Origin of the sequence: Nitrospirillum amazonense (assembly GCF_007828035.1) — a bacterium.
In the GTDB taxonomy this organism is placed as follows: domain Bacteria; phylum Pseudomonadota; class Alphaproteobacteria; order Azospirillales; family Azospirillaceae; genus Nitrospirillum; species Nitrospirillum amazonense.
Window position 1 is genome coordinate 169,465 of the sequence record NZ_VITV01000005.1, and the last position, 57,671, is coordinate 227,135.

A 57,671-nucleotide genomic window follows, 5' to 3' on the forward strand; every position below is an offset into this window, starting at 1 on the left:
GCGCGGGGCATCATCACCGCCGTCCTGCTGCTGCTGCTGGCCGCCACCGGCCAGTCGGGCACCTGGGCCCGCGTGCCCTGGGGCGACCGGCCCTTCGGCGCCAAGGTGTCCGAGGTGCAGGCACCCGTCCTTCCCCGGCCGGACCACACCGTCATCCTGATGACCGGCTACGCCCCCACCAGCTTCCTCATCCCCGGTTTCCCGCCGCAGATCCCCTTCCTGCGGGTGCAGAGCTATTTCATTCATCCGGACCAGGGCGACATCCTGCTGAACCGCCAGATGCGCCGGCGCATCGACCAGGGCATCGCCAACGGCGATGACTTCTACCTGCTGCTGGCGCATTGGGAGACCTGGACGATGGACCAGATTTTGCCACGCTATGGCCTCAAGGGTGCCGGGGAGCCCTGCCAGCCTGTCACCTCGACGCTGGACGAGCCCATGATGTTGTGCCGCATCATCCCGCTGCAACCTGCGGCGGACCGTGATATGAACCCCGTGAACTAACGCCTATTTCAAGGACTACATGCGATGGTCGACACCACCGCCCTCCAGCCCGGCAAGCCCACCGTGGCCGTGCTGGTGCCCTGCTATAACGAGGAAGCCGCCATCGCCAAGGTGGTCGCCGACTTCAAGGCGGCCCTGCCCGATGCCGTCGTCTATGTCTACGACAACAATTCCAAGGATCGCACCGTGGAGGTGGCGCGCGCCGCCGGTGCCGTCGTCCGGACCGAGCCGCTGCAGGGCAAGGGCAACGTGGTGCGCCGCATGTTCGCCGACATCGAGGCGGATGTGTACGTCATGGTCGATGGCGACGATACCTACCACGCCGCCAGCGCCCCGGCCCTGATCGACCGGCTGGTGACCGAGCAGCTGGACATGGTGAACGGCGCTCGCGTAACGGAGATCGAGGCTGCCTACCGCCCCGGCCACCGCTTCGGCAACATGCTGCTGACTGGCCTGGTGACCTTCATTTTCGGCAAGCGCACCAACGACATGCTGTCGGGCTACCGCGTCTTCTCCCGCCGTTTCGTGAAGTCATTCCCGGCGCTGGCCGGTGGCTTCGAGACGGAGACGGAGCTGACGGTGCACGCGCTGGAACTGCGCATGCCGATCGCGGAGGTGGAGACCCCCTACAAGGACCGTCCCCCCGGGTCGGTCAGCAAGCTGTCCACCTACAAGGATGGCATGCGCATCCTGTGGATGATCACCAAGCTGGTGAAGGAAGAGCGGCCCATGCTGTTCTTCGGTGTCGCCGCCATCCTGCTGGCGCTGCTGTCGATCATCCTGGGCATTCCCATCTTCATCACCTTCGTGGAGACGGGCCTGGTCCCGCGCCTGCCCACGGCGGTGCTGGCCACCGGCCTCATGACCCTGGCCTTCCTGTCGCTGACCTGCGGCCTGATCCTGGACACGGTCACCCGCGGGCGTCGCGAGATGAAGCGCCTGCGCTATTTGGAAATCCCGGCGCCGGATTTCGCCCCGCTGGGCCGGGGCTGAGGGCGTGGCTGATCTGCCAAAGGGCGATCTGCCGGATGGCAAGCCGAAACACGTGAAGGCGGAGGTCATGTCCTTCGCCCTCATCGGCGTGGCCGGCCTGTTCGTGGACATGGGGGCGCTGTGGGTGGCCCTGAACCCCTTAGGTTTGGACAAGCACAGCGCCGGCTTCTTCTCCTACTTCGTGGCCGCCACCTTCACCTGGTGGATGAACCGGCAGTTCACCTTCACCGGCGCCAGCCGGCGGGGCGCGATCCGCCAGTGGGCCAAGTTCCTGGCGGCCAACGCCGTGGGCGGCGTCGTCAACCTGGCGACATACAACCTCATCGTCTGGCTGGACGCGCCTGCCTTCGCCGTCGCCGTCTTGCCCTGGCTGCCCACCTTGTGGCCCTACGGCGCCAAGGGTGCAGGCTCCCTGGCCGGCATGGGCTTCAACTTCGTCCTGTCCAAGATGCTGGTGTTCGGCCGGAAATAGTCTTTCCCCAACCTGCGGTGGGGGCGGGGCGGCATTGCCGGGCACGCCCATGGACAGGGGGCGGATCGTCGCCATATAACCGGGCATCATGGCGCGCCGGTTTCTCAAGATGCACGGGCTTGGCAACGACTTCGTCGTTCTGGACGCCCGCCACACCCCCCTGTCCTTGACGGGCGCGCAGGCGCGCGTCCTGGCCGACCGCCGCTTCGGCGTCGGCTGCGACCAGATCATCATCCTGGAACCGCCGCAGTCGGCTGGCGCCGATGTCTTCATGCGCATCCTGAACCCGGATGGCAGCGAGTCCGGCGCCTGCGGCAACGCCACGCGCTGCGTCGCCTCGCTGGTGGCGGCCGAGGGGGCTGGGCGGGACAGCCTGACGGTGGAAACCATCAGCGGCCTGTTGCCCGCCACCCACCATGCCGATGGCACGGTGACGGTCGACATGGGCCCCGCTCGCCTGGACTGGCGGCAGATCCCGCTGGCTGAACCGGCCGACACCCTGTCGCTGGAGGTGGCCGCCGGACCGCTGTCGGCCCCTTGCGCCGTCAACATGGGCAACCCCCACGCCGTGTTCTTCGTGGACGATGCGGAGGCTGTGGACCTGGCGCAGTGGGGTCCCCAGCTGGAACACCATACCGCCTTCCCCGAGCGCGCCAATATCGAGGTGGCGACCGTGGTGACACCCGGCCAGGTGCGCATGCGGGTGTGGGAACGCGGCGCCGGCATCACCCTGGCCTGCGGCTCCGGCGCTTGCGCCACCCTGGTGGCGGCCGCCCGCCGCGGCCTGACGGGCCGCAAGGCCGAGATCGTGATGGATGGCGGCGCGCTGACCATCGAGTGGCGCGAGGACGGGCACGTGCTGATGACCGGGCCGGTGGCCACGGCCTTCAGCGGGACGCTTGATGACAGTCTGCTGGCGGGCGCCGCGCGATGAGTGCCGAGCACGCTGACACTGATCATGGGCACGAGCACCGCCAGGAAGGCTCCGGTCCGGAGATCTCCGGCGAGGCCGGCGGGCCGCAGGTCGTCACCTTCGGCTGCCGCCTGAACGCCTATGAATCCGAGGTGATGCGCGACCACGCGCGCGCCGCCGGCCTGGGCCCCGTGCTGATCTTCAACACCTGCGCCGTGACGTCGGAAGCCGAGCGGCAGGCCCGCCAGGCCATCCGCAAGGCCCGGCGGGAGAACCCGGGTACCCGCATCGTCGTCACCGGCTGCGCCGCCCAGGTGAACCCCGGCACCTTCGCCGCCATGCCCGAGGTCGACCAGGTTCTGGGCAACGATTTGAAGCTGAAGGCCGACAGCTGGACCAGCTTCGGCACCGGCCAGGCGGAGCGGGTGATCGTCAACGACATCATGTCGGTGCGCGAGACCGCCAGCCACCTGATCCAGGGCATGGAAGGCCGCGCCCGCGCCTTCATCCAGGTGCAGAATGGCTGCGACCACCGCTGCACCTTCTGCATCATCCCCTATGGCCGGGGCAATTCCCGCTCCGTCCCCATGGGCGAGATCGTGACCCAGGTGCGCACCCTGGTGGACCAGGGCTACCGTGAGGTGGTGCTGACCGGCGTGGACGTCACCAGCTACGGCCCCGACCTGCCGGGCGCCCCGACCCTGGGGCAGATGATCCGCCGCCTGCTGGCCCTGGTGCCGGAGTTGCCGCGCCTGCGCCTGTCCTCGCTGGACCCGGTGGAAATCGATGACGACCTCTGGCGCCTGATCGCCGAGGAGCCACGCCTGATGCCCCACCTGCACGTCAGCCTGCAGGCCGGCGACGACATGGTGCTGAAGCGCATGAAGCGCCGGCACAGCCGCGCCGATGCCGTCGCCTTCTGCCAGCGCGCGCGCGACCTGCGGCCCGACATGGTGTTCGGCGCCGACCTTATCGCCGGCTTCCCCACGGAAACCGATGAGATGTTCCGGAACACCCTGGACGCCGTGGCCGATTGCGGCCTGACTTGGCTGCACGTCTTCCCCTACAGCCCGCGCCCCGGTACGCCGGCGGCCCGCATGCCCCAAGTGGACAAGGCGGTGCGCAAGGAACGGGCGGCCCAGCTGCGTGCGGCGGGCGAGGCGGCGGTGCGCCGGCACCTGGCCAGCCAGCAGGGGCGCACCGTCACGGTGCTGGTGGAAAAGGGCCGTATCGGCCGTACGGAACAATTCGCCGAGGTGCGGCTGGATCGCGATTTCGCGCCGGGCACGCTCGTGGACGCCCGGATTTCCGGGCTGGATGGCGACATGCTGATGGGTTGCTGCTGATGTTCGATTGGATCAAGCGTAAGAAGCCCGCCGCCGAAGCCCCGGCCGTCGTTCCCCCCACGCCTGAAATTCCAGTCGCCGTCGAGCCTGTTTCGCCACCGGAACAATCGCCGACGCCGCCTGAGATGGCTGAGGAGCCGGTGGTGGCGCCCATTGCGGCCCCCAAATCGGCCCTGGTCTTGGACGCCGCCCCGGCGGCGCCGGTGGAGGAAGCCCCGCAGGGCAGCTGGCTGTCGCGCCTGCGGCGCGGCCTTTCCAAATCCACCAGCCGGCTGACCGACGGCATCGGCGGCATCTTCACCAAGCGCAAGCTGGATGATGAGACGCTGGAGGAACTGGAGGAGCTGCTGATCCAGGCGGACTTGGGGCCCGCCATGGCCGCGCGCGTCACCGGCGACCTGGCCAAGAGCCGCTTCGGCAAGGAGGTCTCGCCCGATGAGGTGAAGCGCTTCCTGGCGGATGAGATCGGCAAGGTGCTGGCCCCCGTGGCCCGGCCCCTGGTGCTGGACGGCAACCACAAGCCCCACGTGGTGCTGGTGGTGGGCGTGAACGGCACGGGCAAGACCACCACCATCGGCAAGTACGCGCGGGAACTGCGCGCCGCTGGCAAGACCGTGTGGCTGGCCGCCGGCGACACCTTCCGTGCCGCCGCCGTCAGCCAGCTGCAGATTTGGGGCGAGCGCACCGGCGCCCCGGTGGTGGCCAAGGAGACGGGGGCCGACGCCGCCGGCCTGGCCTATGAGGCGCTGGAGAAGGCGCGGGCCGCCGGCGCCGACGTGCTGCTGATCGACACCGCCGGCCGCCTGCAGAACAAGCAGGGCCTGATGGATGAGCTGCGCAAGATCGTGCGCGTCATCAAGAAGGTGGATCCCACCGCCCCCCACACCACCCTGCTGACCCTGGACGCGACCACCGGCCAGAACGCCCATTCGCAGGTGGAGGTGTTCAAGGAGATGGTGTCGGTCAACGGCTTGATCCTGACCAAGCTGGACGGCTCCGCCCGCGGCGGTGTGCTGGTTTCGCTGGCGCAGAAGTTCGGCCTGCCGGTCCACGCCATCGGCGTGGGCGAGGGCATCGACGACCTACGCCCCTTCGACGCCCAGTCCTTCGCCGCCTCGCTGGTGGGGTTGGAAGACGGCCGGTGAGGTGAGCGTCTGAACGGCCGCAACGATGGCATGGGGGAGGGGGGTAAGGATGCGGCGTTTGACGCGATGCGCGGCGCTGGCTGGCCTGATGGCCGCCATCTCTTCCCTGGCCATGGCCCAGCCCGTCGATCCCAAGGCGACCTTGGATGCTTTGGACCAGGCCTTCGGTGGCCATCAGCCAGGTGCCCGCGCCGTGCACGCCAAGGGCCTGGTGGTGGAGGGGACCTTCGTCCCGTCCCCGGCCGCCGCCGGCGTCAGCCGGGCGCCGCACTTCCAGGCGGGCCCGACGCCCGTCACCATCCGTTTCTCCAACTTCGCCGGCATCCCCACCCAGGCGGATGGCGACGCCATGGCCAGCCCTCGTGGAATGGCGCTGAAGTTCCATCTGGCCGACGGCACCGACACCGACATCGTCGCCCATTCCGTGAACGGATTCCCGGTAGCGACGGCGGCTGATTTCCTGGCCATGGTCCAGGCGGCGGCCGCGCACGACCTTCCGACCTTCCTGGCGTCCCACCCGGGGGCCCGTGCCTTCGAGGCGTTGCCCAAGCCCATCCCCGCCAGCTACGCCACCCTGGGCTATTTCGCCGTCAACGCCTTCCGCTTCACCAACGCCCAGGGCCGGGCCACCCTCGGCCGCTACCGCCTGGTGCCGGAGGTGGGGCAGACGCTGCTAACTCCCGCCGAGGCGGCGGGCCGGCCGGCCGATTATCTGACGGCGGAGATGGCGCGGCGCCTGGCCCAGGGCCCGGCGCGCTTCCGCCTGATGCTGCAGGTGGCGGAGACCGGCGACAGGGTCGATGACGCCACTGTCGCCTGGCCGGAGACGCGGCGGCAGGTCGATCTGGGCACGCTGACCCTGACTGGCGTCGCGTCCGACCAGGACTTCCAGCAGCGCACCCTGTTGTTCCTGCCCGGCCGCCTGCCCGCCGGCATCGAGCCCGCCGACCCCATGGTCGATGCCCGCACCCCCATCTACGGCGCCTCTTTCCGCCGGCGCATGGGGGAGACTGGCTGAGTGTTCCGCCGCACAACGGTCATCAGGGTGCGCTTGACAGGGGCCTGGGTCTTGACCAACTATGAAGGATGAAGCCGCACACGGGAAAAGCCCGGTGCGGCTTTTCTATTTTTAAAAGACTTTGCTGACGAAGGGGTCCGCCGACGGCAATCCGGCCGCAGGCGGGAAGGACCCCAGAATAAAAGAGGAGTTTTCCGATTGAACGCACCGGTTTCCCTGCAGGCTGACAAGGTCGTCACCTTCACCGACGCGGATGCTGCCTTCACCCATGTGCTGGCGCTGTACAATGATGCGGTCGGGCATTTGCGGGCCCGCTTCCAGGATTATGCCAGGGGCGAGAGTTTCACCGGCCGGGTGCGCCGCTTCTATCCGTTCGTGCAGGTGACGGTGGACCATGAGCCCCGGGTGGACAGCCGCCTGGCCTATGGCTTCGTTTCCGGTCCCGGCACCTACCGCACCACGCTGACGCGGCCCGACCTTTACGCCCACTACTACCGCCACCAGTTCCAGCAGCTGCTGCGCAACCACACCACCAGCATCGAGGTGGGGGTGAGCGACATGCCCATCCCCATCCAGTTCGCCTTCCCGGAAGGCATGCATGTGGAAGGCGACCTGCCGCCGGAACATTTGCGCAAGCTGCGCGAGGTCTTCGACCTGCCCGACTTGGCGGTCATGGATGACAGCATCGTCAACGGCACCTATGAATGCCCGCCGGGCTCGCCTGAGCCGCTGGCCCTGTTCACCGGGCCGCGCGTGGACTACAGCCTGCACCGGCTGAAGCACTATTCCGCCACGGCGCCGGACCACTTCCAGAACTACGTGCTGTTCACCAACTACCAGTTCTACATCGACGAGTTCGTGCGCCGGGGGCTGGAGACCATGCAGCCGTCGGACGATCCGGAGGTGCAGGCCTACCGCTCGCAATACGTGGCCTTCGTCGAGCCCGGCGACCACGTGACTTTTAATCAGGCCGTGGAACCCGGCCGCGCCACTGAGGGGGAGCGGGTCAAGCGCCTGCCCCAGATGCCCGCCTATCACCTGAAGCGGGCGGACGGGAACGGCATCACCATCGTCAACATCGGTGTCGGCCCCAGCAACGCCAAGACGATCACCGACCATATCGCCGTGCTGCGGCCCCACGTCTGGCTGATGCTGGGCCACTGCGCCGGCCTGCGTGAGACGCAGCGCCTGGGCGACTACGTCCTGGCCCACGGCTACGTGCGCGAGGACAAGGTGCTGGACGCCGACCTGCCCACCTGGATCCCCGTGCCGCCCCTGGCCGAGGTGCAGGTGGCCCTGGAAAAGGCGGTGGGCCACGTCACCGGGCTGGAGGGCTGGGAGCTGAAGAGCCTCATGCGCACCGGCACAGTGGCCACCATCGACAACCGCAACTGGGAACTTCGTGACTACCGCGAGCCGGTGCAGCGCTTCAGCCAGAGCCGCGCCATCGCGCTGGATATGGAATCGGCCACCATCGCCGCCAACGGCTTCCGCTTCCGCGTGCCCTATGGCACCCTGCTGTGCGTGTCGGACAAGCCGCTGCATGGCGAGCTGAAGCTGCCCGGCATGGCCAACCACTTCTACCGCGCCCGGGTGGACCAGCACCTGGCCATCGGCATGCTCGCCATGGAGCTGATGCGGGAGAACGGCCTGGAACGCCTGCACAGCCGCAAGCTGCGCAGCTTCGTCGAGGCGGCGTTCCAGTAATGTCCCAGCTGATCCGTCTGCTTCTGGAATGGGGCCCGTTGGTCGTCTTCTTCGTGGCCAACGCCAAGGGTGGGATCATGGTCGCCACCGCCGCCTTCATGGTGGCGGCGGTGGTGGCCCTGCCCATTTATCGCAAGCTGGACGGCAAGTGGCCGCTGATGCCGCTGGTCACCTGCGGCTTTGTGCTGGTGTTTGGCGGCCTGACCCTGTGGCTGAACGATGAGACCTTCATCAAGGTGAAGGCCACCATCATCTACCTGCTGTTCGCCCTGGCCCTGGCCGTGGGCGTGGCCCTGCGCCGCAACCTTCTGGCCCAGGTGCTGGTGGGCGTGGAGCTGGATCCCGCCGGCTGGCGCCGCCTGACCGTGCGCTGGATGGCCTTTTTCCTGGTGCTGGCCGGCGCCAACGAGGTGGCGTGGCGTTTTCTGACCACCGACCAGTGGGTGGCCTATAAGTCCTTCGTCGTCATTCCGCTGTTCGTGCTGTTCAGCATGGCTCAGGTGCCCCTGATCCTGAAGCATCAGGTGCCGGAAGCCGGGGGCGGTGCGGACGGCCAGGGCGGCGGAGCGTAAGGATGCGCAAGCGGCGCAGCGGACTTGCGGTGGCGCTGATGCTGGGCCTGGCGGCTTGCGCCAGCAACAACGCCCAGGAACATGGCACCGCCCTGCATCATCTGGGCGGCCCCGCCGATGGGGTGGTGCTGCCGCCGGTGGAGGGCCCCCGCCAGCCCGGCGCCGACGGGGCCGATCCCCAAGTCGCGCCGGACGTGGCGCCGGTCCCTGGCGCGCCATCCGCCGCGACGACGGGCAAGCGGCCGGCCGCCGCCCTGTCACGATCCGCCCAACCTGCGCCGGCCACGGCCGCCGGGCCGTTCGCGCCGCCCCCGGACACCGGCATCCAGGAGGTGGTGGTGACGCCCTTGGACGTCAGCGGCTATTGGAAGATCACCGCCCGCTCCACCTTCGGCCTGGGCGATTCGGCTTTCTACAAGCGCTATGAGAACGACACCCACATCTGCCGGTTCGAGCAGACGCGTGGCCGCCTGCGGGCCTATTGCCCCCTGCTGGACTCGGTGGGGGAGGGGGAGCTGGAGGAGCGCCACCTCAGCCTGTCATGGAGCCTGGCGGGTGGCATCGCCTTCCATGTCGATGCCGAGGTCGAGGGAACGGCGGGCCAGCAATTATCCTTCACCGGCCAGGCCAACGGCCGGCTGGTGGGTTTCCTGCCGGTGACGGCGCAGGTGCCGGCGCGTGGCGTGCATTTCGAACCACCGGCGGACGCGGCCCCGCCCAGCCTGGCGGCCCTGCGCCAGGCCCTGGCCGACTGGGATGGCGGCCAGCTGACGCCTGGCCTCTACACCCCCAACCTGCTGCCCCGCCTGAGCAAGCTGCTGGCCCGCCCGAACCGCGCCGCGGGGCGGGGCGCCTTGCAGGGCCTGCGCTATATCGGCAGCATCGAGCGCGCGCTGAACAAGAAGGACGCGCCCGACGCCCGCGTCAGCCACGACGTCTATGAGGCGCGGTATGCCAGCGGTACCTGGCTGTGCGTGGTCCACCTGGACGCCGATGGCAAGATCAGCGATTTCGCCTGCTAGCTGCCGGCGCGGGACGCTTTTTCCCGCCCCCTCCATGTCCGCCATCCCAGGGCCGTCAGCAACAAGCCGGCGGCGAAGGCCGCGTACCCCAGGGGCATGAAGGGCGGGCGGAAGTGGAACTCCACCACCGACCGGCCCGCAGGCAGGGCGACCCGCTGGAACAGTTCCCCCTGCCGCAGGACGGGGCTGTCCTGGCCGTTGACGGTGGCTGTCCATCCAGGCAGGTAGAGTTCCCGCCGTGTCAGCGTTGCCGGCGCGGGACAATCCACGGCCGCCTGCACGCGCACGGTGGCGTCGATCGCGCACCCGTCAGCCTGGAAATAGGGTGCCGGGGGCTGGCGCATCTCATAAATGTCCATGACGGCATCGGAATAGATGGGCGCATCCACGAAGGCCGGAACGGGTGAGCCCAGGCCGATGACGGCTTCCCATCCCGGCTTGGGTACGCCGTCCAGGGCCAGGGCGCGGGGCCGGCCGGCATGGCCTTGAATGGCCCAGATGACCACCGGCACCGCGCCGCCGGACTTGCGCCATTCCAGGGTGACCGGCGCGCTGCCGGGCAGCAGGGGATGGTCCAGGGAGATGCGGGCATAGCGGCCGTCACGGGCGGTGGCCAGGTCGGTTCGCCCGGTGGCGCAGACGTCGCCCCGGCACGCCGTCACCAGCAAAGCCCCGTCGCTCTTGTCGCCGTAGGTTCCCAGCATGACGCTGACGTCATGCACCTCATTCCCCGCCGGATAATCCGGCACCTCCAGCGTCACCCGCGTGCCGTCGTCCAGGCGCAGGGGCTGGTGGCCAGGGTCGTTCGGGTCCTGGCCGGCATCCCATCCGAAGGGCGAAATGCCCGGCGGGGCGACCACGTATTTGACACCCACCTCGCGGAAGGCGTCCAGGTTGCGCATCAGGTTTTGCGCCTGGCTGCCCCGGCTGGGATCCAGGTGTCCATAGGGGCCGAAGGTCACACCGGTGGTGTTGTCGTCCAGATGGTCGTGAACGTAGCGCGTCCAGGCGGCGGGCAGGGGCAGGTCATCGTGGTTCAGGCTGGCGACGCCGTAAAAGGACCCATAGTTGGGCTGTATGGGTCCCAGGGTGTAAAAGCGCTGCAATCCCAAATTCTGCCGCAGGAAGTGGATGCCCCCCAGCTGCAGCGTGCCGGCCCTGACCGTCCACACCGCCGGCACCAGGAACAGGGCGATGGCCTCCACGACGGTGAAGGCCGCCAGGCCCAGGGCCTGGCGCCGGCCATCCAGACGCGGGAATGCCAGGATGCAGACACCCAGCGCCAAGGCCGCGGCGCAGCCCATCGATAGCCGGTACCATGTCAGGACGGCGGCGTCGTTGAAGCGGCCCCACGACAGGACGGCGGCGGCCAACACCAGCAGCGCCAGGGCGGCGGCCCCGTTCCGAAAAAGCGGGCGGGCCCACAATCGCCGCATATCGCCGGCCTGGGCCAAGTCGTGGGAGGCCAAGTCGTGGCAGGCCAAGCCGGCCAGGACAGCCAGGGCGAATTCGAAAGAGGGCGGCAGGTAGCGCGTGAAGATGCTGTTGGTGACCATGGGCACGGCGGTGACCAGATGGGTCAGGCCAGGCACGCCGTAGAGGGTGGCGATGGTGAAGAGCGACCATGCGCCCAAGGTCAGGCGCAGGCCGCGCCACCGCCGCGCCCACAGGCCCATCACTGCCATGGCCGGCATCATCATGCCGATATAGCCCCCGGCCCGCCCCCAGAAGACGCCGGCGTCCGCGGTGGTAGCGTCCGTCAGCCGCCCATGGAGGTAGGGCATCAGCAAGGTGATGAGGCGTTCCTGACCCAGTCGGACATAACGATAGCCTTCGCCGCCATGGGCGCCCACGAAAGCGTGCGGCAGATATCCCAGGAAGGCGATCAGGATGGGGGCGGCCAGCAGGACGCCGGCCCCGACGCCCAGCGCCAGGCGCGCCAGGTACATCGCGGCTTGGCGGCGTTCCAGGCCGGGCAGGCGGGCCATGGTCCAGGCGGCGGCCAGCAGCCCGTCCAGGTAGGCCATTTCCGGAAAGCCGGCGTACAGGGATAGCGCGACCCCCAGCCCGATCCAGCCCCATCCCCCCCGGCGCGTCCCCTCGCGGCCGGCGATCACAGTCAGACGGACATCCTCCACTCCCAGCAGGATCATGGGCAGGAAGCAGATGGGGTTGATGACGGCGTTGGCCAGCCAGGCGTACGTGCCGTTGAATTCGAACAGCAGGGCGGCGGTGCCGGCGGCCAGGGCGTCCGTGCCCAAGCGGCGCATCAGCAGCACGGTGAAGATGCCGGCGATGATCTGCATCGCGATGTGCATGTAAAGCTGGCCGTCCGGCAGGGCCAGCAGCGGCGTCAGGGGGAACAGCGCCGCCGACTGCATCTCTCCGGCCAGCGGCATGCCCACGCCTTCATACGGGTTCCACCAGGGCAGGTGGCCTGACAGCAGGTCCAGGGCCGCGCGATGCCCCAGCGTCTGGCTGGTGAAGCCGACGTTGGGGTCCAGCGACGACACCCCGTCGGCGTTCAGCCCGGTGACCAGGTCGCTGTTCATCAGGGCCGGGTTGGCCAGGCGCAGATGCAGGATTTGGTGCAGCTTGGCCAGCACAGGCATCAGCACCGCCAGGATGAACGCCGTGCGAAAGCCGTTGCGGCTGTTCCGGTCCGGCGGTGCGCCTGCGGCTGCGGGCATCTGGGGCATTGGCGGTCCTGCGGCTGGAGATGTTGGGACTGGATCCCTCAATGGTCCGTGGATTTCAAGTCCCGCAAGGCTCTACCGCCCTGGATTGAATCCCTCCCGTTTGAATCTCTTGCGTTACGGTGGGGCGGCCCCGCGTTACCGCCCGGTAAATTCGGGTAACCTCCTGGTTTCGCCGCCTTGTCCTTCCCCACCGTCCTTGTAGAGAGGGCGGGCGCGCCCTCGCGCGCCATCGCCATATAAGGGGAGAATAGGGCCATGCGTAACCGGATGATCTTGGGCGCCGCCATCGGCTGCCTATCCTTGAGCGGCTGCGTCATCAACGCCGACGACAGCGGCCACCACTACGACATGCCGCGCACGGCCACCACCGTCTGCCGGCGTGAGGTCGACCATGTGTACGACGACTATTACAAGATCGCCTTCGACCTGCCCATGTTGGCCACCGATGCCGATGGCCGCCAGACGGTGGTCCAGCCCTTCACCCTGATGCCCCGCCGCGACATCACCGCCGCCGCCGGCCGCCATGTCATGCGCTGCGTCGTCAAGGACACGGCCCTGATCTCGGTCAGCGAGGATCGCTGAGGTTTCGCCGCCGGCCTTGGCCCATGCCAAGCACGGTCAAGGCCAAGCCGGCGGCGAAGGCGCCGTAGCCCCACCCGATGTGCGGCGGAGTGTAGCGAAAAACGACATCCGACCGGCCGGCGGGCAGATTGACCTTCTGGAACAGCGGGCCGTCGGCCGCCATGGTCTGTTCCTGGCCGTTCACGGTGGCCCTCCAGCCCGGCATGAACAGCTCCAGCCGGGTCAGTGTGGCCGGGGCGGCGCAATCGGCCGCCAGCCGTTCCCGGCTGACCGGCGCCAAGTGGCAGCCGTCGGCACCGAAGTACGGCCGGGGGGCGGGCAGCGCGTCGATCTGCATCACGTCGTCGCGGAAGACGGGGCCGCCGCCTTCATCGGCAGGCTCGGCATCGGCTGGCTCGGCCGCGACCAGGGCGAAGGCGACATGGGGTTCCACGCCCGTGATCGGTCCGCCGTTCAGGGTAAGGGTTCGCCCCGTATCCGTCCCCGCCGTCCACATGGCCAGGCCGAAACGCTTGCGTCCGCCCACCCGGCTGATCGCCAGCGTCAGGGGCGCGTCACTCGCCAGCGGAACGGTTCCAGACAGCGGAACCAGAATGTAGCTGCCACCAACGACATCCGATAATGCGTACCCGCCGTCGGCGCATGTCGTACCCGCACAGAGGCGCAGTGTCAGGCGGCCGTCGGCGGCGCCGTTCTTCAGGGAACTGACATGCAGGCCCACGGCGGATACATGGCCGCGCCTGGCATCGAAGGGCACCCGGCTGGCGCCCGCCGGCAGGGTCAGGATCGCCGTATCCCCGTCGGCCAGGGCGAGCGGACGTTGGCTCAGGTCGACCATCCCGGGAGGAGCCCAGTCGAAGGGGCCTTTGCCTGGTATGGAAACGACGTAGCGGACGCCCATGTCGCGATAGGCGTCGGGGTTGCGCCGCAGATTTTCCACTGCGGTGGGCCCTGTGGTGGCGCGGCGATCCCGGCCGTCGAAGGCGATCGGATAGGTGTTGTCGTCCAGTCGTTGAACGACATGATCCACCCAGGCGGCGGGCAGGGGCAGGTTGTTGTGGTTGATGCCGGCAATGCCGTAATAGGCGCTGTAGTTGGGCTGGATGGGACCCAAGGTGTAGAAGCGCTGCAGGCCCAGGTGGCTTCGCAGGAAAGCGATGCCGCCTTCCCGGAGGTCGCCGGCACTCGGATAGAACATGGTGGGTATCAGCAGCAGCAGCACCGCCTCGGCCACCGCCAGCCCCCCCAGCCAGCCGGCGCGGCGACGGCTGCCCAAGGTGGGGTGGCGCAGAACAGCCGCCATGCCCCCCAGGACCATCGCGGCCACCGCCAGCGAGCCCCAAAGCCAGGGCGAGCGGTAGGGCTTCAGCGCCAGCAGGGGGGTGGCGAGGCCCACGGCCAGCGCGATGAACGCCAGTGCCGTCAGGAAACCCAGCCTTTGCCGGCGCGTTGGCTTTGCCGCTTCCGTCAGATCCTGGCAGGCCAGTCCCGCCAGGACGGCCAGGGCGAAGGCCACCGAGGGGGCGAAATAGCGGAAGAACATGGCCCAGCCGACGCCGGGGATGGCGGTCACCAGGGTGTTGGCCACCGGCAGGCCGTACATGGCGCCGGTGACGATGGCGACCCACCCTGCCAAGGCCAGGCGCAGGGGACGCAGGTGGGTGCCAACCGCGCCGATCATGCCCAGGGCCAGCAGGCCCACACCGGCGTAGCCGCCCACTCCCCCCCAGAAGCCGAAGCTTTCGGCCGTGCCGGGGTCGCTCAGCCGGCCCAGGGCATAAGGCAGGACCAGGGTGATCAGGCGGGCGGCGGACAGGTGCACGTGGCGGAAGCCGCCGTTACTGTGATCGCCCAGGTTGGCGTCCGGCAGATAGCCCAGGAAGGCGACCAGGATGGGCCCCGCCAGCAGCAGGCCTCCCACCGCGCCCAGCGCAACCCGTGCGAGGTAATCCGCCCGCTGCCGGCGGGAAAGGTCCGCCAGCCGTGCCAGCGTCCAGACGCCGACCAGCAGGCCGTTGAAATAGGCGACCTCAGGGAAGCCGGCATAGAGCGACAACGCCAGGCCCAGGATGATCCAGGCCCAGCCGCCGCGCCCGCCCGCCTGGACGCGGGCCCGCACGGTTTCCACGCCCAGCAGGGTCATGGGCAGAAAGCAGATGGGATTGACGACGGCATTGCCCAGCCAGGCGTATGTGCCGTTGAACTCGAACAGCAGGGCCGCCACGGCGGACGCCATGGGCGCCAGGCCCAGCCGCCGCAGCAGAATCCAGGTGAAGAGGCCGGCCAGGACCTGCAGGCTGATGTGCATGTAGAGCTGCCCATTGGGCAGGGCCAGCAGCATCGTGAGCGGGAACAGGGCGGCGGACTGCATGTCGCCGGCCAGAGGCATGCCGACGCCGGAATAGGGATTCCACCAGGGAATGGTGCCTGAAAGCCAGTCCAGCGCCGCGCGGTGGCCCAGGGCTTGGCTGGTATAGGCGATGTTGGGGTCAAGCGTGGACAAGCTGCGGCGCAGCACCCGGGCGGCGATGCCGCTTTCCAGAAAGCGGGCATCGGCCAGGCGCCAGCCCAGGATCAGGTGCAGCTTGGCCAGGATGGGGGCGATGAGGACAAGGAACAGCGACCTTCGGCTGCTGGCGGCATTTGATGTCATCGTTGTCGTCAGGGTGTCGCGACGGAACGTCGGTTACGGGCGAAGGGCAGGGCGCTGGCTGCCGCCAAACCAAGCCCGGCAAGGAAGGCGGCATAGCCCCAGCCCATGTGGGGCGGCTGATAGTGGAAGCGCACGTCCGACCGGCCGGCGGGCAGGTCGACCTTCTGGAACAGCGGGCCGTCCTGGCCGACCGCCTGGGGCGTCCCGTTCACCGTCGCCGTCCAGCCCGGCATGAACAGTTCCAGGCGCGTCAGTGCGGCCGGGGCGGGGCAGTCGGCTGTCATCCTCTCACGGCTGGCGGGCGTCAGCCGGCATCCCTCGGCTGTGAAATAGGGACGGGCGCCGGGCAACTCGACGATGTCCATGACCTCATCGCCGGCCACGGGGGACGCGAAACGCAAGGTCACTTGCGGATTCCGTGCCGGTGCCGGCGTGGTCCACAGCCCCACAGGGAAGTCGCCCCCGACCTTGCGGAAGGTGATGGTCATGGGGCCCGCCCAAGGCACCGGCGTGTCCAAGGGAATGGACAGGTACTGGTTGTCGGCCGCCGTGGCCAGGTCCCGGCGTCCTTCCGCGCAGCGGTCGGCGGCGCAGAAGCGCACGGCCAGCGTGCCCTTGCTCTGCCCCACATACGTGGCCACCAGGACGCCGACCGACCGCACCTCGCGGTCGGCGGCCATGGACGGGTCAGGCGGCAGGATCAGGCTGGCGCTGCCGCCGTCGTCCAGGCGCAAGACCTCGGTCATGCTGACGGCCACGCCCGGCGGTTTCCAGTCGAAGGGGCTTTGGCCGGTGGGCGCCACCAGGTATTTCACGCCCAGGGCCCGATAGGCGTCGAGATTAGCGCGCAGGTTCTCCAGGGCAGTGGGGCCCCCCGCCACCTTGCGGTCATGGCCGTCGAAGGCCGATTCGATGGTGTTGTTGTCCAGATGGGTGAAAACGTGGTCCACCCAGGCCGCGGGCAGCGGCAGGTCGTTGTGGTTGATGCCCGCGATACCGTAATAGGCGCTGTAGTTGGGCTGGATGGGCCCCAGGGTGTAGAAGCGCTGCAGGCCCAGGTTGTTCTGCAGGAACTCTACGCCGGCTGTCTGTAACCGGCCGCTTTTGGGATAGTTGCGCAGGGGCAGCACGAACAGGACCACCGCCTCGGCAACGGCCGCGGTGCCCAGTACCCAAGCCCGCGTGCGGTTGCTGAAGGTACCGCCGCCCAGTTCGCGGACGGCCAGCAGCGCCACTACGGCGTAAATCAGCGACCGGGCCAGGATGGGCACGAAGGGGGCGTTCATGTACAGCCGATGGGACAGCCAAAGCGGCGCCGCCAAGCAAGCCACTCCCGCGGCCAAGCCGCTCCAGTATACGAGCCCGGGTCGTCGTTCCGCCGCCCGCTCCGCCAGGTCATGGCAGGCCAGGCCGGCCAGCACGGCCAGCGCGAACGAGATCGAGGGGTTGAAGTACCGGAAGAACATCGCGTCGCCGACCGCCGGGATGGCGGTAAGCAAGGCCACCATCGCATGCTGGCCATAGACCGCGCCCGTCACCACCACGCACCAACCGGCCAGCGTCAGCCGCAACCCGCGCAGCCAGGGGCGCCAGACCGCCATCGCGGCCACCACCACCAGGACCAGGCCGGTATAACCGCCGACGGCGCCCCAGAATATGAAGGCTTGCGCGTCCGGGGTATGGCCCAGGTCGCCCAAGGCATAGGGCAGGAACAGGGTCAGCAGGCGCTGGATGTCGAGATGCGAATGACGAAACACGCCGGCGGCATGGTTGCCCAGATAGCCGTGGCCCAGATATTCCCCGAAAGCGATGAGGATGGGGGCGGCCAGCAGCAGGCCAGCCACCGTCCCGGTGGCGATACGCGCCATGTACGCCATGGAGCGGCCCCCCAGGCCTGCCAGCCGTGCCAGGGTCCAGAGGGCGATCAGCAGACCGTTGAAGTAGGCGACTTCGGGAAAGCCGGCGTAAAGCGACAGCGCCAGACCGCCGGCGATCCATCCCCATCCGCCCGGCTGGCCGGCCAGCGCGCGGGCCCGCGCCTCCTCCACTCCCAGCAACACCATGGGAAGGAAGGGGATGGGGTTGATGACGGCATTGGCCAGCCAGGCGAAAGTGCCGTTGAATTCGAACAGCAGGCTGGCCACGATGGCGCCCAGCGCTGTGACCCCCAGGCGCCGCATGAGCAGCCAGGTGAAGACGCCCGATGCGATCTGCAGGCTGATGTGCAGATACAACTGGCCATTCGGCAGGGCCAGCAACAGGGTGGGCGGAAACAGGGCGGCGGATTGCATGTCGCCGGCCAGCGGCATGCCGATGCCGGAATAGGGGTTCCACCAGGGAATATGGCCGGACAGCCAGTCCAGCGCCGCGCGATGCCCCAGGGCATGGCTGGTGTAGGCGATGTTGGGATCCAGCGTGGACAGCCCGTCGCGCGTGACGCCGCTGGCCAGCCAGCCTTCGACGAAGCGCGGGTCCGCCGGGCGCCAGCCCAGGATCAGGCCGAGCTTGGCCAGGATGGGGGCGAGGATGAGCAGGGTGATGGCCCGGAAGCCGCTGGAGCGCCACAGAGGTGCTGGGATTTCCGCACCGGTGGGCTGTGGCGGCAGGCGTTGCATCAGGCTGTTGGGCAAGGCGTCCATCTCGGCGGTGGAGAGGCGGGTTGATCCTTTCTCATCGGCCATGCCGGACACTTTTGCAACCAGCCTGTGCCAGTGACGCCGCCCAAAGCAAAACGCCGCGACGGGCGTACCGTCGCGGCGTTTGCAATCATCGGCGCGTTGAGGACCGGCGTCAGGCGGCGCGGGCCACCATCAGCTTCTTGATCTCGGCGATGGCCTTCGCCGGGTTCAGGCCCTTGGGGCAGGTCTGGGTGCAGTTCATGATGGTGTGGCAGCGGTACAGCCGGAAGGGATCTTCCAGGTTGTCCAGGCGCTCACCGGTCATCTCGTCACGGCTGTCGGCGATCCAGCGGTAGGCCTGCAGCAGGATGGCCGGGCCCAGGTACTTGTCGCCGTTCCACCAATAGCTGGGGCAGCTGGTGGAGCAGCAGAAGCACAGGATGCACTCATAGAGGCCGTCCAGCTTCTCACGCTCCTCCGGGCTCTGCAGCCGCTCACGCGACGGCGCCGGGCTCTGGCTCTGCAGCCAGGGCTTAATGGAGGTGTACTGGGCGTAGATCGTGTTCAGATCCGGCACCAGATCCTTCACCACCGGCATGTGCGGCAGCGGGTAGATCTTGACGTCGCCCTTCACGTCCTCGATGGCCTTCAGGCAGGCCAGCGTGTTGCGTCCGTCGATATTCATGGCGCAAGAGCCGCAGATGCCCTCGCGGCACGACCGGCGGAAGGTCAGCGTGCTGTCGATGTCGTTCTTAATGTGGATCAGGGCGTCCAGCACCATGGGGCCGCACTTGTCGAGGTCGATCTCGTAGCGGTCCTCGGTGGGGTTGCTGCCCTTGTCCGGGTCGTAGCGATAGATGCGGAAGGTCTTGGCCCGCTTGGTGGCGGACGTCTTCACCGACGTGGTCTTGCCGGCGTGAACCTTGGAATTGGCGGGAAGGGAGAACTCGGCCATGGCATCGGGTCCGTTCGGCTAAGGCGTCAGTAGACGCGCTTCTTGGGCGGGATGACGTCAATGTCACCGGTCAGGGTGTACATGTGGACGGGGCGGTCACCGAGGGTGACGGTGCCCTTCTCATCCACCCAGGACGTGGTGTGCTTCATCCACTCGTGGTCGTCGCGCTCGGGGAAGTCCTCGCGGGCGTGCGCCCCGCGGCTTTCCTTGCGGTTGGCCGCCGAGTTGATGGTGACCACGGCCTGGCGCATCAGGTTGTCCAGCTCCAGCGCTTCCACCAGGTCGGAGTTCCAGATCAGCGAGCGGTCGCTGACGGCGATGTCGTCACGCTTGGACCACACGCCCTTCATCAGCTCGACACCTTCCTCCAGCACCTCGCCGGTGCGGAAGACGGCGCAGTTGTTCTGCATGATCTTCTGCATTTCCAGGCGCAGGTGGGCGACGCGGGTGCCGCCCTTGGCGTTGCGCACCTTGTCCAGGTGGGCCAGCGCCTTGTCCGTCACGTCCTGCGACAGGGTCTTGTGCGCGGCACCCTTCTTCACCGTCTCGGCGGCGCGGTTGGCGGCGGCGCGGCCGAACACCACCAGGTCCAGCAGCGAGTTGGAGCCCAGGCGGTTGGCACCGTGCACCGACACGCAGGCCGCCTCGCCGATGGCCATCAGGCCCGGGACCACTTGGTCCGGGTTCTCGGCCGTCGGGTTGATGACCTCGCCGTGGTAGTTGGTGGGGATGCCGCCCATGTTGTAGTGCACGGTCGGCAGCACGGGGATGGGCTCGCGCGTCACGTCCACGTTCGCGAAGACCTTGGCGGTCTCGGCGATGCCGGGCAGGCGCTCGTGGATGATGGCCGGGTCCAGATGCTCCAGGTGCAGGTGGATGTGGTCCTTGTGCTCACCCACGCCGCGGCCCTCGCGGATTTCCACGGTCATGGAGCGGCTGACCACGTCGCGGCTGGCCAGGTCCTTGGCCGATGGGGCGTAGCGCTCCATGAAGCGCTCGCCCGAGCTGTTGGTCAGGTAACCGCCCTCACCGCGCACACCCTCGGTGATCAGGCAGCCGGAGCCGTAGATGCCTGTGGGGTGGAACTGCACGAACTCCATATCCTGCAGGGGCAATCCTGCGCGCAGCACCATGCCGCCGCCGTCGCCGGTGGAGGTGTGGGCCGAGGTGCAGCTGAAGTAGGCGCGGCCGTAGCCGCCGGTGGCCAGCACCGTCTGGTGGCCGCGGAAGCGGTGGATGGTGCCGTCGTCCAGGTTCCAGGCCAGGACGCCCTTGCACTCGCCGTCTTCCATCAGCAGATCCAGCGCAAAGTATTCCACGAAGAATTCGGCTTCGTGCTTCAGGCTCTGCTGATACAGGGTGTGCAGGATGGCGTGGCCGGTGCGGTCGGCGGCGGCGCAGGTGCGCCGGGCCTGGCCCTCGCCGTAGCGGGTGGTCATGCCGCCGAAGGCGCGCTGGTAGATCTTGCCTTCCGGGGTGCGCGAGAAGGGCACGCCGTAGTGTTCCAGCTCGATGATGGCCGGGACGGCCTCACGCACCATGTACTCGATGGCGTCCTGGTCGCCCAGCCAGTCCGACCCCTTCACGGTGTCGTACATGTGGTAGCGCCAGTCGTCCTCGCCCATGTTGCCGAGGGCGGCGGAAATGCCGCCCTGGGCCGCCACGGTGTGGCTGCGGGTCGGGAACACCTTGGTGATGCAGGCCGTCTTCAGGCCCTTTTCGGCCATGCCGAAGGTCGCGCGCAGGCCGGCGCCGCCGGCGCCCACGACGACGACGTCGTACTGATGGTCGATGATGGGATAGGCGTTAGCCATGACAGTCCTTCCTCACGCCCCGAAGGCGATCTTGAGCACGGCGAAGACGCTCGCGGCGGCCAGCAGGATGGCGGCGCCGTTGGTCAGCCCGATGGCGATCAGGCGCGCCAGCTTGCCGTGGATGTAGTCTTCGTACACTTCGCGCATGCCGGCGGCGGCATGGTGGAAGGTGGCGATCAGGGTGATCAGCAGCAGGACCGCGTTCACCGGCTGGTGCACCCAGGCGATGGCGTCGGCATGTTCCGCCTTGGCCAGGCGGACGATGGAGATCAGGAACCAGACGGTCAGCGGCACCAGCAGGACCGCGACCATGCGGTAGGCCAGCCAATGGGCGCCGCCGCTCTTGGCGGAGCCGAGGCCGCGCACGCGGCCGAGGCGCGTGCGGAAGCCGTTGTCGGACGTAGAAGCCATGGAATGCGCGCTCCCGTCAGAGGGCGAAAGCGGCGATCCAGACGATCGCCGTCAGAACGAAGGAACCGCCGAACACCAGGGCGGAGCTGCGCTGCGCGCTGGCATTGGTGATGCCGGTGCCGGTGTCCCAGATCAGGTGCTGGATGCCCTTCAGCAGGTGGTAGCCGAAGGCCCAGGTCCAGCCCAGCAGGCAGAGCAGGCCGATGGGGCTGCCCAGCACGTGCTGGGCCGTGTCGAAGTCGTCGGGGCCGCTGGCGGCCGCCACCAGCCACCAGGTCAGTACCAGGGTGCCAACGGTCAGGGCGATGCCGGTGAAGCGGTGCGTGATCGACGACACGGCGGGCAGGGGTAGGCGATAGACCTGGAGGTGGGGCGACAGCGGCCGTGCCTTTTTGGCCACGCTGGTCTCGCTCATGATTCGCGCGTCCTCGTCCTTTTGGATTATCAGGTGCCGGTGCCGCACCGGCCATATGGCGCCCGCGACATGCGGGTCGCGACGCCGGCCGAATTGTTGCACCGCCGGGGGCGGATAGGATGTGAAGTCAATTACGCCCCCGCCTCTTGTCCGTCAACGCCCTGTCTGGGGCCGACTTTTGCGAATACAAGGGGTGGGGCGCATGGGTGCGTGATTCTTTCGACATGGCTGGCGACATGGCTGGCGACCCGCCCCGGCAAACGTCCTTGCCCGGCGGCTTCGCCATCGGCCGGGTCGATTGCCGCGCGTCGGGGCGGCCGGTACAGTGCCGGTGTCAACCTCGTCGCCTTGCGAAAGTTTCCATCTTGTCCGCCAACGACTTGTGCCGCCTGCTGGAAGAGCTGTGCCTGACGGCTTGGCCCGCCCTGAAAACCATCCACGATGATGGCTGGCTGCTGCGGTTTTCAGAAGGGCATTCGGGCCGCTCCAACTCGGTGACCTGCCTGTCGGCCGGCGTGCTGCCGGTGGCGGAAAAGGTGGACCGGGCGGAGGCGGCCTACACCCGCGAAGGCCTGCCCCCCCGTTTCCGCATCACGCCCCTGGCCCCGCCTGACCTGACGGCGGAACTGGATCGGCGCGGTTATCTGCGGCAGGAGGAGAACCTGGTGCAGGCGGCCACCATCCCGCCGGGCCTGGCGCCAACGGCGGATGGCCTGGACTGGCGGTTGGAAACGACACCGGCCCCTGACCTGCTGGCCAGTTACGCGGCGGCCCTGCCGCTGCCGGCGCGGGAGGCGGACCCGATGCGCCGCCTGCTGGACGCTATCGCCGTGCCCACCCTGTACCTGAGCGCGTGGGATGGCGGTCGCTATGTTGGCAGCGCGCTTGGAGTCGCCGATCGCGGCTGGCTGGGCGTCTACAAGGTGCTGGTGGCGCCGGAGCAGCGAGGCCGGGGCGTGTCGCGGCGCCTGATGACCCGCCTGCTGGCGGCGGGGGCGGACGCGGGTGTCGCCCACGCTTATCTGCAGGTGGGCGGCGCCAACCGGCCGGCGCTGGCGACGTATGCCCGGATGGGGTTCCGGACCGTTTATCGCTATCAATATCGCCAGAAAGATTAGTTGCATAGTTGATGCGCGTCGCGCCTGAAAGTAGATTGCCCCTATGGCAGCCTACCGGGTGTTGGCATGGTGACGATCAGGGGCGCCGTTTTGGGCTTGGGTTTGGTCCTGCTGGGGCCAGTCCTGGCACAGGCGGAAGAGCCGACCATGGAATCGTTGACCAGGATCGTTCAGACCCAGCTCTTTTCCGATGATCCGGCGGGGCGCGGTGGGCTGGTGGAGGTGCACGACGGTTACAAGTTCGTCCAGTGCCGGCATATGCCGCATCAGACGGCCATCATCTGCGAGGCGGCGGGAACCCGCGGGCAATCCTGGATGCGCCATGTCCTGACCAAGGAACGCAGGGCGGCCTTGAGGGAGCTGGGCTTCGCCGCCGACCGGCAGACGGGAAACTTCATCCGGCGATGGGATGCGCCGCCTGGGCCCAAGCTGCTGATGGCCTTCATGGTTCATGCCCTGGATGTCGGTTATGGCAACAGTGGGCAGGACACTGAAATGCAATATGGCTGGTTTGCCGCGGCCGAGTGCCCGGCGCGGGTTACTTCCGGGAATCCATATGGCGGGGCTGTCGTGCTTCTCGGCACCAAGGTCAAGAACCTGGCGGAGGGGTGCCGCCTGGAGCCGGAGGATGAAGCGGATCAGAAGCCCTTGCCGCGACCGCCGGCCATGCCGGACGACGCGCCGGATCTCAGATCCCGGCAATACAAGGCCATCGCCGAGGCGGTGCACTGGGTGGCTGGCGGCACCGGGCCGGAGCATCACATCGCCATCTTTTCCTGGGGCGACTTTTATATTCAGTGCCTGAAGGCGGAGGATCCCTCGATGCAGTGCGAGGTGGTGTCCGCCGACATCAATCCCCGGCTCAAGCCCGTGCTGACACCGGCTGTCGGACGGCGGCTGAAGAAATTGGGGTTCCTCGAGCCCGGCTACTCCCTGAACTACGCCCAGGTCTTTCCCCTCAAGGCAGGCGCCGCCGATGACAGCGCCAAGGCCGTCGCGGAGACGCTGGCCCAGGCGGCGCAGCAGGGCTTCGGCAACTATGCCTTCCTGCCGCTGCAGGTGGAGCGCCTCACCTCCGAACCCGCTCGTTAAAGGGCCCGCCGATTAATGGAGATGTCGATGAAGGGCGTGATGATCGTCGTGGCGGGCCTGATGATGGCTTTCGCGCCCACGTCGGAAGTTTGGGCGGGGGAAGCGCCTGAGCAGACCTTCCAAGGCGGTCGCCGTCCTGGCGCATGCCGACCAGATGGATGGGCGCGGCGCCGCGGTGGAGGCGCACGACGGCGACCAGTTCGTGCAAGCGGCGGGCGAACCTGAAGGATCTGGGCTATGTCTCCGACCGCAAGACCGGCAATTTCGTTGCGCGCCTGGACCCGTCGGAATGGCCCAACGACAAGCTGGCCGGTTTCATGGTCGCCACGCTAGCCGGTGGCTACGACGTCGCCTTGGCTGATATCATGACGGAAGCCGGCTCCTACCCTGCGGTGGCCTGCCCCCCGCGCAATCCCACCGGCCGCGACTTCGGCGGGGAAATCGCGTTCAACGACCGTTCCCAGAAGGACCTGGAGGAAAACTGCGAGGTCGCGGGCATGGATGACGAGGACGAGTCGCACTTGCCCAAACCCTTGAAATCCATCCCCATGAATCTCGACGATGCCGGGACCCAGCTCAGGCAAAGCGCCAAGGACCTGGCCGACACCTTCAAGTGGCTGGCGGAGGCGACGGGGCCCGGCCTCCGGTTCGCCATCTTCAGTTGGGGCGAGTTTTATATCCAATGCATGAAGCGGGGCGACCCGGTGATCCTGTGTGAGGTCGAGTCCGCAGACGCCAACCCTTCCCTGCGTCGTATCGTGACCACGGCGGTGGGGCGTAAATTGGAATCAATGGGGTTCCGGCCGCCGGGCTATTCCAAGAATTACATCGGGAGCATCGGCATCAAGGAAGGCAAGGCGGAGGATTGGAGCTCGGTCGTTATGAAGGCGGCGTTGATCGCTTTCGGCGGGTACGCCATCCAGCGGCCGGTCACCGTGGAGCGCCACGTTATCAAAGGGGAAACCCTGAGCGGATACTGTCAAGGCCGGTTTGATCAGGGGCACGGATCGCCGCCGCCAGCGTCACCAGCCGGTGGGCCTCCGCCACATGCAAGGCCTCCACCAGGCGGCCGTCCACCAGCACCACAGCCTTGCCCTGGGCCATGGCCTCGGCATGGGCGGCGATGACGCGGCGGGCGCGGTCCAGGGAGGCAGCGTCGGGGGCGAAGGCGGCATTGGCGGCGGCCAACTGCCTGGGATGGATCAGGGTCTTGCCGTCGAAGCCTAGCTCCACCCCTTGGCGGCAGCTGGCTTCCAGGCCGGCATCGTCGTCCAGGTCCAGGTGCACGCCGTCCAGGATGGCCAGGCCGTGGGCGCGGGCCGCCAGCAGGCAGAGGCCCAGGGCCGTGATCATGGGCAGGCGCAGGGGCGTGTGATGGGCGTGCAGTTCCTTGGCCAGGTCCGAGGTGCCCAGCACCAGGCCGGCCAGCCTGGGGGAGGCGGAAGCGATCTCCTTGGCGTTCAGCATACCCAGGGCCGTTTCCATCATGACCCACAAGGGAAGGCCGTTGGGCGTCCCGGGGGCCGCCCCATGCGCCGCCAGCAGGCGATCCGCCTGACGTACCGCCTCCGCCGACTCCACCTTGGGGATCAGCACGCCGTGGGCGCCGGACCGGGCCGCCGCCGCCAGGTCGGCATGGCCCCAGGGCGTGTCCAGGCCGTTGACGCGAATCAGCACCTCGCGCCGGCCGAAGCCGCCGGCGGCCACGGCGGCCAGCACCTGATCGCGCGCCAGGTCCTTGGCGTCCGGCGCCACCGCGTCCTCCAGATCCAGGATCAGCACGTCGGCCTCCAGTCCCTTGGCCTTCTCCAGCGCGCGGGCGTTGGACCCCGGCATGTACAGGGCGGAGCGGCGGGGACGGGCGGTGGTGGCCATGAGGCGGGCTCGTACAAGAAGGGCGAAACGGGATGGGGCAGCATAGCGCCAGCCTGTGACGGAGGCGACGGCCGGTAGTCTTCCATCCGTGGTAACAGTCTTCGCGTCCCTTTGTCCCGCGTCATGCGGCTTGCCCACAGGCTGCGGCGGGGCTACCCCTAGGACAGGCCGTCCGCCCCGTCCCTTTGGGGGCCGGTCCATTGCCACGAGGAGCCTTTCCCCGATGCCGTCGCGTCCCCGCCGTCCGATTATCTTCTCCGCAACGCGCCGTGGCACCCAACTGGAAGGCGCCCTGCTGGCGGCTTTGCTGTGTCTGGCTGCCGGCGGCGCCCTGGCTCAGGCCGCTCCGCCGCCGCAGGAAGGCGCGCCGGGTGCGGGCGAGCCCGTGACCGCCAACCAGCCGCTGCTGCGCGATCCCCGTCTAGTGGGCAACGCCAAGGCGCCCCCGCGCGACGTGGAATGCGTGGTGGGGACCGGCAGCCCTTGCACCGGCCGGATGGATTTCAACGATGGCCGCAGTTTCGGCTTCAAGATCAGCGGCCCGGGCGAGGCGCTGTTCCGCAACATCGGCAACCGCCGCTGCACCCTGGAATACATCCTGACCGACAGCACGGTGGCCACGGCCGGCCGCACCATGGACCTGGCGGCCGGCGCCGCCACCACGCTGAAGGTGCGCGACGCCCAGGGCATGCACGTCCGCCTATCGGCGCGCGGCATGGCCTCCCCTATCTGCGAATTGGAAGTGACGGCCAAGCAGTCGTGAGAGGAGCGGCCCCGATGCGCCCCCTGCTGATCGCGCTGTCCCTGGTGGTGGCGCCCCTGATGATGCCAGTGGCCGCCCATGCCGCGGACACCGCGCCCGCCGCGGTCGAGGCGTTCGATCCCGCCCGGGACGCTGCCCATGATGTGGCCGAGGCGGCGGCCCAGGCCAAGGCGCAGGGCAAGCGGGTGCTGGTGGACGTGGGCGGGGAGTGGTGCGTGTGGTGCCATCGCTTCGACGCCCTGTTCACCGATGACGCGCGGCTGCGCACGCTGCGCGACCAGGGCTTCGTCACCGTGAAGGTGAACTGGAGCAAGGAGAACAAGAACGAGGCGCTGCTGGGCCAGTGGCCCAAGGTGGCAGGCTATCCCCACCTGTTCGTCCTGGATGGCGAGGGCAAGGTGTTGCACTCCCAGGACACCGGCCTGCTGGAACAGGGCAAAGGCTACGATACCGGCAAGGTGGCGGCCTTCCTGACGCAATGGGGCACCAAGGCGCCCGGCTCCCACATCTGATGCCATGCCAGGAAAAAGGGCGCCAGCCTGATCGAGGCGGCGCCCTTTTTCCTGGGTGCGGTCAAACGGGGTGCCGTCAGCCCGCCGCCTACTTCTTCAAATGATCCTTGATCAGCCGTTCGGCGATCTGCACGGCGTTCAGCGCGGCGCCCTTGCGCAGGTTGTCGGAGACGACCCACAGGTTCAGGCCGTTTTCCACGGTGAAGTCCTCGCGCAGGCGGCTGACGAACACAAGGTCGTCGCCGGCGGCCTCGACGGGGGTGACATAGCCCTCGTCGGCCTGATGGTCGATCAGCGACACGCCCTTGGCCCGGCGCAGGGCGGCGCGGGCCTCGTCGGCGCTGATGGGGTTCTCGAACTCCACGTTGATCGCCTCGGAATGGGCGATGAACACCGGCACGCGCACGCAGGTGGCCGTCACCTTGATGGACGGGTCCAGGATCTTCTTGGTCTCCACCGTCATCTTCCACTCTTCCTTCGTGGTGCCGTCTTCCATGAAGACGTCGATGTGGGGGATGACGTTGAAGGCGATCTGCTTGGTGAACTGCTTCTTCTCGACAGGGTCGTTCACATAGATGGCGCGGGTCTGGGTGAACAGCTCATCCATTGCTTCCTTGCCGGCACCCGACACGGACTGGTAGGTCGACACCACCACGCGGCGGATGCGGGCCAGGTCGTGCAGGGGCTTCAGCGCCACCACCATCTGGATGGTGGAGCAGTTGGGGTTGGCGATGATCCCCTTCTTCCTGTAGCCGGCGATGGCCTCGGGGTTCACCTCCGGCACCACCAGGGGCACGTCCGGATCCATGCGGAAGTGGCTGGTGTTGTCAATGACCACGGCGCCGGCGGCGGCGGCCTTGGGCGCGAACTGGGCGGAAACCTTGGCGCCGGCCGAGGACAGGACGATGTCGGTGCCGGTGAAGTCGAACTTGGCCAGATCCTGCACCCGCAGGTCATCGTCGCCGAAGCTGATCTCCGACCCGATGGACCGCTCGGACGCCAGGGCCACCACCTCGCTCACCGGGAATTCCCGTTCCGCCAGGATCTGCAGCATCTCGCGCCCGACATTGCCCGTGGCGCCCACGACGGCGACTTTATAGCCCATGGTCATGCTCCTCATATCTCTGGCGGGGACCAGGGGCAGGGCCGCTTGCGGGGGCGGGGGCCGCTCTGGTCTAATCCGGCGGAGACTTAAGGCCGGCCGGCGGGCTTTGCAAGCGCGCAGGCGTCAGTGCCGCCCCGCGAACGGGCGGCGGCCTCTAGACTGGGAGGGAAGACCATGACGGTACACGAGCCGCGAATCGCCACCTATGACGCGTTCTGGCCCTTCTACCTGGGCGAACACGCCCTGCCGGCCACGCGGGCCTGGCACTTCGTAGGCACCGGCCTGGTGCTGCTGGCGCTGGCCGCCGGCCTGGCCACGGGGGATTGGCGCTACTTCGCCGCCGCCCCGGTGTGCGGCTACCTCTTCGCCTGGATCAGCCACTTCTTCGTGGAACACAACCGGCCCGCCACCTTCACCTATCCGTTATGGTCGCTGATCAGCGATTTCCGGATGTTCTTCCTGTTCGTGGCCGGGCGGCTGGGGGCCGAGCTGCGCCGCCACGGGATCAGCCGCTGACGGATCGTTACCGTTTCAGGCCTGCCACCAAAGGATAAGCCGCCTTGGCTCAGATCGTCGACACCATCGCCCAAGCCATCAAGCGCGCGGACAAAACTTTCTTTAACGAAAATTATACCAAGCAGGCCCAAGCTGTAGTCGACGGCCTGCGCAAGGCGGGTTTTGAGATTGTTCCGGTCAAACCCCCGGAAGTACTGGTGGAGTACGCCGTTGAAAACATCCCCTTCGGCCGACTGCGCCCGTCAGAGTTGATCCGTGCCCTGTACGGTACAATGGTTGAGAATTGCCGTAAGTTTGTATCCTAGAAACGACAATTTATTTCCCTGAATGCCGGTGAATCCGCTTCTAAAATGCGCGCCCCCGGTGCAACAATGTAGTCAGCGCGCCTGATTTCAGGGCGATGGTGGTAAGTCGGGTGGCTAGGCTGCATGCATCCTGAACGGCAATACCAGGACGGATTTGAATTTCGGCGGGTGACCCCGGCCGAGGTCATCGAGGCGGCCCGCAAGCATGAACGGCTGATCGAGGGACGCATCGGTGGCGCCCGTTTCGCCTTTATCCTGCACGACCTCCGGGGCGCCGTCCTGTCCACCCTGAACCTGACCGACGCGGACCTGACCGGCAGCCGCCTGGACCAGGCCCAGTTGGTGGGCACGCGGCTGCGCAACGCGTCCCTTTTCGCCTGCGATTTCCGCCTGGCCTGCCTGCGACAGGCCGACCTGTCGAAATCCGACCTGCGCGGCGTCAGCATGCGTGGCGCCGACCTGAGCAAGGCCCGCATGCGTGAGGCGGACGTGCGCGAGGCGGTGCTGGCCGTCTACCGCGGCGGAAGGCCCCTGCCCGAAACCTTCGACGGCCGCATCCCTGACCTGACCTCCGCCATCGCAGTCGGCGCCGACATGGGCGAAAGCCGCATGAATGGCGCCTGGACCCTGAACGCCGATTTCACCGACGCCAACCTGGCGGGGGTGGATTTTCGCGGCGCCGACCTGCGCGGCGCCGTGTTCAAGGGGGCCAACATGCAGGGCGCCAACCTGTCGGAAACCAGGTTGCACGGCACCTCCTTCGCCGGGGCTCTCTTGACCGACGCCATCTTCACCGACGCCATTCTCGAAGACGCCAACTTCCGTGGCGCCATCATGGAATCCGGCCTCGTCGGCCGGCTGCGCGGCAAGGGTGCCGTCCTACCGGGTGAAGGCGGGGAAGGCGCCCGGCCCGTGACGGAGGTGGTGGAGGACCATGCCGTCTGGGTGGCCGCGGCCGGTCGCTCCGGTGCCCGTGCCGATCTGTCGGGCCGCGACCTGAGCGGCCTCATCCTTTCGGGGCGCAACCTGACCGCGGCCAAGATGGCCTATGCCGTTGCGCGCCGCCTGGTGCTGACGGGGTCATCCCTGGTCATGGCCGACCTGGAATGCGTGGACCTGCAGGACGCGGTATTGGTGGGCGTGGACGCCCGAGGCGCCAATTTCGAGCGTGCCCACCTGAACGGCGCCGACCTGCAGAACGCCAACCTGGGCCTGTTGGAAAGTGCCGAGCAGCCGGACCGCAAATGGCCGGCCCGTCTGACCCGCGCCCGTCTGCGCAACGCCAACCTGCGGGGGGCGAACCTGCGCGGCGCCGTGCTGCGGGAGGCGGACCTGACCGGCGCCGATCTGCGCGACGCCCAGGTGGATGGCATCGTCCTGGACGGCGCCAACACCGCGCAGGTGAGGTCACGATAACCCCTCCAGTTGCCGGGCGCCGTGATCCCGCACTCCCACCTTGGGCCCGCACCTCATAAGCAAGGGCCTGGCGGAGGGAACAGGATTCTGAAATGAAAAGGCCCGGGCATCGCTGCGCCGGGCCTTTTTGGCTTCAAGCGGGCTTAGCCCACCAGCTTGTCCAGCTCGCGCAGGATGCTGTCGCCCATCACGCTGGTGGAGCAGCGGGCCATCCCCGGGGACATGATGTCGGCGGTGCGCATGCCGCCTTTCAGGACGTTCTGCACCGCCCGGTCCAGCAGGTCGGCTTCCTCACTCCGGTCGAAGGAGTAGCGCAGCGCCATGCCGAAGCTCAGCAGCGAGGCAATGGGGTTGGCGATGTCGCGGCCGGCGATGTCGGGGGCGGAGCCGTGCACCGGCTCGTACAGCGCCTTGCGGCGGCCGCTGGCATCAGCGGCGCCCAACGAGGCCGAGGGCAGCATGCCGATGGAGCCGGTCAGCATGGCGGCCTCGTCCGACAGGATGTCGCCGAACAGATTGTCGGTGACGATGACGTCGAACTGCTTGGGGTTGCGCACCAGCTGCATGGCGGCGGCGTCGGCCAGCATGTGGCTCAGCTCCACGTCCTTGTATTCCGCCGCGTGCAGGGCGGTGACGTCCTGGTTCCACAGCAGGCCGGACTCCATGACGTTGCGCTTCTCGCAGGAGCAGACCTTGTTGCCGCGCTTGCGCGCCAGCTCGAAGGCGACGCGGGCCACGCGCTGGATCTCCGGCGTGGTGTAAACCTGGGTGTTCACGCCCCGGCGGATGCCGTTGCCCAGGTCTTCGATGCCGCGGGGCTCACCGAAATAGACGCCGCCCGTCAGCTCGCGGACGATCATGATGTCCAGGCCGCGCACCACCTCGGGCTTCAGCGTCGAGGCATCGACCAAGGCGTCAAACACCACGGCCGGACGCAGGTTGGCGAATAGCTCCATCTCCTTGCGCAGGCGCAGCAGGCCGGCCTCGGGCCGCTTGTCGAAGCTGACGCCGTCCCACTTCGGGCCGCCCACGGCGCCCAGCAGCACGGCGTCGGCGGCCAGCGCCTGGGCCATGGTTTCATCGGACAGGGGCACGCCGTAGGCGTCGATGGCGCAGCCGCCGACCAGACCTTCCGACACGGTGAACTCCAGGTCGCGGCGACGGCCCATCCAGTCGATGACGCGGCGGACCTGGCGCATGACTTCCGGCCCGATACCGTCGCCCGGCAGCATGAGAAGAGAGTAAGCGGCCATGGATGAACCCTTTTTGTCGGATGGTGCGGCGTTGCCGCGGCCGCCGGCTTCCCTGTTCGGGGGTGGGCGCGCGGCCGGCCGGGCGTGCGGCCTTTGGATATTGGTTAGCGAAAATACGGGTGGGCCGGCATCCTGCCAACCCCTGTTTCGGCCGGGAACCGCGCCGATGCGCCGGTCACCGGGCCGTCACAGGATGGTCACGGGGGGCGGCTGTTCAGCGCGCCCAGCGCCACGGCTGCCCGGTCTGCTGCTGCGCCTCGAACGCGTCGATGGCGCTGACCTGCTGCAGGGTCAGGCCGATGTCGTCCAGGCCGTTCAGCAGGCAGTGGCGGCGGAACGGCTCCACATCGAAGCCGACGCTCTCGCCATCCGGGGTGGTGATGGTCTGCTTCTCCAGATCCACGGTGAAGGTGGCGTTGGCGCCCTTGGCCGCCTCGTCCATCAGCCGGTCGACCACGTCCTGGGGCAGGGCGATGGGCAGGATGCCGTTCTTGAAGCAGTTGTTGAAGAAGATGTCGGCGAAGCTGGGGGCGATGACGCAGCGGATGCCGTAGTCCAGCAGGGCCCACGGCGCATGTTCACGGGAGGAGCCGCAGCCGAAGTTGTCGCCCGCCACCAGGATGCTGGCCTTGCGGTAGGCCGGCTGGTTCAGGATGAAGTCCGCCCGGTCGCTGCCGTCCTCGTTGAAGCGGAGGGAGGAGAAAAGCCCGCTGCCCAGACCGGTGCGCTTGATGGTCTTCAGATACCGCGCCGGGATGATCATGTCCGTGTCGATATTCTGGATCGGCAGGGGGGCGGCGACGCCGGTCAGGATGGTGAACTTGTCCATGGGCTCTCGTCCGGTGACTACAATACGGGTGACGCTGTCCCTTTCTGCCACAAGGCGGATGAGGCCAACAACCACCCGCGACAATGCGCTAACGCGCGACAGCCCCCACCGAAACGCAAGGGAAGTACGGCAATGGGTCATTCTGCGAACTTATATTGCGTCTGCGGGACAATGAGACCGGTTGGCCGGCCGCCAGGGTGGTACGGTGCAAGGGTGCGTTGATGCCCCGCCGGTTGCTGGAAACGGGCCGTTTCGATATGAGGAACGGCCCCTTTTTCCCCGCGCCCGGTGTTCGCCCCATGACTGAAGGCCCCCATGACTGAAGGCCCATTGTCCGTCTACCGCGCCCGCCGCGGCACCGGCACGCTGAAGGACGACCCTGCCCAGGAACTGGCGGCGGAGAAGCTGCAGAGCCTGTACCAGGCGTTGCGGGATTACCGCCCGGCGCAGGGCCAGTCCGGCTGGCGCGCCCGTTTCGGCCTTGCGCGGCGGCCGGATCCGGCGCCGCAGGGCCTGTACATCTACGGTGACGTCGGCCGGGGCAAGTCCATGCTGATGGATCTGTTCTTTGAGACGGCGCCGGTGTTGCGCCGCCGCCGCGTCCACTTCCACGCCTTCATGCAGGAGGTGCACCAGTCCCTGCACAGCCTGCGGCAGCGTCCCGACCTGCGCCGGAACGGGGCGGATGAGTCGCTGCCGGAACTGGCGCGCACCATCGCCGACCAGGCTTGGCTGCTGTGCTTCGACGAATTCCACGTCACCGACATCGCCGACGCCATGATCCTGGGCCGGCTGTTCACCCACCTGTTCGACCTGGGGGTGGTGGTGGTGGCGACCAGCAACTGGGCGCCCGATGACCTGTACAAGGACGGCCTGCAGCGCGACCTGTTCCTGCCCTTCATCGCGCTGCTGAAGGAAAAGCTGGACGTCCTGCACCTGGAAGGCGCCCGGGACTACCGCCTGGCCCGCATTCGCGGCCGCCAGGTCTATTTCGATCCGTTGGGCCCTGCCGCCACCGCCGCGCTGGAAAGAACCTTCGGTGAGTTGACGGACGCCCAGCCCACCGCCACCCACCTGATGGTGCAGGGGCGCAGGCTGCCGGTGCCGCGCCAGGCCAAGGGTGTGGCCTGGTTCACCTTCGACGAGTTGTGCCGCCAGCCCCTGGGCCCCGGCGATTACCTGGCCATCGCCACGCATTACCACACCGTGCTGCTGGATGGCGTGCCCATGCTGGATCCGTCCTTGCGCAACGAGGCCAAGCGCCTGATGACCTTCATCGACGCCCTCTATGAGCACAAGGTGCACCTGATCATGGCGGCCGAGGCCGCTCCCGGGCAGCTCTACCCCGAGGGCCAACACGCCTTCGAATTCCAGCGCACCGTCAGCCGCCTCATGGAAATGCAGTCGGAGGATTATCTGGCGGCAGGGCATCTCACTTAAGGCCTGGCCACTGGAACTGACGGTTCGCCTACCGACATGGTAATGTGGGCGCGTTAGCCCATGATCCAGCCGGAGGCAGCTTGTGTCGCCGTCCAAGCCGTCCATCGACTATGAGACCGCCAAGACGGTGGCCGCCGGGGGCGACGTGGCGGCGCGGATCGAGTTGGCGAACAGTCCCGACACCCGGCCCGAGCTGCTCTATTACCTGGCCGACGACGATGACGAGCGGGTGCGTGGCGCCGTCGTGACCAACGCCATGACGCCGGTGCGCGCCTTCGGCCGCCTGGCCCGCGACCCTAGCGACCGGGTGCGCGCCCTGCTGGCGGACAAGCTGACCCGCCTGTTGCCCGACCTGTCGCGGCCCGAGGTGGGGGCGGTGCGCGATGTCGCCTTCGCGGCCCTGGAACTGCTGGCCGCCGACCAGGTCATCCGCGTACGCACGGCGCTGTCCAGCGCGCTGGCCGACGTGGAATGCGCCCCGCCCAAGCTGGCCGTCACCCTGGCCCGCGACGTGGCCCGCGACGTGGCGGGCCCGGTGCTGCGCTGGTGCATGGCACTGTCGGACGAGGAACTGCTGGATATCCTGTCCCGTCGGCCCGAGCCCTGGGTGGTGGAGGCGGTGGCCGGCAGGCGTACCGTGTCCCGGCCGGTGGGCGACGCCGTGGTGGCGATGGGCGACCACGGCTCCTGGGCCACCCTGGCCGGCAACCCGGGCGCCGACCTGTCGCCCAAGGCCCGCCGCCTGCTGGCGGAGCGAGGCCACATGCCGATCGGCGGCGTGCCCCCCGAAGAGGTACCTGATCCAAACGCGCCGCCACCTCCGCCCGCCGGTCCGGCGGAGGTGTCGCAGCGCCTGGCCAGCGCGGTGGAGGATGCCCTGCGCGACGGCCTGGCGGGGCAGGGGCTGGACAAGGCGGGGGTGGAGGCGGTGGTGGCCGCCGCTTCCCGCCGGTTGGACTGGGCGGCCGGCTACGGCAAGCCGGAGGGCGCGGGGGACAAGGCCGCGCGCTTGGCGGTCTCCGGCGGCCTGAACGAGGATGTGGTGTGCGACGCCCTCAGCTGGGGCGACCGCGACTTCGCCCAAGAAGCGGTGGCGCTGCTGGCCCGCGTGCCGGTGGACGCCGTGCGCCGCATTCTGGCGACGCAAAGCCCCAAGGCCGTGACGGCGCTGGCCTGGCGGGCGGGCTTTTCCATGCGCGGCGCCCGCACCCTGCAGGCCCGGGGTGCTGGAATCGCCCCGCGCAAGCTGCTGAACGCGCGGCTGGGGACGGACTACCCCATGACCGACGTCGAGATGCACTGGCACCTGGAGCTGTTCGATATCGCGCCGAAGTGATTGCGCCGGGGCGGCCTGTCAGGACGCGCCCCGGCGGTGCGCCGCAGCAAGCTGCACCTGGGGTTGGCGATCGTGCGCCCGCTCGTTGGTTCTGAACCATATCTTTTGCGGGAGGCCTGCCATGGGCGACGCGCGCGCCTGATCGTGTACGGGGCGCCTTGCCCGGCAGGCGGATTCAGGCTAATCAGCCCGCCAGCGGGTTCCCTCGCTCCTCGGGCCCCGAAGGCCGGGCGCCCAGGCGCCTGGGACCCCCGCACGGCGAATTTCCGGGACTTTCGCCCGACGCCTTCAGCCTTGGGCGGCGCGGTCCCCTGTTTCGTTAGCGCCTTATTGTTGAACCCAAATTCGCAACCCAAAGTTCAAGGAACCCAACCATGGCACGCAAGAAGATCGCGCTGGTCGGCGCCGGCCAGATCGGCGGCACCCTGGCCCTGTTGGCCGGCCTGAAGGAGCTTGGCGACATCGTCCTGTTCGACATCCCTGACTTCGAGGGTGTCGCCAAGGGCAAGGCGCTGGACATCGCCGAAGCCGCCCCCGTGGAAGGGTTCGACAGCGCCCTGACCGGTGCCTCCGACTATGCCGGCATCGCCGGCGCCGACGTGGTGATCGTCACCGCCGGTGTGCCGCGCAAGCCGGGCATGAGCCGCGACGACCTGGTGGGCATCAACGCCAAGGTCATCAAGACCGTCGGCGCGGGCATCAAGGAACACGCCCCGAACGCCTTCGTCATCGTCATCACCAACCCGCTGGACGCCATGGTCGGCCTGATGCAGCAGGTCACCGGCTTCGACCCTGCCAAGGTGGTCGGAATGGCCGGCGTGCTGGACAGCGCCCGCTTCCGCCACTTCCTAGCGGACGAGTTCAAGGTCTCGGTCGAGGACGTCACCGCCTTCGTGCTGGGCGGCCACGGCGACACCATGGTTCCCTCCGTCCGCTACTCCACCGTCGCCGGCATCCCGCTGCCCGACCTGGTGAAGATGGGCTGGACCACGCAGGAGAAGCTGGACCAGATCGTGCAGCGCACCCGTGACGGCGGTGCGGAGATCGTCGGCCTGCTGAAGACCGGTTCCGCCTTCTACGCCCCGGCCGCCTCCGCCATCGCCATGGCCGAGAGCTTCCTGAAGGACAAGAAGCGCGTGCTGCCCTGCGCCGCCAAGCTGACCGGCCAGTACGGCGTGGACGGCCTGTACATCGGCGTGCCGGTGATCATCGGCGCCGGCGGCGTCGAAAAAATCATCGAGATCGAGCTGAACGCCGAGGAAAAGGCCAACTTCGACAAGTCCGTTGCCGCCGTGCAGCAGCTGGTCGAAGTCACCGCCAAGGTCGCCGGCTGATCGTTCGGGTTCCGGTATGACGTAGTGGATGGCCCCGCCCGCTTCCCGCCGGCGGGGCCATTTGCCAAACAGATACCGGAATAGCGTCCGTAGCCACCCTTCCGTCACTTTACGCGGTTGATCGCCCCGGCATTGCTCTCTACAGTGCCCGCGGCGCGGGGTTGGCCCCGCGATCGGCCGCAATCATGCGAGGCCGTTTCCCAACCGGAAGCGGGCGATCCCCGAATGAATATTCATGAATACCAGGCCAAGGGCCTGCTGAAGAAATACGGCGTGGCGGTTCCCCGCGGCGGCGTTGCCTACACCCCCGAAGAGGCCGAGACCGTGGCCGCGGAACTGGGCGGCCCCGTGTGGGTCGTGAAGTCCCAGATCCACGCCGGCGGCCGTGGCGCCGGGCGGTTCAAGGAGAACCCCGAGGGCAAGGGCGGCGTCCGCGTCGTGAAGTCGATCGACGACGTCGTGTCCAACGCCAAGGAAATGCTGGGCCACACGCTGGTGACCAAGCAGACCGGTCCGGAAGGCAAGGAGGTCAAGCGCCTCTATGTCGAGGAAGGCTGCGACATCAAGCGCGAGCTGTACCTGTCCCTGCTGCTGGACCGCGCCACCTCCCGCGTCACCGTGATCGCCTCGACCGAGGGCGGCATGGAAATCGAGGAAGTGGCCCACAGCCACCCCGAGAAGATTGTCAAGGTCGCCATCGACCCGGTCGGCGGCCTGCAGGGCTACCACGCCCGCCAGATCGCCTTCGGCCTGAAGCTGGAAGGCAAGCAGGTCGGCGCCGCCGTGAAGTTCCTGTCCGCCATGTACAAGGCGTTCGTGGAACTGGACGCCTCGCAGGTCGAGATCAACCCGCTGGTCGTGACCGGCGCCGGTGAGGTCATCGCCCTCGACGCCAAGATGAACTTCGACGACAACGCCCTCTACCGTCACAAGGACATCGAAGAGCTCCGTGACGAGAGCGAGGAAGAGGCGTCGGAGACCGAGGCCACGAAGCACGGCCTGAACTATGTGAAGCTGGATGGCAACATCGGCTGCATGGTCAACGGTGCCGGCCTGGCCATGGCCACCATGGACATCATCAAGCTGTACGGCGGCGAGCCGGCCAACTTCCTGGACGTGGGCGGCGGCGCCACCCGTGAGCGCGTGACCACCGCGTTCAAGCTCATCCTGTCCGACCCGAATGTCGAAGGCATTCTGGTCAACATCTTCGGCGGCATCATGCGCTGCGACGTCATCGCCGAGGGCGTGGTGGCGGCGGCCCGTGAGGTCAGCCTGCACGTTCCGCTGGTCGTCCGCCTGGAAGGCACCAACGTCGAGCTGGGCAAGAAGATCCTGGCCGAATCCGGCCTGCCGATCCTGTCCGCTGACAACTTGGCCGACGCCGCTGAAAAGATCGTCAAGGCCGTGAAGGAGGCCGCGTAATCATGGCCGTGTTGGTTGACAAGAACACCAAGGTGATCTGCCAGGGCTTCACCGGCGCGCAGGGCACCTTCCACTCCGAACAGGCCATCGCCTACGGCACCAAGATGGTCGGCGGCGTGACCCCCGGCAAGGGCGGCACCACCCACCTCGACCTGCCGGTGTTCGACACCGTGGCCGAGGCCGTGCACACCACCGGCGCCAATGCCTCGGTGATCTACGTGCCGCCGCCCTTCGCTGCGGACGCCATCCTGGAAGCCATCGACGCCCAGATCCCGCTGGTGGTCTGCATCACCGAGGGCATCCCGGTGCTGGACATGGTGACGGTGAAGCGCGCCCTGGCCGGGTCCAAGACCCGCCTGATCGGCCCGAACTGCCCCGGCGTCATCACCCCGGACGAGTGCAAGATCGGCATCATGCCGGGCCACATCCACAAGCGGGGCAAGATCGGCATCGTCAGCCGCTCCGGCACCCTGACCTATGAGGCCGTGGCGCAGACCACCGCGGCCGGCCTGGGCCAGACCACCTGCATCGGCATCGGCGGCGACCCGGTCAACGGCACCAACTTCGTGGACAGCCTGCAGCTGTTCCTCGACGACCCGGAGACCGAGGGCATCATCATGATCGGTGAGATCGGCGGTTCGGCGGAAGTCGACGGTGCCGAGTTCATCCGCGAGTCCAAGACGAAGAAGCCGGTCGTCGGCTTCATCGCCGGCCGCACGGCCCCCCCGGGCCGCCGCATGGGCCACGCAGGCGCCGTGATCTCCGGCGGCAACGACACGGCCGACTTCAAGGTCGAGGCCCTGCGCGCCGCCGGCATCCATGTTGCCGACAGCCCCGCCAGCCTGGGTTCCACCATGCTGAAGGCGCTGAAGGGCTGATACCGGCCTTTCGGTTGAAATGACGGGCCGGCCCGGATCACCGGGCCGGCCCGAGGAGGAACGGCGGCACCCGCCCAGCACATGTCTGGTACCCGGGGCCGCCGTTTTTCCATGGCTGGCATGAGGCATCGCATCCCCTGCGTCGCTTGACCCCGTGGGATGCTGGTGCCACCTCATTGTTAGCGTGCACATTTACAATTTTGATGGGCACGCGCCGACGCCATGATGATCACCTCGTCCAGCGTTGCGCAACAAAAAGGCCGGACGCTCTTCAGGCTCGATGGTTTTGTTGCGGAAACTGGGCGTTTCTTATGCGTGGTAGGCGTTTTCGTGGCAACGGCCCCACCGCCGTCGCATATTGAAGGCGCAGGTATCATGGCGTAAAAGAACGCGAATTTCGGTCCCATCGGGACGCCTGCCACGTAGACGCGGGCGCCCTATCCCTCCCAGATCAAGCGCAGAGCGCCATGGTAACCGATCAAAGCTCCCTGTTTTTCGCCGGCAACGCGACCTTCGTCGCCGAGCTTTACGCCCGCTACCTGCAGGATCCGGCCTCCGTCGATCCTTCGTGGAGCAGCTTCTTCGCCGGGCTGGATGATGATGCCCGCGTCGTGCTGGGCGAAATCAAGGGGGCGAGCTGGGCGCCCAACAAGGCTGCCGTCATCGGCGTGCCCGATCCCGATGCCAAGCCGGCCGCTCCGGCCAAGGGTGCGAAGGGTGCCAATGGCGCCGCCGCCCCGGCCGCCAATGGCGCCGTGGCCAGTAACGCCATTGGGGGTGGCATCACGCCCGAGCAGCTGCGTCAGGCGCAGCTGGACAGCATCCGCGCCCTGATGCTCATCCGCGCCTACCGCGTCCGTGGCCACCTGATGGCCAAGCTGGACCCGCTGGGCCTGGAGAAGCGCAGCGAGCATCCGGAGCTGGACCCCAAGACCTACGGCTTCACCGACGCCGACCTGGACCGCCCGATCTTCATCAACAACGTGCTGGGGATGGAGACCGCCACCCTGCGCCAGATCGTGGACGCGGTGCAGCGCACCTACTGCGGCCACATCGGCGTGGAGTTCATGCACATCCAGGATCCCGAGCAGAAGGCCTGGATCCAGGAGCGTATCGAGGGCATCCGCAACCAGACCGACTTCACGGTCCAGGGCAAGAAGGCCATCCTGCAGCGTCTGACGGCCGCCGAGGGCTTCGAGCGCTTCCTGCAGCTGAAGTACACCGGCACCAAGCGCTTCGGCCTGGAGGGTGGTGAGGTCTGGGTCCCGGCCATCGAGCAGATCCTGAAGCGCGGCGGTCAGCTGGGCTTGAAGGAACTGGTCATCGGCATGGCGCATCGCGGCCGCCTGAACGTCCTGGCCAACGTGATGAACAAGCCGTACAAGGCCATCTTCTCCGAATTCCAGGGCAACGCCGCCAATCCCGAGGACGTGCAGGGTTCGGGCGACGTGAAGTACCACCTCGGCACCTCGGCCGACCGCGAGTTCGACGGCAACTCCATCCATCTGTCGCTGACGGCCAACCCGTCGCACCTGGAAGTGGTGAACCCGGTCGTGTGCGGCAAGGTTCGCGCCAAGCAGGTGCAGCGCTCCACCATGCCGCCGACGGATGAGGCCCGTGCCGAGGTCATCGGCCTGCTGCTGCACGGCGACGCCGCCTTCGCCGGCCAGGGCCTGGTGCCCGAGACGCTGCTGCTGTCCGAGCTGAAGGGCTACCGCACCGGCGGCATCATCCACATCATCACCAACAACCAGATCGGCTTCACCACCGCGCCGCAGTACGCCCGTTCCGGCCCGTACCCGACGGAAGTGGCCAAGGCCATCCAGGCGCCGATCTTCCACGTCAACGGCGACGATCCCGAGGCCGTGATCCACGTGACGCGCATCGCCGTGGAGTTCCGTCAGAAGTTCCTGAAGGACGTGGTGCTGGACATCGTCTGCTATCGCCGTCAGGGCCACAACGAAGGCGACGAGCCGGCGTTCACCCAGCCGCTGATGTACAAGGCGATCCGCAACCACCCCACCACCCGCGAGCTGTACGCTAAGCAGCTGATCGCCGAGGGCGTGATCACCGCCGAGGAAGCCGACGGCTTCGTTAAGGACTTCCATAAGGCCATGGAAGCGGAGTTCGAGGCGTCGACCACTTACAAGCCGAACAAGGCCGACTGGCTGGAAGGCAAGTGGCAGGGTCTGAGCGCCGCCAAGAACGACGATCGCAAGGGCAAGACCGCCGCGCCCATGGATCTGCTGCAGGAAGTGGGCAAGGCCATCTCCGCCGTGCCGGAAGGCGTGGACGTGAACGCCAAGGTGGTGCGCCAGCTCAAGGCCAAGCAGGAGATGTTCGCCACCGGCAAGGACCTGGACTGGGCCACGGCCGAGGCGCTGGCCTTCGGCACCCTGCTGGTCGAGGGCGTGCCCGTGCGCCTGTCCGGCCAGGACGTGGGTCGCGGCACCTTCTCGCAGCGCCACTGCGTGCTGGTCGACCAGACCACCGAGGCCAAGTACGTGCCTCTGGACCACATCCGTGCCGACCAGGCCCGGTTCGAGGTGCACGACAGCCCGCTGTCCGAAGCGGCCGTGCTGGGCTTCGAATACGGTTTCACCCTGGCGGAGCCGCACGCCCTGGTCCTGTGGGAAGCCCAGTTCGGCGATTTCGCCAACGGCGCCCAGTCCATCATCGACCAGTTCATCAGCTCGGGCGAGAGCAAGTGGCTGCGCATGTCCGGCCTGACCATGCTGCTGCCGCACGGCTATGAGGGCCAAGGTCCGGAGCACAGCTCTGCCCGTCTGGAGCGCTTCCTGCAGCTGTCCGGCGAGGACAACTGGCAGATCGTGAACTGCACCACCCCGGCCAACTACTTCCACGTGCTGCGCCGGCAGGTGAACCGCGAGTTCCGCAAGCCGCTGGTGGTCTTCAGCCCCAAGTCGCTGCTGCGCCACAAGCTGTGCGTCAGCGAGCTGTCCATGTTCACCGGCAACGAGTCGTTCCACCGCGTCCTGTACGAGACCGGCGTGGATCTGGTCGAGCCGGCGAAGATCCGCCGCGTCGTTCTCTGCTCGGGCAAGGTCTATTACGACCTGTTCCAGGAGCGGGAGAACCGGGGCGTGAAGGATGTGGCCTTCCTGCGCCTGGAGCAGCTGTACCCCTTCCCGGGCGACGCCCTGAAGGTGGAGCTGGCCAAGTATCCCAACGCCGATGTGGTGTGGTGCCAGGAAGAGCCCGCCAACATGGGCGCCTGGAGCTTCGTCGACCGCCGCATCGAGGGCGTGCTGAAGGAACTGAACCACAAGGCCGGCCGTCCGTCCTACGTGGGCCGCGCCGAGGCCGCCTCGCCGGCCGCCGGCCAGCTGAAGCGCCACAACCAGGAACTGGCCAAGTTCCTGGACGAGGCGCTGACCATCGCTTGATCCAATGACGTTCCGGGGCCCGTTGCGGCCCCGGAATGATTTTATTCTGAAACCCTTTGTTAGAAACGAACCAAGGTCCCAAAAACATGGCGACGGAAATCCTGGTGCCCACCCTCGGCGAGTCCGTGTCGGAAGCGACGGTCGCGCGGTGGCTGAAGAAGGTTGGCGACAGCGTCAAGGCGGATGAAACGCTGGTGGAGCTGGAGACCGACAAGGTCACCTTGGAAGTCAACGCCCCGGCCGCCGGCACGCTGGGCGAAATCCGCGCCGCCGAGGGCGCCAACGTGGGCGTGAGCGCCGTCCTGGGCGTGATCACCGAGGGCGCCGCCGCCGCGGCCGCCCCCGCCGCCGCTCCGGCCCCGGCCAAGACCGCCGCCCCGGCGCCGGCCGCCGCCCCGGTTGCCGCCCCCGCCAGCAACGGCGCCGCCGGCGTGATGCCGGCCGCCGCCAAGATCGCCGCCGACGCCGGCGTGAACCCGGCCACCATCGCCGGCACCGGCAAGGACGGCCGCGTCACCAAGGGTGACGTGATCGACCACCTGGCCGCGCCGAAGGCCGCCCCGGCCCCCGTCGCCGCCCCGGCCCCGATCGCCAAGGCCCCGGCCGGCCCGCGCGCCCGCGCCGATCGTGAGGAGCGGGTGCGCATGACCCGCCTGCGGCAGACCATCGCCGCCCGCCTGAAGGACGCCCAGAACACCGCGGCCATGCTGACCACCTACAACGAGGTGGACATGACCAACGTGATGAAGCTGCGCAACGAGCTGAAGGACCAGTTCGAGAAGAAGCACGGCGTGAAGCTGGGCTTCATGTCCTTCTTCGTGAAGGCCTGCCTGGTCGCGCTGAAGGAGATCCCGGCCGTCAACGCCGAGATCGAGGGCACCGATCTGATCTACAAGAACTACTACGACATCGGCGTCGCCGTCGGCACGCCGTCCGGTCTGGTGGTTCCCGTGGTACGCGACGCCGACCAGATGGGCTTCGCCAAGATCGAGCAGTCGATCAACGAGCTGGGCAAGAAGGCCCGCGACGGCAAGCTGTCCATGGAGGACATGACCGGCGGCACCTTCACCATCTCCAACGGTGGCGTGTACGGCTCGCTGATGAGCTCGCCCATCCTGAACGCCCCGCAGTCGGGCATCCTGGGCATGCACAAGATCCAGGAGCGTCCCATGGTCGTCGGCGGCCAGATCGTCATCCGCCCGATGATGTACCTGGCCCTGTCCTACGATCACCGCATCATCGACGGCCGCGAGGCCGTGACCTTCCTGGTGCGCGTCAAGGAATGCATCGAGAACCCGGAACGCATCCTGCTGGATGTCTGATCCGACGGACGGGGGGCCCCACGGCCCCCCGTTTGCTGACCGCCTGACCACTTAATCCACAATCAGCGCCAAAGCCTCCAGCGCCATACTTTACGGAGCGCAGCGACTAGGACGCGACCGCGTCCGCCGCAGCGAGCACCGCAGGGCGCAGCGAGGATAAGCCAAGGGCCGGATGGCCCGCCGGCGTTTGAGGCTAACTGAAACCTCCGCCCGGCGCCTGAGGGAATCCAAACATGACCACCGAAACCCAATTCGATCTCGTCGTTATCGGCAGCGGCCCCGGCGGTTACGTCGCGGCCATCCGCGCGGCCCAGCTGGGCATGAAGGTCGCCTGCGTCGAGATGCGCAAGACCCTGGGCGGCACCTGCCTGAACGTGGGCTGCATCCCCTCCAAGGCCCTGCTGGTCGCCAGCGAGAAGTTCGAGGAAGCGTCCCACTCCCTGGGCAATTTCGGCGTCAAGGTCTCGGGCGTGGAGCTCGATCTGCCGACGATGATGAAGCACAAGGACGACGTGGTTAAGTCCAACGTCACCGGCGTGGAATTCCTGTTCAAGAAGAACAAGATCACCCGCTTTACCGGCAAGGGCAGCATCGCCGCCCCGGGCCAGGTGACGGTGACCAAGGAGGACGGCGCCACCGAGACCGTCACCACCAAGAACATCCTGATCGCCACCGGCTCTGACGTCATGCCCCTGCCGGGCGTGACCATCGACGAGAAGCGCATCGTCTCCTCCACCGGCGCCCTGGATCTGGCCGGCGTGCCGAAGCGCCTGGTGGTCATCGGCGGCGGCGTCATCGGGCTGGAGCTGGGCTCCGTCTGGCAGCGGCTGGGCGCGCAGGTCACGGTGGTGGAGTTCCTGGACCGCATCCTGCCCGGCATGGATGGCGAGGTCTCCAAGCAGTCCCAACGCATCCTGGGCAAGCAGGGCCTGACCTTCAAGCTGTCGACCAAGGTCACCTCGGCCGTGGCTGCTGACACCGGCGTCACCCTGACGGTGGAGCCCGCCGCCGGCGGCACGGCCGAGACCATCGAGGCCGACGTGGTGCTGGTGGCCATCGGCCGCCGCCCCTACACTGAGGGCCTGGGCCTGGACAAGGTCGGCGTCGAGCTGGATGAGCGCAAGCGCGTCAAGACCGACCACCACTTCCGCACCAACGTGCCCGGCATCTGGGCCATCGGCGACGTGATCGCCGGCGCCATGCTGGCCCACAAGGCCGAGGAAGAGGGCGTGGTCTGCGCCGAGGTGATGGCGGGCCAGTCCGGCCACATCAATTACGACGCCATCCCGGGCGTGGTCTACACCTGGCCGGAAATCGCCGCCGTCGGCAAGACGGAGGAACAGCTGAAGGCCGAGGGCGTCAACTACAAGGTCGGCAAGTTCCCCTTCACCGCCAACGGCCGCGCCCGCTCCATGCAGGCCACCGAGGGCTTCGTGAAGCTGCTGGCCGACGCCCATTCCGACAAGCTGCTGGGCGCGCACATCATCGGCGCCTCGGCTGGCGAGATGATCGAGGAGCTGGCCCTGGCCCTGGAATTCGGCGCCTCGTCCGAAGACATCGCCCGCACCAGCCACGCCCACCCCACGCTGACCGAGGCCATCAAGGAAGCGGCCCTGGGCGTGCTGGGCCGCACCATCCACATGTAAGCTTTCCCATCCGGGAATGCGGAAACGGCGCCGGGTCACCCCCGGCGCCGTTTTGCATTCAGGGCCCTCTTTGTTCACGACCAGGGCCCCTTGGGGCCGTCATAATCCTCGCGCTTGGGCGGTGGGGGCGGGATGGGCGGAGCCTGGTCCCGCGCCGGTGGCGGCTTCGGCCCCCAATAGCGGCGCAGACGCGGCGCGCCCAACATCATGATCAGCACCGCCACCAGATAGATGAAGTTCTGGCTGCGGATGCCATTCCACAGATGGTCCAGCAGGCCGCCCTTCACCAGGGCATCGCCGGCGACCAGGCCGCTGAGGCCCAGGGTGACGGACTGGTCGGCCACGGGCACATAGTCGCGATAGCCGTTGCCGGGGGTGAAGCGCACCATGGACAGCAGCGCCGGCATCTGGCCCTCGATGGCCGGCAGGTCGCTCATGCGGGCGGCGATGTCCAGGCCCAGCACGCCGCGCCGGCCCAGCAGGCGGGCGTGGTAATCGAGTCCATCGACGGCCCCGCCGTCGGCTTGGCGCCGCGTGGCCCAGATCAGCGTGTGGCTGGCGCTGTCGTAGACGGGGGGCTGGGCCCAGCCCGCCAGGCGCGGTCCGCCACTGTCGGCGGATTTCAACGCCGACAGCAGGGCGTCGGCGTCCAGCCGGCCGGCATCCAGGTCGCTGACGTGGCCGCTGCCGTCATAGCTCAGGGCCACCAGCCAGGCGGGCTGGGGGGCTGACCCTACCGGCACCAGCAGGCCCAGCCCGGCACCGCCGGCCAAGGGGCGCCCCTGCCAGTGCCGGCTGAGGAAGCCCTGGGTGTCGGCGCCGGCCACGTACTGGAAGGCGGGGCTGGGGGTCAGGGTGACGGCCTTGTCCGCCAGCGAGATCGGGGTCTCATCCGTGGCGGCGGCCGGCGGGGTGACGCTCAAAAGGGCGGCGCACAGCAGCGGGGCCAGCAATCTCATCAGCCGCATGGGGCCAGTGTCCTCAAGAGCGGTTGCCGCGTCGGGCCCGGGGGTGTGCCGTCTCATAGACCGACAGCAGCTGCTCGGCGTCCACATCGGTGTAGCGCTGGGTGGTGGACAGGCTGGCATGGCCCAGCAAGTCCTGGATGGCGCGCAGGTCGGCGCCGCCGCCCAGCAGGTGGGTGGCGAAGCTGTGGCGCAGGGCGTGCGGCGTGGCCGTGTCGGGCAGGCCCAGCAACTGCCGCAGGGTCTGCATGGCCAAGCGCGCCACCCGGTCGTTCAGCCGGTCGCCGCGTACGCCCAGGAACAGGGGGCCGCCGGCAGGCAGCGGGTAGGGGCAGGCCTCGATATAGGCCGCCAGCGCCTGGCGCACGGCGGGCAGGACGGGCACGTCGCGCTGCTTCGATCCCTTGCCGGTGACCCGCAGGGTGTCGCTGTCCAGCGGCGCTTCGGCCCGGGTCAGGCGCAAGGCCTCGTCCATGCGCAGGCCGCAGCCGTACAGCAGGGTGAACAGGGCGCGATCCCGCAAGCCCACCCAGGGCGCCTGCGGGATGTCTGACGCCTCCTCCAGCAGGGTGCCGGCGTCATCCACCGTCAGGGGGCGGGGCATGGGCCGCTTTACCTTGGGGGCGTTCAGCAGGCCGATGGCGGGGTTGTGCAGCCGGCCCGACCGGTCCAGCCAGCGGAACAGGTTGCGCACGCCGGAAACGGCGCGGGCCCGGCTGGCGGCGATGGCGCCCTCGCTTGCGCGGTCGGCCAGCCAGGCGCGGAAGTCGCCCAGCTTCGCCCCGCCCAGGTCGTTGAGGCTGGGCGCCCGGCCCAGATGCTCCGTCAGGAAGGACAGGAAAGCGGCGACGTCGCCCTGGTAGGCCCGCAAGGTGTGGGGCGAGGCCGTCTTCTCCGACGTCAGCCAGCGCCGCCACTCCTCCAGCGCTGCCGCCACATCGGGCGCGCAGGAATATCCCAGGGCGGGGGGCTTGGTCATGATGATCTCTCTAGCGCACCTTAATATAGGCCCCGACTGGGGCCGCCCGAGCTTTCCGGGGAGCGTCAGCGCACTGGAAAGCGAGGACAAGCCAAGGGGCGGGTGCCCCGCCGACGCTTGAGGCAACTCAAAGAGTCAACCAGTTCCGGATACACCGCTCCACCACCCGGGCCAGGAAGCTCAGCAGTTCGGTACCCTGGCCGGGGTGGAACAGGTCGGCGTCGCGCGAGGCGAAGGCCAGCAGGCCCGCCGGGGCGTCGGGGGCGATCTGCAGGCGCACCAGCGCTTCCGACCGCACGATGGGGGCGGCGGGGCCGTAGATCTCGGCCATGCCCTGGATGTTGCCGCGCAGGATGATGTCGCGCTTGCCTATCCACTGGCTGATGGCGCCGGTTTCTACCAGCTGCAGGCCGCTGCGCTCGGCATGCAGGACCAGGCGGCTGTCCTCCGGCTGTTCCATCACCAGACAGGCCAGGTCCAGGTCCAGCAGGACGGCCAGGTCGGTGGTGATGGTCTGGATGAGGTGCTCGAAGCTCTGCGCGTCCATCAGGTACAGGGCCGCGGCGTGCACCCGGCTCTGGTTGTTGATGTTGGCGCGGGCGGTGGCGATCAGCTCTTCCTGCTGGGCCGTCAGGTCGGCCACCTCGCGCCGCAGCTTCAGCAGCATGAAGTGCTGCAGGTCGGCGACCCCGTTGCCCCGGTTCTCCGGCGGTGGGATCAGGTGGTGAACCACGTCGGGATGCTGCTGCAGGAAATCCGGGGTCTCGCGCAGGTATGTCGCCACATCCTCCGCGGTCAGGGCATCGCTCAAGGCGCTGTGCGGTGTCTTGCCGCCCATATGCTGGTTCTTCCCTTCAGGCCGGCTCGCCCGGCGGTCCCATGGGTTCAAACGCAAACCGGCCCGCCCATCGCTGGGCGGACCGGTCAGGCATCCGCTGGAACGCGACAGGGATCAGCGGGTCGGCAGCGGCTGATCCAGAATAGTCTGCCCGGTCTTGGCCCAGTCCGCAACGAACTGCGCCAGGCCCTTGTCAGTCAGCACATGGTTGAACAGCTGACGGATGACCGAGGGCGGCATGGTGGCCACGTGGGCGCCCATCTTGGCCGACTGGGTGACGTGGATGGGGTTGCGGATGGAGGCGACCAGGACCTCGGTGGTGAAGTCCGGATAATTGTCATAGATGGTGACGATCTCTTCGATCAGGCTCAGGCCGTCCTGGCCCATGTCGTCCAGGCGGCCGACGAAGGGCGACACGAAGGTGGCGCCGGCCTTGGCGGCCAGGATGGCCTGCGCGGCGGAGAAGCACAGGGTCACGTTGACCATGGTGCCTTCCTGCGACAGATGGTGGCAGACCTTCAGGCCGGCCGGGGTCAGGGGCACCTTCACCGCCACGTTGGGGGCGATCTTGGCCAGGTGCTTGCCTTCCTTCAGCATGGTCTCGAAATCGGTCGAGGCGACCTCGGCGCTGACGGGGCCCTTCACCACGTCGCAGATCTCGGCGATCAGGTCGATGAAGCTGCTGTGACCGGACTTGGCGACCAGCGACGGGTTGGTGGTGACGCCGTCCAGCAAGCCGGTGGAGGCCAGCTCGCGAATGTCGTTGATGTCGGCGGTATCGACGAAGAACTTCATGGGGGAATGCCCTCAGGATCTGGATCAGGACCGGGGCCCGCCCCCGGGTTGGCCGGCACTCTAGCGGAGGCCGTACCCCGGTGCACGGGCTGAAATGGCGGGGCCGGGGATGGGGGGCATGCGCGCTTGGTGGCAGCCGTCACTATAGGGGACCACCGGCATGAAACCCTGTCTCATGCCGGTGTAGGACGCGACCGCGTCCGCCGCAGGTTTCTGGGGAGCGGAGCGGACTGGAAACCGAGGATAGCCAAGCCCGCGGATGCGGGCGCCCGGCGCCTGAGGGCGGCATTTGACCGGCCACGGTCAAATGCCGCTGGCATAAGACCATATAGGGAACGGTGGCGCCCAGGGGGTGCCCAGTGGTAACAGCAAGGCCATGGATCTGTTGACGGCAAGCGGGATGGAGACGGCGGCCCCACCGGTGCGGCGGGTGCGCGTCCTGCTGCCCCTGCCGCTGGCCAGCCCCTATGACTACCGCGTCCCCGACGACATGGAGCTGGAGGCCGGCGCCTATGTCGAGGTGCCGCTGGGCCCCCGCCATGTCTTCGGTGTTGTCTGGGCCGTGGGCGGTCCAGGGGACAATTGGGAGGCGGGCGTGGCGGCCAACCGCCTGAAGCCGGTCATCCGCCGTTTCGACCTGCCGCCCATGCCCGAGGTGTCGCGCCGCTTCGTCGACTGGGTGGCGGCCTACACCCTTTCGGCGCCCGGTTCCGTGCTGCGCATGGCGGTCAGCGTGTCGGCGGCGCTGGAGGATCCCAAGCAGCTGCTGGCCTATCTGCCGTCGGGCGACTCGCCGCCGCCGGGCTTCAAGATGACGGACGCGCGCCGCCGCGTGCTGGCGCTGATGGAGGAGGACGGGCCGCCCCGCACCCCGGCCGACTTGGCGCGCGACGCCGCCTGCGGCATCGGCGTGATCCGGGGCCTGGCCGAATCGGGCCTGCTGACACCCGTTGCCCTGCGTGCCCAGCCGCGCCCGCCCATCCCCGACGCCGACAGGGCCGGGCCGGAGCTGTCCCCCGACCAGGCGGCGGCGGCCGACGCCCTGCGCGCCGCCGTGGATGCCCGCGCCTATTCCGCCACCCTGGTGGACGGGGTCACCGGCTCGGGCAAGACCGAGGTCTATTTCGAGGCCATCGCCGCCTGCCTGAAACAGGGCCGCCAGGCCCTGGTGCTGCTGCCGGAAATCGCCCTGTCCAGCCAATGGCTGGACCGCTTCGCCCGGCGATTCGGGGTGCGGCCGGTGGAATGGCATTCCGACCTCGCCGGCGCCCATCGCCGCGCCGCCTGGCGCTCCATCGCCAATGGCGAGGCGCCGGTGGTGGTGGGCGCGCGCTCCGCCCTGTTCCTGCCCTATCCCGACCTGGGCCTGATCGTGGTGGACGAGGAGCATGAGGCCGCCTTCAAGCAGGAGGACGGCGTCATCTACCATGCCCGCGACATGGCGGTGGCGCGTGCCTTCCTCGGCGGCATCCCCGTGGCCCTGGTCTCCGCCACGCCGTCCCTGGAGACGCTGACGAATGCGGAAACGGGGCGCTATGGCCGCATCGATCTGCCGGCCCGCCACGGCGGCGCCAGCCTGCCCGAGGTCACGTTGATCGACCTGCGCCGGCCCGACAGCCGGCCGCCGGCCCGCCACTGGCTGTCCCCCATCCTGACGCAGGCGATGGGCGAGACGCTGGCGGCCGGGGAGCAGGCGATGCTGTTCCTGAACCGCCGGGGCTACGCGCCGCTGACCCTGTGCCGCAGCTGCGGCTTCCGCCTGCAATGCCCCAACTGCACCGCCTGGCTGGTGGAGCATCGCCTCAGCCGCCGGCTGCAATGCCACCACTGCGGCTACACCGATCGCCTGCCTGAAACCTGCCCGTCGTGCGAGGCGGAGCATTCCTTCGTCGCCTGCGGCCCGGGGGTGGAGCGCGTGGCGGAGGAGGTGGCGCAACTGTTCCCCGACGCGCGGGTGGCGCTGATGACCAGCGATACCCTGGTCGGGCCCCACGCCATCCAGACGGTGATCGAGGAGGTGCGGGCCCACAAGGTCGACATCCTGATCGGCACCCAGGTGATGGCCAAGGGCCACCATTTCCCCATGCTGACCCTGGTGGGGGTGGTGGACGGCGACCTGGGCCTGGGCGGCGGCGACCTGCGCGCGGCGGAGCGCACCTTTCAGATGCTGCACCAGGTGGCGGGCCGCGCGGGCCGCGAGAGCCGGCCGGGCCGCGTCTTCCTGCAGACCCACATGCCGGAGCATCCGGTGATGCAGGCGCTGGCCGCCCATGACCGCGACGCCTTCCTGGCGGCGGAGGCGGACCAGCGCCGGGCCATGGACCTGCCGCCTTACGGCCGGCTGGCGGCCCTGATCATTTCCGGCGAGGATGAGCGCCAGGTGGACAAGCTGGCCCGCGACCTGGCCCGCGCGGCGCCGCAGGGCGACGACCTGCAGGTGCTGGGGCCCGCCCCGGCACCCCTGGCCCTGCTGCGCGGCCGCCACCGCCGGCGCCTGCTGCTGAAGACGGCGCGCGGGGTGGCGGTGCAGCCGCTGCTGCAGACCTGGCTGGGGTCCGTGCCCATCCCCGCGGCCGTGCGGGTGCAGGTGGACGTCGACCCCTACAGCTTCATGTAGGGGGCCGCCTCATGCGGGCCCGGTCTTCGTCAGCCAGTAGGCATGCCGCAACAGGGGTAGCTGCCCGGCTTGGGCGCTGGTCGTGCTGAAGGACAGGGTGGCGCCCCGGCGGGCCAGCACCAGGCGCAGGCTGACCGGCCGCCCGTTTTCCTCCCCCGCGCCATCCGCCACCAGGGTGATGTCGTCCGGCCCGGGCCCCGCCCGGAACGCCACCACACGGTAGCAGTGGCTGGCGGTCTCCGCGATGCACCAGGTCGTGGGATCCAGGGACCATGTCTCGCGGGAATGGACGGTCTTGCCCGGCCCGTCATCGAAGGTGAAGGCCAGCACGGGCACCAGGCCGGCGGAGGCCGTCAGCCGCGTTGGCAGTATGACGCGACGGTCGCTGCCATAGTCCCGGTAATCCAGCGTGCCGGCCCAGGCGCCCGACAGGGCCGCCCCAAGGCGCGCCGCGCCCGCCGCCATCGTCCGGTCCCCACCGTCAACGCCGCCGGCCAGATCGATCACCGTGTCGAAGGGCTGTCGCCGCTTCACCCCGGGGACGGCCGCGATGGGTGGCGATGGCGTGGCGGCCGGCGCCAGATCCGATTGCGTCAGCCGGCTGTCGCCCAACCGCTTCCATTGGATGGACCACCGCTCGGGCGCGCCGCCCGGGGCTGGCCAGTGGTCGGCCGGCGCGATGGCCTGGTCCAGGCGGGACAGCCCCCAGGGCACGGGCTCGCCATTGATGGCGGTGACTTCAGACCCGGGCGGCGGCGCATCCGGCTGCCCGTCGTTGGACAAGACCATCATCCGCCCCTCCACCAAGGCGAAGCGGAAGGGGAGGGGGGCGGAACGCGGCGGCTCATCGGCATGGGCCGTGGACAAACCGGCCAAAGCACCGGCCAGCAGCAGGGGGATGAGATGGCGGGAGGGGCGCATCGGTTACCTCTGGGGTTGTGCCGGGACCCTTTCCGGCGCGGAACCCCAGCTAGCCGCCATCGCCGCCCACCGTCGCCTCATTTCCCGTAAATCCGCCGTTTTCCGCCTTTTGAGCCGCGCGCCAGGCGCTGGGGCTCATGCCGGTATGGTCGCGGAACACCCGGTTAAAGCTGGCCTTGGACGCAAAGCCGCAGTCCAGCGCCACCGACAGCAGGTCCCCCGGTTCCGCCTGGCGTAGCCGGGCCTGCACCGCCTCCACCCGCAGGCCGTTGACCAGGGCGCTGAAGGTGTGGCCCAGGCCCTGGTTGAGCGCGCGGGACAGGTAGGTCTCATTGGTGCCCAGGCGCTGGGCGACCTCGGCCAGGGTGAGGCCCGGTTCACGCCACCACCCTTCACGGCGGATGGCGGCCTGCCACCGGGTGGCGGTCTCGGTCCAGTCGCGCCCGCGCGGCCGAGGCGGTTCCGGCTCCGGCCCCGTCGGTCCCATGGGCGGATAAGCGCGTCCCGCATGACGCCAGCCCTCCAGCCCCAGGGTCAGGACAATGGCGGCGAACGCCAGGTATTGGGGGAAGCGGTCGTAGTAGCTGAGCGGTGCCACCAGGGTGTCGACGGCGTCGAAGGCCACCGTCACCACCAGCCACAAGCCCAGCGCCAGCAGCAGCGTCCGCTGCCAGGGCGGCTGTCGTTCCCGGGGATTGCTGACGGCACCCGCCAGCCAGCGGCCGTAGTGCGCGTGGAACCGGGCCGCCGCCAGGAAATAGAGCATCAGCGACAGGGCGCCCGCCCAGGTCTGCACCGGGTCGATCCAGCGGGCATGCACCGCATCGTTCCACCGCGTCTTGTCATCCAGCGGCAGGGAGAAGGCCCAGAGGGTGTAGAGCAGGTTCAGGGCCGCCGGCGCGAAATGCCAGAACCATCCGCGCGACAGGCGCGGTGTCACCAGGCGGCAGACGTAGAGGTACAGCAGCGGCCCGGTGGCCAGCGCGAAGTTGAAGGGTGCGAACGACAGCCAGGGATAGGCGTCGTAGAAGCCGGCGAAGCCCAGGACATAGGGCATCAGCCGCAGCACGGCCACGCCCAGCAGGGCCGCCAGCAGGCGGTTCGCCACGCGGTTGCCGGGGGCGTTCAGCAACAGCAGGGCCACCAGCGCGCCGAACCCGGCGGCCATGCCCAATATCGTGCTCCACGGACCGAAGCGGATCATGGCCCCTCCGTCCGTCAGTCTAGGACAGTCCGGCCGCCGGCTGGAAGGGCAGGCTTTTCTGGCTACACCGGCCAGCTACACCGGTCAGCTACACCGGCCAGCTACACCGGAAGGACAGATGACGCGCCCCCTCGGGCTGCCCCATGGTCGCCACGATCGGCGTCATAATGTCGCTGATACGACCCCTATCGGTGACATGCCGTCACCCAAGCATCGGAAGAAATGAGGGCCATCATGAAGCGCTCTTCCCGTCTCATCGCCGCCGCCGCGACCGCCATCGTGGCCTTGGGCGCCACCCTGCCGGCCTGGGCCGATCCGCCGCCCTGGGCGGAGGCGTCCGGCTATCGCTACCGGGACCGGGATTGGCATGACGACCACCGTGGCGATGACCGCCGGGGGGACGACCGCCGGGACGATGATCATTGGCGCGATGAGCATCGCGGGGACGACCATTGGCGCGACGACCACCGGGGCCCGCCGCCCCGTTACGTTGACCGCCGCTCCCCGCATTACCGGGAGTTCTACGCCGCCGACGTGGGCATCGATGAGGGCCGCTGCGACCGTGGCGCTGTCGGCCTGAACGTCGGCACGGTGGTAGGCGCGCTGCTGGGCGGCCTGGCCGGTTCGCAGTTCGGCCACGGCGGCGGCAAGGCCGCCATGACCGGTGCCGGCGTGCTGCTGGGCGCCCTGGCCGGCAACGCCGCCTTCAACAGCATGGACCAGAGTGACGAGGGCTGCTTCGCCCAGGCCATGGAAAAGGCGCCGGACGGCCAACAGATCGTCTGGAACAACCCCGACAACGGTGCGCGCTATCAGATGACCCCGGTCAAGACCTGGCAGGAATCGGCCGACAACTACTGCCGCGAATACCAGAGCGTGGCCACCGTGGGCGGCCGCAAGCAGACCGTCACCGGCACCGCTTGCCGGCAGCCCGACGGCCAGTGGAAGATCGTGAATTAAACACCGTCAGCGAACCGGCGGCAGGACTCCCCCTGCCGCCGTTACTGCAAACCTCACACAAACCCATGCCGGCTCAACCAGCGGCGGTATAGATCCGGCCAGGGTTCGGCGGGACGGCCCGGCGTGTCGCGGATGGCGAAGCCGTGGCCGCCGGATTCGAAGATGTGCATTTCCGTCGCCACGTTCTGGCGGCGCAGGGCCTGGAACATGGCCAGGCTGTTGCCCACGGGGACGGCGTCGTCATCGGCGGCATGGAACAGGAAGGTGGGGCAGGTGCCCGTCCGCACGATCTGGTCCGGCGAATAGGCCCTTACCTGTTCGGCCGACGGGCTGTTGCCCAGCAGATGCTGGCGCGAGCCCGGATGCGTCAGCGACTCATCCATCGAGATGACGGGATAGGCCAGGCAGGCCAGTTGGGGGCCGGCCGGCAGCTTGTCGGCGTCGTCCACCGGCGTGTACACGGTGGCGTCGTGGCGGGTGAGCAGGCTGGCAGCCAGGTGGCCGCCGGCGGAGAAGCCGATGATGCCGATGCGGCCGCCATCCACCGCCCAGGCCTTGGCCTTGGCGCGCAGCAGGCGCATGGCGCGCTGCGCGTCCTGCAGCGGCACATCCGCACCGTTCTTCCAGCCCTCCGCCGGTAGGCGGTAGGTGAGGACGGCGGCGTGCAGGCCGGTGGCGTTCAGCCAGCGGGCGATCTCATAACCCTCCTTATCGAACCACACGCTGGAGTAGCCGCCGCCGGGGATGACCAGGATGGTGGCGCGCGGGCCGGGGCTGGCGCTGCGGAAGAAGGCCAGGGTGGGGATGGACACGCCATCCGCCGAGCGGTCGGGAGGGCCGCCCACGGGGCCATGGTCGGTGACGATGTCCTTGACGGTCACGCCCTCGCCGCCCGGCGGCGTGCCGGGCCACAGGGGCAGCAGCACCTCCGGGTCGCGGCGCTGGCGCGAAAGCTGCACCAGGTCGGTCGCGGGCGTGCCATCCGCCTTCGCGGACTGCGCCAGGACGGCGCCGGCCACGGCGGCCAGGGCCAGGCCGCGGCGGTTCAGGGTGAAGGTCATGGGGGCTGCCTCCCTCAAGGCTGTTCCGTTTCTGTTACCGGTAACTTAGCCGAGAGGGCGGCGGGAATGCCAGCCCGCGTCAGGTGCCGGCCACCGTCATGCCTTCCACACGCAGGGTGGGGCTGTCCACGCCGTGGCGGAATTCCAGGTCGTTGGCCGGCCGCAGGGTCAGGTACATGTCCTTCAGGTTGCCGGCGATGGTGACCTCGGCCACCGGGAAGGCGATCTTGCCGTCCTCGATCCAGAAGCCCGAGGCGCCCCGGCTGTAGTCGCCGGTGATGCCGTTGACGCCGCTGCCCATCAGCGAGGTGACGTAGAAGCCCTGGCGGATGTCGGCCAGCAACTGCTCCGGCGTCTCCTCGCCCGGCGCCAGATAGACGTTGGTGGCGCTGGGGCCGGGCGGGCCGCCGGTGCCGCGCGACGCGTGGCCGGTGGAGGCCAGGCCCAGCTGGCGGGCGGAGCGGCAGTCCAGCAGCCAGGTGGTCAGCACGCCGCCGTCGATCAGGTTGCGGCGGCCGTTGGCCTGTCCCTCGGCATCGAAGGGCTTGGAGCGCAGGCCGCGGCGGATGTGTGGGTCGTCCACGATGGTGATGCCGGGCGCGAACACCGCCTGGCCCATCTTGTCCTTCAGGAAGCTGGTGCCGCGCGCGATGGCGGCGCCGGAGATGGCGCCCGTCAGGTGGCTGACCAGACCCCCGGCCACGCGCGGGTCGAACACCACGGGCACGGCCTGGGTCGCCACCTTGCGCGGGTTCAGGCGGGCCACCACCCGCTCACCGGCGCGGCGGCCGATGGTGACGGGCGACTCCAAATCACCGGCATAGATGGCCGAATGATAGTCGTAGTCCCGCTCCATGCCCGTGCCGCTGCCCGCCAGGACAGAAACGGACAGGCTGCGGCGGCTGACGCTGTAGCCGCCGGAAAAGCCGTTGCTGGCCGCCAGCGTGACGGTGGAGCGCGACCAGCCGGCGTCCGCCCCTTCGGAATTGCTGACACCGGGCACGGCCAGCGCCGTCTCCTCCAGCTCCGCGATCTGAGCCAGCAGATCTTCGGCCACCGGCTCGGATGGGTCGCACAGGTCCAGGTCCGGCCAATCGCGGGCCAGGCTGTCGGGATCGGCCAGGCCGCAGAAATCATCTTCCGGCACCAGGCGGGCCATGGCCACCGCCCGCTCCGCCAATTCCTTCAGCAGCGCCGGGCTGCGGTCGGTGGAGGAGACGATGGCCTGGCGCTTGCCCACGAACACCCGCAGGCCCAGGTCGCCCGATTCGGCGCGCTGCACCTCCTCCGGCTTGCCCAGGCGCTGGCTCATGGACATGGCGGCGCTGTCCACCAGCAGGGCGTCGGCGGCATCCGCGCCGGCCTTGCGCGCCAGGGTCAGCAGGTCGTCCAGGATGCCGGCGGCGGTGGCGTCGGGGGGCAGGGGGGGCATGGGTGCGCAAGCTCCAGGCTTAGGTCACGGTCCCCCAGGGCAAACCAAAGGGGCAAGGCCACATGTGGGCATTCGGTGCCAGCTTGCCAGGTGGCGGGGCCCCGGGGGAAGCCTGACCTTGAGTGAAGGCGTTCGCGCGGTGGAAAAGCCGGCCCATAGCCGGAAATGTTTCTGAAAGGTAACTGAAAGCACAATTGCAACGATTTGTTTCTTAGCCTATCAACAAGTGACATCCGTTTGTTACCGACCGGGTCTAGGTTCCCCAGACCAATGCGCGAAGGCTGCCCCGCCTGACGCATTCGGTCGGTCGAATGGACCACTACGGGGATCTGCCGCCCCGGTTCGTTCGGTCAACCTTTCGGGTTTCTTCCCGGAAGTAGTCCATCAACCTTACAGGGCCCGGGCGCCAACCCCGTGGCCCTGTTTTCTTTTCTGGCATCGGCGACGTGGATTCCCCATGGTGCTGAGGACGGTGCGGGTGATACGCTCCT

At 68.4% G+C, this 57,671-nt stretch carries 47 protein-coding genes (1 of these 47 running past the window's edge); 28 read left to right on the forward strand and 19 right to left on the reverse strand.

Annotation, left to right across the window (positions count from 1 at the left end):
- From FBZ87_RS15905 to FBZ87_RS15950, 10 genes are all read left to right on the forward strand, one after another.
- Positions 1–504, forward strand: partial view of a hypothetical protein gene (locus tag FBZ87_RS15905; RefSeq protein ID WP_145611280.1) — the 3' portion only. 1,185 nt of this gene lie to the left of the window's left edge; only the last 504 of its 1,689 coding nucleotides appear in the window; its start codon lies beyond the left edge, outside the window; the stop codon is at positions 502–504.
- 24 nt (positions 505–528) lie between these two features.
- Positions 529–1,497 (forward strand): glycosyltransferase family 2 protein, encoded by a 969-nt coding sequence (locus FBZ87_RS15910; RefSeq protein ID WP_145611281.1) that lies wholly within the window; start codon positions 529–531, stop codon positions 1,495–1,497.
- Positions 1,498–1,501: 4 nt separating this feature from the next.
- Entirely contained in the window at positions 1,502–1,969 is a 468-nt protein-coding gene (locus FBZ87_RS15915; RefSeq protein WP_145611282.1) for a GtrA family protein, read from the forward strand.
- An 88-nt stretch (positions 1,970–2,057) separates the two neighbouring features.
- Positions 2,058–2,903, forward strand: a complete 846-nt coding sequence (gene dapF, locus FBZ87_RS15920) for a diaminopimelate epimerase (protein WP_145611283.1) — start codon at positions 2,058–2,060, stop codon at positions 2,901–2,903.
- Positions 2,900–4,228, forward strand: a complete 1,329-nt coding sequence (gene mtaB / locus FBZ87_RS15925) for a tRNA (N(6)-L-threonylcarbamoyladenosine(37)-C(2))-methylthiotransferase MtaB (RefSeq protein WP_246134433.1) — start codon at positions 2,900–2,902, stop codon at positions 4,226–4,228. The genes dapF and mtaB overlap by 4 nt, the downstream gene beginning before the upstream one ends.
- Entirely contained in the window at positions 4,225–5,373 is a 1,149-nt protein-coding gene (ftsY, locus tag FBZ87_RS15930; RefSeq protein ID WP_416235249.1) for a signal recognition particle-docking protein FtsY, read from the forward strand. Before mtaB ends, ftsY begins: the two co-directional genes overlap by 4 nt.
- 49 nt (positions 5,374–5,422) lie before the next feature.
- A complete protein-coding gene (locus tag FBZ87_RS15935; RefSeq protein WP_211106962.1) occupies positions 5,423–6,391 on the forward strand; it encodes a catalase family peroxidase in 969 nt (322 codons plus the stop codon).
- A gap of 198 nt (positions 6,392–6,589) precedes the next feature.
- Positions 6,590–8,098 (forward strand): AMP nucleosidase, encoded by a 1,509-nt coding sequence (locus FBZ87_RS15940; RefSeq protein ID WP_145611285.1) that lies wholly within the window; start codon positions 6,590–6,592, stop codon positions 8,096–8,098.
- Positions 8,098–8,670: a septation protein A gene (locus FBZ87_RS15945; RefSeq protein ID WP_145611286.1), complete on the forward strand. Its 573-nt coding sequence runs from the start codon at positions 8,098–8,100 to the stop codon at positions 8,668–8,670. The genes FBZ87_RS15940 and FBZ87_RS15945 overlap by 1 nt, the downstream gene beginning before the upstream one ends.
- 2 nt (positions 8,671–8,672) lie before the next feature.
- Positions 8,673–9,692 (forward strand): hypothetical protein, encoded by a 1,020-nt coding sequence (locus FBZ87_RS15950; RefSeq protein ID WP_145611287.1) that lies wholly within the window; start codon positions 8,673–8,675, stop codon positions 9,690–9,692.
- Here the strand turns inward: FBZ87_RS15950 and FBZ87_RS15955 are convergent.
- On the reverse strand, positions 9,689–12,382 hold the full coding sequence (locus FBZ87_RS15955; RefSeq protein WP_145611288.1) for a YfhO family protein: 2,694 nt from the start codon (positions 12,380–12,382) through the stop codon (positions 9,689–9,691). The two genes, FBZ87_RS15950 and FBZ87_RS15955, sit on opposite strands and share 4 nt — an antisense overlap.
- 264 nt (positions 12,383–12,646) lie before the next feature.
- On the opposite strand from FBZ87_RS15955, the gene FBZ87_RS15960 reads away from it, so the two are divergent.
- Positions 12,647–12,973: a hypothetical protein gene (locus FBZ87_RS15960; protein ID WP_145611289.1), complete on the forward strand. Its 327-nt coding sequence runs from the start codon at positions 12,647–12,649 to the stop codon at positions 12,971–12,973.
- Here FBZ87_RS15960 and FBZ87_RS15965 read toward each other — a convergent pair.
- From FBZ87_RS15965 to sdhC, 6 genes are all read right to left on the reverse strand, one after another.
- A complete protein-coding gene (locus tag FBZ87_RS15965) occupies positions 12,957–15,626 on the reverse strand; it encodes a glycosyltransferase family protein (RefSeq protein ID WP_145611290.1) in 2,670 nt (889 codons plus the stop codon). The genes FBZ87_RS15960 and FBZ87_RS15965 overlap by 17 nt on opposite strands.
- Before the next feature lie 8 nt (positions 15,627–15,634).
- Positions 15,635–18,307, reverse strand: coding sequence for a hypothetical protein (locus FBZ87_RS15970; RefSeq protein ID WP_145611291.1), 2,673 nt, complete (start codon positions 18,305–18,307; stop codon positions 15,635–15,637).
- Positions 18,308–18,416: 109 nt separating this feature from the next.
- Positions 18,417–19,199: a succinate dehydrogenase iron-sulfur subunit gene (locus tag FBZ87_RS15975; RefSeq protein WP_145611292.1), complete on the reverse strand. Its 783-nt coding sequence runs from the start codon at positions 19,197–19,199 to the stop codon at positions 18,417–18,419.
- Between the two features lie 26 nt (positions 19,200–19,225).
- Positions 19,226–21,013, reverse strand: coding sequence for a succinate dehydrogenase flavoprotein subunit (gene sdhA / locus FBZ87_RS15980; protein ID WP_145611293.1), 1,788 nt, complete (start codon positions 21,011–21,013; stop codon positions 19,226–19,228).
- Positions 21,014–21,025: 12 nt separating this feature from the next.
- Positions 21,026–21,424 carry a succinate dehydrogenase, hydrophobic membrane anchor protein gene (gene sdhD, locus FBZ87_RS15985; protein WP_145611294.1) on the reverse strand — a complete coding sequence of 133 codons (399 nt, stop codon included), beginning with the start codon at positions 21,422–21,424 and terminating at the stop codon, positions 21,026–21,028.
- Positions 21,425–21,440: 16 nt separating this feature from the next.
- Positions 21,441–21,839, reverse strand: coding sequence for a succinate dehydrogenase, cytochrome b556 subunit (sdhC, locus tag FBZ87_RS15990; protein WP_198924759.1), 399 nt, complete (start codon positions 21,837–21,839; stop codon positions 21,441–21,443).
- Positions 21,840–22,204: 365 nt separating this feature from the next.
- Between sdhC and FBZ87_RS15995 the strand changes: the two genes are divergently transcribed.
- Together FBZ87_RS15995 and FBZ87_RS16000 are read left to right on the forward strand one after the other, a co-directional pair.
- Positions 22,205–22,957 (forward strand): GNAT family N-acetyltransferase, encoded by a 753-nt coding sequence (locus FBZ87_RS15995; RefSeq protein ID WP_145611295.1) that lies wholly within the window; start codon positions 22,205–22,207, stop codon positions 22,955–22,957.
- Between the two features lie 147 nt (positions 22,958–23,104).
- Complete coding sequence (locus FBZ87_RS16000; protein WP_145611296.1) at positions 23,105–24,049, forward strand: hypothetical protein; 945 nt, start codon at positions 23,105–23,107, stop codon at positions 24,047–24,049.
- A gap of 951 nt (positions 24,050–25,000) precedes the next feature.
- Here FBZ87_RS16000 and FBZ87_RS16005 read toward each other — a convergent pair.
- Complete coding sequence (locus FBZ87_RS16005; protein ID WP_145611297.1) at positions 25,001–25,924, reverse strand: HpcH/HpaI aldolase/citrate lyase family protein; 924 nt, start codon at positions 25,922–25,924, stop codon at positions 25,001–25,003.
- A 223-nt stretch (positions 25,925–26,147) separates the two neighbouring features.
- Here FBZ87_RS16005 and FBZ87_RS29230 point away from each other — a divergent pair, with 223 nt between their 5' ends.
- Both FBZ87_RS29230 and FBZ87_RS29235 read left to right on the forward strand, forming a co-directional pair.
- A complete protein-coding gene (locus tag FBZ87_RS29230) occupies positions 26,148–26,687 on the forward strand; it encodes a hypothetical protein (protein ID WP_186454791.1) in 540 nt (179 codons plus the stop codon).
- A 14-nt stretch (positions 26,688–26,701) separates the two neighbouring features.
- Complete coding sequence (locus tag FBZ87_RS29235; RefSeq protein ID WP_186454792.1) at positions 26,702–27,199, forward strand: thioredoxin family protein; 498 nt, start codon at positions 26,702–26,704, stop codon at positions 27,197–27,199.
- An 88-nt stretch (positions 27,200–27,287) separates the two neighbouring features.
- On the opposite strand, the gene FBZ87_RS16015 is transcribed toward FBZ87_RS29235, so the two are convergent.
- A complete protein-coding gene (locus tag FBZ87_RS16015) occupies positions 27,288–28,304 on the reverse strand; it encodes an aspartate-semialdehyde dehydrogenase (RefSeq protein ID WP_145611299.1) in 1,017 nt (338 codons plus the stop codon).
- 174 nt (positions 28,305–28,478) lie between these two features.
- Here FBZ87_RS16015 and FBZ87_RS16020 point away from each other — a divergent pair, with 174 nt between their 5' ends.
- From FBZ87_RS16020 to FBZ87_RS16030, 3 genes are all read left to right on the forward strand, one after another.
- Positions 28,479–28,820: an Mpo1-like protein gene (locus tag FBZ87_RS16020; RefSeq protein ID WP_145611300.1), complete on the forward strand. Its 342-nt coding sequence runs from the start codon at positions 28,479–28,481 to the stop codon at positions 28,818–28,820.
- 44 nt (positions 28,821–28,864) lie between these two features.
- Positions 28,865–29,125, forward strand: a complete 261-nt coding sequence (locus FBZ87_RS16025; RefSeq protein ID WP_040844662.1) for a hypothetical protein — start codon at positions 28,865–28,867, stop codon at positions 29,123–29,125.
- Between the two features lie 168 nt (positions 29,126–29,293).
- The gene (locus tag FBZ87_RS16030) at positions 29,294–30,541 is read left to right on the forward strand and encodes a pentapeptide repeat-containing protein (protein WP_186454793.1); all 1,248 of its coding nucleotides are present in this window, start codon (positions 29,294–29,296) and stop codon (positions 30,539–30,541) included.
- A gap of 143 nt (positions 30,542–30,684) precedes the next feature.
- On the opposite strand, the gene leuB is transcribed toward FBZ87_RS16030, so the two are convergent.
- Together leuB and leuD are read right to left on the reverse strand one after the other, a co-directional pair.
- Positions 30,685–31,794 carry a 3-isopropylmalate dehydrogenase gene (leuB, locus tag FBZ87_RS16035; RefSeq protein ID WP_145611302.1) on the reverse strand — a complete coding sequence of 370 codons (1,110 nt, stop codon included), beginning with the start codon at positions 31,792–31,794 and terminating at the stop codon, positions 30,685–30,687.
- A 214-nt stretch (positions 31,795–32,008) separates the two neighbouring features.
- Positions 32,009–32,623, reverse strand: coding sequence for a 3-isopropylmalate dehydratase small subunit (leuD, locus tag FBZ87_RS16040; protein WP_040849669.1), 615 nt, complete (start codon positions 32,621–32,623; stop codon positions 32,009–32,011).
- A gap of 315 nt (positions 32,624–32,938) precedes the next feature.
- On the opposite strand from leuD, the gene zapE reads away from it, so the two are divergent.
- The 8 genes from zapE to lpdA all read left to right on the forward strand — a co-directional run bounded on the left by zapE (position 32,939) and on the right by lpdA (position 45,408).
- A complete protein-coding gene (gene zapE / locus FBZ87_RS16045) occupies positions 32,939–34,063 on the forward strand; it encodes a cell division protein ZapE (protein ID WP_145611303.1) in 1,125 nt (374 codons plus the stop codon).
- Positions 34,064–34,145: 82 nt separating this feature from the next.
- On the forward strand, positions 34,146–35,399 hold the full coding sequence (locus FBZ87_RS16050) for a DUF2336 domain-containing protein (RefSeq protein ID WP_145611304.1): 1,254 nt from the start codon (positions 34,146–34,148) through the stop codon (positions 35,397–35,399).
- Between the two features lie 374 nt (positions 35,400–35,773).
- The gene (gene mdh / locus FBZ87_RS16055) at positions 35,774–36,733 is read left to right on the forward strand and encodes a malate dehydrogenase (protein WP_145611305.1); all 960 of its coding nucleotides are present in this window, start codon (positions 35,774–35,776) and stop codon (positions 36,731–36,733) included.
- A gap of 225 nt (positions 36,734–36,958) precedes the next feature.
- On the forward strand, positions 36,959–38,155 hold the full coding sequence (gene sucC / locus FBZ87_RS16060) for an ADP-forming succinate--CoA ligase subunit beta (protein WP_145611306.1): 1,197 nt from the start codon (positions 36,959–36,961) through the stop codon (positions 38,153–38,155).
- A gap of 2 nt (positions 38,156–38,157) precedes the next feature.
- Positions 38,158–39,033: a succinate--CoA ligase subunit alpha gene (sucD, locus tag FBZ87_RS16065; protein ID WP_145611307.1), complete on the forward strand. Its 876-nt coding sequence runs from the start codon at positions 38,158–38,160 to the stop codon at positions 39,031–39,033.
- A 467-nt stretch (positions 39,034–39,500) separates the two neighbouring features.
- Positions 39,501–42,440, forward strand: a complete 2,940-nt coding sequence (locus tag FBZ87_RS16070) for a 2-oxoglutarate dehydrogenase E1 component (protein ID WP_145611308.1) — start codon at positions 39,501–39,503, stop codon at positions 42,438–42,440.
- A gap of 86 nt (positions 42,441–42,526) precedes the next feature.
- Positions 42,527–43,762 carry a 2-oxoglutarate dehydrogenase complex dihydrolipoyllysine-residue succinyltransferase gene (odhB, locus tag FBZ87_RS16075; protein ID WP_145611309.1) on the forward strand — a complete coding sequence of 412 codons (1,236 nt, stop codon included), beginning with the start codon at positions 42,527–42,529 and terminating at the stop codon, positions 43,760–43,762.
- 233 nt (positions 43,763–43,995) lie between these two features.
- Complete coding sequence (gene lpdA / locus FBZ87_RS16080) at positions 43,996–45,408, forward strand: dihydrolipoyl dehydrogenase (protein WP_145611310.1); 1,413 nt, start codon at positions 43,996–43,998, stop codon at positions 45,406–45,408.
- Positions 45,409–45,482: 74 nt separating this feature from the next.
- Here lpdA and FBZ87_RS16085 read toward each other — a convergent pair whose 3' ends face one another.
- The 4 genes from FBZ87_RS16085 to fsa form a co-directional block, all read right to left on the reverse strand.
- Positions 45,483–46,376 carry a DUF2167 domain-containing protein gene (locus FBZ87_RS16085; RefSeq protein WP_186454794.1) on the reverse strand — a complete coding sequence of 298 codons (894 nt, stop codon included), beginning with the start codon at positions 46,374–46,376 and terminating at the stop codon, positions 45,483–45,485.
- A 13-nt stretch (positions 46,377–46,389) separates the two neighbouring features.
- Positions 46,390–47,352: a tyrosine recombinase XerC gene (locus FBZ87_RS16090; RefSeq protein WP_145611312.1), complete on the reverse strand. Its 963-nt coding sequence runs from the start codon at positions 47,350–47,352 to the stop codon at positions 46,390–46,392.
- A 127-nt stretch (positions 47,353–47,479) separates the two neighbouring features.
- Positions 47,480–48,190: a DUF484 family protein gene (locus FBZ87_RS16095; protein ID WP_145611313.1), complete on the reverse strand. Its 711-nt coding sequence runs from the start codon at positions 48,188–48,190 to the stop codon at positions 47,480–47,482.
- 114 nt (positions 48,191–48,304) lie between these two features.
- Complete coding sequence (gene fsa, locus FBZ87_RS16100) at positions 48,305–48,985, reverse strand: fructose-6-phosphate aldolase (RefSeq protein ID WP_088871978.1); 681 nt, start codon at positions 48,983–48,985, stop codon at positions 48,305–48,307.
- A gap of 376 nt (positions 48,986–49,361) precedes the next feature.
- On the opposite strand from fsa, the gene FBZ87_RS16105 reads away from it, so the two are divergent.
- The gene (locus FBZ87_RS16105) at positions 49,362–51,602 is read left to right on the forward strand and encodes a primosomal protein N' (RefSeq protein WP_145611314.1); all 2,241 of its coding nucleotides are present in this window, start codon (positions 49,362–49,364) and stop codon (positions 51,600–51,602) included.
- Positions 51,603–51,611: 9 nt separating this feature from the next.
- Here FBZ87_RS16105 and FBZ87_RS16110 read toward each other — a convergent pair whose 3' ends face one another.
- On the reverse strand, positions 51,612–52,523 hold the full coding sequence (locus FBZ87_RS16110) for a hypothetical protein (protein ID WP_145611315.1): 912 nt from the start codon (positions 52,521–52,523) through the stop codon (positions 51,612–51,614).
- 49 nt (positions 52,524–52,572) lie between these two features.
- Positions 52,573–53,727, reverse strand: a complete 1,155-nt coding sequence (locus FBZ87_RS16115) for a helix-turn-helix domain-containing protein (RefSeq protein ID WP_145611316.1) — start codon at positions 53,725–53,727, stop codon at positions 52,573–52,575.
- A 234-nt stretch (positions 53,728–53,961) separates the two neighbouring features.
- On the opposite strand from FBZ87_RS16115, the gene FBZ87_RS30070 reads away from it, so the two are divergent.
- Positions 53,962–54,687: an RT0821/Lpp0805 family surface protein gene (locus FBZ87_RS30070; protein WP_145611317.1), complete on the forward strand. Its 726-nt coding sequence runs from the start codon at positions 53,962–53,964 to the stop codon at positions 54,685–54,687.
- A 53-nt stretch (positions 54,688–54,740) separates the two neighbouring features.
- Here FBZ87_RS30070 and FBZ87_RS16125 read toward each other — a convergent pair whose 3' ends face one another.
- Together FBZ87_RS16125 and FBZ87_RS16130 are read right to left on the reverse strand one after the other, a co-directional pair.
- Complete coding sequence (locus tag FBZ87_RS16125) at positions 54,741–55,748, reverse strand: alpha/beta hydrolase (protein ID WP_145611318.1); 1,008 nt, start codon at positions 55,746–55,748, stop codon at positions 54,741–54,743.
- Positions 55,749–55,827: 79 nt separating this feature from the next.
- Positions 55,828–57,180, reverse strand: a complete 1,353-nt coding sequence (locus FBZ87_RS16130) for a TldD/PmbA family protein (RefSeq protein ID WP_145611319.1) — start codon at positions 57,178–57,180, stop codon at positions 55,828–55,830.
- Positions 57,181–57,671: the final 491 nt, after the last annotated feature.

Excerpts from the sequence above, each read along its gene's own strand:
- FBZ87_RS16095 (WP_145611313.1), bottom strand. The coding sequence starts at position 48,190 with ATGGGCGGCAAGACACCGCACAGCGCCTTGAGCGATGCCCTGACCGCG.
- FBZ87_RS15945 (WP_145611286.1), top strand. The coding sequence starts at position 8,098 with ATGTCCCAGCTGATCCGTCTGCTTCTGGAATGGGGCCCGTTGGTCGTC.
- zapE (WP_145611303.1), top strand. The coding sequence starts at position 32,939 with ATGACTGAAGGCCCATTGTCCGTCTACCGCGCCCGCCGCGGCACCGGC.
- FBZ87_RS15960 (WP_145611289.1), top strand. The coding sequence starts at position 12,647 with ATGCGTAACCGGATGATCTTGGGCGCCGCCATCGGCTGCCTATCCTTG.
- FBZ87_RS16000 (WP_145611296.1), top strand. The coding sequence starts at position 23,105 with ATGGAATCGTTGACCAGGATCGTTCAGACCCAGCTCTTTTCCGATGAT.
- FBZ87_RS15965 (WP_145611290.1), bottom strand. The coding sequence starts at position 15,626 with ATGACATCAAATGCCGCCAGCAGCCGAAGGTCGCTGTTCCTTGTCCTC.
- FBZ87_RS16090 (WP_145611312.1), bottom strand. The coding sequence starts at position 47,352 with ATGACCAAGCCCCCCGCCCTGGGATATTCCTGCGCGCCCGATGTGGCG.
- FBZ87_RS16070 (WP_145611308.1), top strand. The coding sequence starts at position 39,501 with ATGGTAACCGATCAAAGCTCCCTGTTTTTCGCCGGCAACGCGACCTTC.
- sucC (WP_145611306.1), top strand. The coding sequence starts at position 36,959 with ATGAATATTCATGAATACCAGGCCAAGGGCCTGCTGAAGAAATACGGC.
- FBZ87_RS15910 (WP_145611281.1), top strand. The coding sequence starts at position 529 with ATGGTCGACACCACCGCCCTCCAGCCCGGCAAGCCCACCGTGGCCGTG.
- sdhD (WP_145611294.1), bottom strand. The coding sequence starts at position 21,424 with ATGGCTTCTACGTCCGACAACGGCTTCCGCACGCGCCTCGGCCGCGTG.
- FBZ87_RS16085 (WP_186454794.1), bottom strand. The coding sequence starts at position 46,376 with ATGCGGCTGATGAGATTGCTGGCCCCGCTGCTGTGCGCCGCCCTTTTG.
- FBZ87_RS29230 (WP_186454791.1), top strand. The coding sequence starts at position 26,148 with ATGCCGTCGCGTCCCCGCCGTCCGATTATCTTCTCCGCAACGCGCCGT.
- odhB (WP_145611309.1), top strand. The coding sequence starts at position 42,527 with ATGGCGACGGAAATCCTGGTGCCCACCCTCGGCGAGTCCGTGTCGGAA.
- FBZ87_RS16125 (WP_145611318.1), bottom strand. The coding sequence starts at position 55,748 with ATGACCTTCACCCTGAACCGCCGCGGCCTGGCCCTGGCCGCCGTGGCC.
- FBZ87_RS16020 (WP_145611300.1), top strand. The coding sequence starts at position 28,479 with ATGACGGTACACGAGCCGCGAATCGCCACCTATGACGCGTTCTGGCCC.
- sucD (WP_145611307.1), top strand. The coding sequence starts at position 38,158 with ATGGCCGTGTTGGTTGACAAGAACACCAAGGTGATCTGCCAGGGCTTC.
- mdh (WP_145611305.1), top strand. The coding sequence starts at position 35,774 with ATGGCACGCAAGAAGATCGCGCTGGTCGGCGCCGGCCAGATCGGCGGC.
- fsa (WP_088871978.1), bottom strand. The coding sequence starts at position 48,985 with ATGAAGTTCTTCGTCGATACCGCCGACATCAACGACATTCGCGAGCTG.
- FBZ87_RS16105 (WP_145611314.1), top strand. The coding sequence starts at position 49,362 with ATGGATCTGTTGACGGCAAGCGGGATGGAGACGGCGGCCCCACCGGTG.
- FBZ87_RS15955 (WP_145611288.1), bottom strand. The coding sequence starts at position 12,382 with ATGCCCGCAGCCGCAGGCGCACCGCCGGACCGGAACAGCCGCAACGGC.
- sdhA (WP_145611293.1), bottom strand. The coding sequence starts at position 21,013 with ATGGCTAACGCCTATCCCATCATCGACCATCAGTACGACGTCGTCGTC.
- leuD (WP_040849669.1), bottom strand. The coding sequence starts at position 32,623 with ATGGACAAGTTCACCATCCTGACCGGCGTCGCCGCCCCCCTGCCGATC.
- lpdA (WP_145611310.1), top strand. The coding sequence starts at position 43,996 with ATGACCACCGAAACCCAATTCGATCTCGTCGTTATCGGCAGCGGCCCC.
- FBZ87_RS29235 (WP_186454792.1), top strand. The coding sequence starts at position 26,702 with ATGCGCCCCCTGCTGATCGCGCTGTCCCTGGTGGTGGCGCCCCTGATG.
- FBZ87_RS16110 (WP_145611315.1), bottom strand. The coding sequence starts at position 52,523 with ATGCGCCCCTCCCGCCATCTCATCCCCCTGCTGCTGGCCGGTGCTTTG.
- FBZ87_RS16015 (WP_145611299.1), bottom strand. The coding sequence starts at position 28,304 with ATGGGCTATAAAGTCGCCGTCGTGGGCGCCACGGGCAATGTCGGGCGC.
- FBZ87_RS16115 (WP_145611316.1), bottom strand. The coding sequence starts at position 53,727 with ATGATCCGCTTCGGTCCGTGGAGCACGATATTGGGCATGGCCGCCGGG.
- FBZ87_RS30070 (WP_145611317.1), top strand. The coding sequence starts at position 53,962 with ATGAAGCGCTCTTCCCGTCTCATCGCCGCCGCCGCGACCGCCATCGTG.
- sdhC (WP_198924759.1), bottom strand. The coding sequence starts at position 21,839 with ATGAGCGAGACCAGCGTGGCCAAAAAGGCACGGCCGCTGTCGCCCCAC.
- FBZ87_RS15935 (WP_211106962.1), top strand. The coding sequence starts at position 5,423 with ATGCGGCGTTTGACGCGATGCGCGGCGCTGGCTGGCCTGATGGCCGCC.
- mtaB (WP_246134433.1), top strand. The coding sequence starts at position 2,900 with ATGAGTGCCGAGCACGCTGACACTGATCATGGGCACGAGCACCGCCAG.
- FBZ87_RS15950 (WP_145611287.1), top strand. The coding sequence starts at position 8,673 with ATGCGCAAGCGGCGCAGCGGACTTGCGGTGGCGCTGATGCTGGGCCTG.
- FBZ87_RS15970 (WP_145611291.1), bottom strand. The coding sequence starts at position 18,307 with ATGGCCGATGAGAAAGGATCAACCCGCCTCTCCACCGCCGAGATGGAC.
- leuB (WP_145611302.1), bottom strand. The coding sequence starts at position 31,794 with ATGGCCGCTTACTCTCTTCTCATGCTGCCGGGCGACGGTATCGGGCCG.
- FBZ87_RS16005 (WP_145611297.1), bottom strand. The coding sequence starts at position 25,924 with ATGGCCACCACCGCCCGTCCCCGCCGCTCCGCCCTGTACATGCCGGGG.
- FBZ87_RS16130 (WP_145611319.1), bottom strand. The coding sequence starts at position 57,180 with ATGCCCCCCCTGCCCCCCGACGCCACCGCCGCCGGCATCCTGGACGAC.
- dapF (WP_145611283.1), top strand. The coding sequence starts at position 2,058 with ATGGCGCGCCGGTTTCTCAAGATGCACGGGCTTGGCAACGACTTCGTC.
- FBZ87_RS15975 (WP_145611292.1), bottom strand. The coding sequence starts at position 19,199 with ATGGCCGAGTTCTCCCTTCCCGCCAATTCCAAGGTTCACGCCGGCAAG.